The 57,671-nt window shown below is 71.1% G+C and carries 38 protein-coding genes, 6 tRNA genes, 2 pseudogenes and 1 riboswitch (1 of these 47 running past the window's edge); of the genes and pseudogenes, 25 read left to right on the top strand and 21 right to left on the bottom strand.

From position 1 onward, the window contains the following. Positions 1–2,087 carry the 3' portion of a phosphoribosylformylglycinamidine synthase subunit PurL gene (gene purL / locus ACIF9R_RS32160; protein ID WP_399985933.1) on the top strand. 172 nt of this gene lie to the left of the window's left edge, so only the last 2,087 of its 2,259 coding nucleotides appear in the window; the start codon falls outside the window, past its left edge; it ends in the stop codon at positions 2,085–2,087. A 138-nt stretch (positions 2,088–2,225) separates the two neighbouring features. On the opposite strand, the gene ACIF9R_RS32155 is transcribed toward purL, so the two are convergent. Then, positions 2,226–3,065: a YwiC-like family protein gene (locus ACIF9R_RS32155; RefSeq protein ID WP_399985932.1), complete on the bottom strand. Its 840-nt coding sequence runs from the start codon at positions 3,063–3,065 to the stop codon at positions 2,226–2,228. Positions 3,066–3,198: 133 nt separating this feature from the next. Here ACIF9R_RS32155 and ACIF9R_RS32150 point away from each other — a divergent pair, with 133 nt between their 5' ends. The 4 genes from ACIF9R_RS32150 to purM all read left to right on the top strand — a co-directional run bounded on the left by ACIF9R_RS32150 (position 3,199) and on the right by purM (position 7,554). Continuing rightward, the gene (locus tag ACIF9R_RS32150) at positions 3,199–3,996 is read left to right on the top strand and encodes a sterol carrier family protein (RefSeq protein WP_399985931.1); all 798 of its coding nucleotides are present in this window, start codon (positions 3,199–3,201) and stop codon (positions 3,994–3,996) included. Between the two features lie 79 nt (positions 3,997–4,075). Continuing rightward, a complete protein-coding gene (locus ACIF9R_RS32145; protein WP_399985930.1) occupies positions 4,076–4,864 on the top strand; it encodes an META domain-containing protein in 789 nt (262 codons plus the stop codon). A 62-nt stretch (positions 4,865–4,926) separates the two neighbouring features. Continuing rightward, positions 4,927–6,453, top strand: coding sequence for an amidophosphoribosyltransferase (purF, locus tag ACIF9R_RS32140; RefSeq protein WP_399985929.1), 1,527 nt, complete (start codon positions 4,927–4,929; stop codon positions 6,451–6,453). A gap of 33 nt (positions 6,454–6,486) precedes the next feature. After that, positions 6,487–7,554, top strand: coding sequence for a phosphoribosylformylglycinamidine cyclo-ligase (purM, locus tag ACIF9R_RS32135; RefSeq protein ID WP_399985928.1), 1,068 nt, complete (start codon positions 6,487–6,489; stop codon positions 7,552–7,554). 130 nt (positions 7,555–7,684) lie between these two features. Here purM and ACIF9R_RS32130 read toward each other — a convergent pair whose 3' ends face one another. Beyond that, on the bottom strand, positions 7,685–7,936 hold the full coding sequence (locus ACIF9R_RS32130; RefSeq protein ID WP_399985927.1) for a DUF3073 domain-containing protein: 252 nt from the start codon (positions 7,934–7,936) through the stop codon (positions 7,685–7,687). Between the two features lie 330 nt (positions 7,937–8,266). Further along, a complete protein-coding gene (locus ACIF9R_RS32125) occupies positions 8,267–9,355 on the bottom strand; it encodes a Leu/Phe/Val dehydrogenase (RefSeq protein ID WP_399985926.1) in 1,089 nt (362 codons plus the stop codon). A gap of 222 nt (positions 9,356–9,577) precedes the next feature. Here ACIF9R_RS32125 and ACIF9R_RS32120 point away from each other — a divergent pair, with 222 nt between their 5' ends. Together ACIF9R_RS32120 and bldC are read left to right on the top strand one after the other, a co-directional pair. After that, a complete protein-coding gene (locus ACIF9R_RS32120) occupies positions 9,578–10,420 on the top strand; it encodes a hypothetical protein (protein ID WP_399985925.1) in 843 nt (280 codons plus the stop codon). Between the two features lie 539 nt (positions 10,421–10,959). Next, entirely contained in the window at positions 10,960–11,166 is a 207-nt protein-coding gene (gene bldC / locus ACIF9R_RS32115) for a developmental transcriptional regulator BldC (RefSeq protein WP_003949541.1), read from the top strand. A 437-nt stretch (positions 11,167–11,603) separates the two neighbouring features. On the opposite strand, the gene ACIF9R_RS32110 is transcribed toward bldC, so the two are convergent. From ACIF9R_RS32110 to ACIF9R_RS32080, 7 genes are all read right to left on the bottom strand, one after another. Beyond that, positions 11,604–11,792, bottom strand: coding sequence for a DUF6274 family protein (locus ACIF9R_RS32110; protein WP_399985924.1), 189 nt, complete (start codon positions 11,790–11,792; stop codon positions 11,604–11,606). 362 nt (positions 11,793–12,154) lie between these two features. Beyond that, positions 12,155–12,229 (bottom strand) — tRNA-Asp (locus ACIF9R_RS32105). Positions 12,230–12,322: 93 nt separating this feature from the next. Continuing rightward, positions 12,323–16,303 (bottom strand): ATP-dependent RNA helicase HrpA, encoded by a 3,981-nt coding sequence (gene hrpA / locus ACIF9R_RS32100; protein WP_399985923.1) that lies wholly within the window; start codon positions 16,301–16,303, stop codon positions 12,323–12,325. Between the two features lie 94 nt (positions 16,304–16,397). Next, a tRNA-Phe gene (locus ACIF9R_RS32095) sits at positions 16,398–16,471 on the bottom strand. Between the two features lie 24 nt (positions 16,472–16,495). Beyond that, positions 16,496–16,570 (bottom strand) — tRNA-Asp (locus tag ACIF9R_RS32090). A 37-nt stretch (positions 16,571–16,607) separates the two neighbouring features. Beyond that, positions 16,608–16,680, bottom strand: a tRNA-Glu gene (locus ACIF9R_RS32085). 80 nt (positions 16,681–16,760) lie between these two features. Then, entirely contained in the window at positions 16,761–18,386 is a 1,626-nt protein-coding gene (locus ACIF9R_RS32080) for a metallophosphoesterase (RefSeq protein WP_399985950.1), read from the bottom strand. Between the two features lie 83 nt (positions 18,387–18,469). On the opposite strand from ACIF9R_RS32080, the gene ACIF9R_RS32075 reads away from it, so the two are divergent. The 3 genes from ACIF9R_RS32075 to ACIF9R_RS32065 all read left to right on the top strand — a co-directional run bounded on the left by ACIF9R_RS32075 (position 18,470) and on the right by ACIF9R_RS32065 (position 22,149). After that, entirely contained in the window at positions 18,470–18,820 is a 351-nt protein-coding gene (locus tag ACIF9R_RS32075; protein WP_189557072.1) for a metallopeptidase family protein, read from the top strand. Between the two features lie 923 nt (positions 18,821–19,743). Beyond that, entirely contained in the window at positions 19,744–21,912 is a 2,169-nt protein-coding gene (locus ACIF9R_RS32070) for a DEAD/DEAH box helicase (protein ID WP_399985922.1), read from the top strand. 164 nt (positions 21,913–22,076) lie between these two features. After that, a tRNA-Lys gene (locus ACIF9R_RS32065) sits at positions 22,077–22,149 on the top strand. Between the two features lie 33 nt (positions 22,150–22,182). Here the strand turns inward: ACIF9R_RS32065 and xerC are convergent. Beyond that, positions 22,183–23,815 (bottom strand): annotated as a pseudogene (gene xerC, locus ACIF9R_RS32060) (tyrosine recombinase XerC). After that, positions 23,812–24,477, bottom strand: a complete 666-nt coding sequence (locus ACIF9R_RS32055; protein ID WP_399985949.1) for a helix-turn-helix domain-containing protein — start codon at positions 24,475–24,477, stop codon at positions 23,812–23,814. Before ACIF9R_RS32055 ends, xerC begins: the two are co-directional and overlap by 4 nt. Before the next feature lie 111 nt (positions 24,478–24,588). On the opposite strand from ACIF9R_RS32055, the gene ACIF9R_RS32050 reads away from it, so the two are divergent. The 5 genes and pseudogenes from ACIF9R_RS32050 to fxlM all read left to right on the top strand — a co-directional run bounded on the left by ACIF9R_RS32050 (position 24,589) and on the right by fxlM (position 31,003). After that, on the top strand, positions 24,589–24,828 hold the full coding sequence (locus ACIF9R_RS32050; protein WP_399985921.1) for a hypothetical protein: 240 nt from the start codon (positions 24,589–24,591) through the stop codon (positions 24,826–24,828). Between the two features lie 264 nt (positions 24,829–25,092). Then, positions 25,093–26,350 (top strand): annotated as a pseudogene (locus ACIF9R_RS32045) (DUF3631 domain-containing protein). Between the two features lie 870 nt (positions 26,351–27,220). Next, complete coding sequence (gene mobC, locus ACIF9R_RS32040) at positions 27,221–27,772, top strand: plasmid mobilization relaxosome protein MobC (RefSeq protein WP_399985920.1); 552 nt, start codon at positions 27,221–27,223, stop codon at positions 27,770–27,772. A 5-nt stretch (positions 27,773–27,777) separates the two neighbouring features. Further along, complete coding sequence (locus ACIF9R_RS32035; RefSeq protein ID WP_399985919.1) at positions 27,778–29,781, top strand: lanthionine synthetase LanC family protein; 2,004 nt, start codon at positions 27,778–27,780, stop codon at positions 29,779–29,781. A 10-nt stretch (positions 29,782–29,791) separates the two neighbouring features. Continuing rightward, positions 29,792–31,003, top strand: a complete 1,212-nt coding sequence (fxlM, locus tag ACIF9R_RS32030; protein WP_399985918.1) for a methyltransferase, FxLD system — start codon at positions 29,792–29,794, stop codon at positions 31,001–31,003. A 284-nt stretch (positions 31,004–31,287) separates the two neighbouring features. Here fxlM and ACIF9R_RS32025 read toward each other — a convergent pair whose 3' ends face one another. Together ACIF9R_RS32025 and ACIF9R_RS32020 are read right to left on the bottom strand one after the other, a co-directional pair. Further along, the gene (locus ACIF9R_RS32025) at positions 31,288–32,133 is read right to left on the bottom strand and encodes a hypothetical protein (RefSeq protein WP_399985917.1); all 846 of its coding nucleotides are present in this window, start codon (positions 32,131–32,133) and stop codon (positions 31,288–31,290) included. A 52-nt stretch (positions 32,134–32,185) separates the two neighbouring features. After that, on the bottom strand, positions 32,186–33,007 hold the full coding sequence (locus ACIF9R_RS32020) for an FG-GAP repeat protein (RefSeq protein ID WP_399985916.1): 822 nt from the start codon (positions 33,005–33,007) through the stop codon (positions 32,186–32,188). A gap of 375 nt (positions 33,008–33,382) precedes the next feature. Between ACIF9R_RS32020 and ACIF9R_RS32015 the strand changes: the two genes are divergently transcribed. Continuing rightward, positions 33,383–36,394, top strand: a complete 3,012-nt coding sequence (locus tag ACIF9R_RS32015) for an AfsR/SARP family transcriptional regulator (protein ID WP_399985915.1) — start codon at positions 33,383–33,385, stop codon at positions 36,392–36,394. Positions 36,395–36,587: 193 nt separating this feature from the next. Here ACIF9R_RS32015 and ACIF9R_RS32010 read toward each other — a convergent pair whose 3' ends face one another. After that, complete coding sequence (locus tag ACIF9R_RS32010; protein ID WP_399985914.1) at positions 36,588–36,875, bottom strand: DUF3040 domain-containing protein; 288 nt, start codon at positions 36,873–36,875, stop codon at positions 36,588–36,590. Positions 36,876–37,293: 418 nt separating this feature from the next. Between ACIF9R_RS32010 and ACIF9R_RS32005 the strand changes: the two genes are divergently transcribed. The 5 genes from ACIF9R_RS32005 (at position 37,294) to ACIF9R_RS31985 (ending at position 41,873) form a co-directional block, all read left to right on the top strand. Continuing rightward, positions 37,294–38,298 (top strand): HAMP domain-containing sensor histidine kinase, encoded by a 1,005-nt coding sequence (locus ACIF9R_RS32005; RefSeq protein WP_399985913.1) that lies wholly within the window; start codon positions 37,294–37,296, stop codon positions 38,296–38,298. A 28-nt stretch (positions 38,299–38,326) separates the two neighbouring features. Further along, a complete protein-coding gene (locus ACIF9R_RS32000) occupies positions 38,327–38,986 on the top strand; it encodes a response regulator (RefSeq protein ID WP_399985912.1) in 660 nt (219 codons plus the stop codon). A 123-nt stretch (positions 38,987–39,109) separates the two neighbouring features. Then, positions 39,110–40,243 carry a dihydrofolate reductase family protein gene (locus tag ACIF9R_RS31995; RefSeq protein WP_399985911.1) on the top strand — a complete coding sequence of 378 codons (1,134 nt, stop codon included), beginning with the start codon at positions 39,110–39,112 and terminating at the stop codon, positions 40,241–40,243. Between the two features lie 73 nt (positions 40,244–40,316). After that, positions 40,317–40,390: transfer RNA gene (locus ACIF9R_RS31990), tRNA-Met, on the top strand. Positions 40,391–40,684: 294 nt separating this feature from the next. Then, positions 40,685–40,841, top strand: a riboswitch (cyclic di-AMP (ydaO/yuaA leader). A gap of 12 nt (positions 40,842–40,853) precedes the next feature. Further along, positions 40,854–41,873, top strand: coding sequence for a M23 family metallopeptidase (locus tag ACIF9R_RS31985; RefSeq protein ID WP_399985910.1), 1,020 nt, complete (start codon positions 40,854–40,856; stop codon positions 41,871–41,873). A gap of 153 nt (positions 41,874–42,026) precedes the next feature. Here ACIF9R_RS31985 and ACIF9R_RS31980 read toward each other — a convergent pair whose 3' ends face one another. The 4 genes from ACIF9R_RS31980 to ACIF9R_RS31965 form a co-directional block, all read right to left on the bottom strand. Beyond that, entirely contained in the window at positions 42,027–43,394 is a 1,368-nt protein-coding gene (locus tag ACIF9R_RS31980; RefSeq protein ID WP_399985909.1) for a PrsW family intramembrane metalloprotease, read from the bottom strand. A gap of 46 nt (positions 43,395–43,440) precedes the next feature. Further along, positions 43,441–44,280, bottom strand: coding sequence for a tRNA (guanosine(46)-N7)-methyltransferase TrmB (trmB, locus tag ACIF9R_RS31975; RefSeq protein WP_399985908.1), 840 nt, complete (start codon positions 44,278–44,280; stop codon positions 43,441–43,443). 45 nt (positions 44,281–44,325) lie between these two features. Next, complete coding sequence (gene lhgO, locus ACIF9R_RS31970; RefSeq protein ID WP_399985907.1) at positions 44,326–45,618, bottom strand: L-2-hydroxyglutarate oxidase; 1,293 nt, start codon at positions 45,616–45,618, stop codon at positions 44,326–44,328. Between the two features lie 99 nt (positions 45,619–45,717). Beyond that, the gene (locus ACIF9R_RS31965; RefSeq protein WP_399985906.1) at positions 45,718–47,142 is read right to left on the bottom strand and encodes an MFS transporter; all 1,425 of its coding nucleotides are present in this window, start codon (positions 47,140–47,142) and stop codon (positions 45,718–45,720) included. A gap of 738 nt (positions 47,143–47,880) precedes the next feature. Between ACIF9R_RS31965 and ACIF9R_RS31960 the strand changes: the two genes are divergently transcribed. Further along, positions 47,881–50,025 (top strand): asparagine synthase-related protein, encoded by a 2,145-nt coding sequence (locus ACIF9R_RS31960; protein WP_399985905.1) that lies wholly within the window; start codon positions 47,881–47,883, stop codon positions 50,023–50,025. A gap of 956 nt (positions 50,026–50,981) precedes the next feature. On the opposite strand, the gene ACIF9R_RS31955 is transcribed toward ACIF9R_RS31960, so the two are convergent. Next, a complete protein-coding gene (locus tag ACIF9R_RS31955) occupies positions 50,982–51,719 on the bottom strand; it encodes a TetR/AcrR family transcriptional regulator (protein ID WP_399985904.1) in 738 nt (245 codons plus the stop codon). Between the two features lie 378 nt (positions 51,720–52,097). On the opposite strand from ACIF9R_RS31955, the gene ACIF9R_RS31950 reads away from it, so the two are divergent. Further along, the gene (locus ACIF9R_RS31950; protein WP_399985903.1) at positions 52,098–53,477 is read left to right on the top strand and encodes an NAD(P)/FAD-dependent oxidoreductase; all 1,380 of its coding nucleotides are present in this window, start codon (positions 52,098–52,100) and stop codon (positions 53,475–53,477) included. Positions 53,478–53,650: 173 nt separating this feature from the next. After that, complete coding sequence (locus ACIF9R_RS31945; RefSeq protein ID WP_399985902.1) at positions 53,651–55,342, top strand: SpoIIE family protein phosphatase; 1,692 nt, start codon at positions 53,651–53,653, stop codon at positions 55,340–55,342. 32 nt (positions 55,343–55,374) lie between these two features. On the opposite strand, the gene ACIF9R_RS31940 is transcribed toward ACIF9R_RS31945, so the two are convergent. Further along, a complete protein-coding gene (locus ACIF9R_RS31940) occupies positions 55,375–56,649 on the bottom strand; it encodes an MFS transporter (protein ID WP_399985948.1) in 1,275 nt (424 codons plus the stop codon). Between the two features lie 122 nt (positions 56,650–56,771). Between ACIF9R_RS31940 and ACIF9R_RS31935 the strand changes: the two genes are divergently transcribed. Next, complete coding sequence (locus tag ACIF9R_RS31935) at positions 56,772–57,320, top strand: MarR family winged helix-turn-helix transcriptional regulator (RefSeq protein WP_399985901.1); 549 nt, start codon at positions 56,772–56,774, stop codon at positions 57,318–57,320. The last annotated feature ends 351 nt before the right edge of the window (positions 57,321–57,671 follow it).

The following is a 57,671-nucleotide window of genomic DNA, read 5'->3' as shown; positions in this document are numbered from 1 at the left end:
ACTGCTCGTACAAGAGCAGCAAGGTCCACCTGCGCCAGTTCGGCGAGAAGGCCCCCGAGTCCGAGGCCCTGCTCGTCGGCATCGGCGAGAACGCCGGCGTCGTCGACGTCGGCCAGGGCTACGCGGTCACCTTCAAGGTCGAGTCGCACAACCACCCCTCCTACGTCGAGCCCTACCAGGGCGCGGCCACGGGCGTCGGCGGCATCGTCCGCGACATCATCGCGATGGGCGCCCGCCCGGTCGCGGTCGTGGACCCCCTGCGCTTCGGCGCCGCGGACCACCCCGACACCAAGCGGGTCCTGCCGGGTGTCGTCGCCGGCATCGGCGGCTACGGCAACTGCCTCGGCCTGCCCAACATCGGCGGCGAGGTCGTCTTCGACGCCTGCTACCAGGGCAACCCGCTGGTCAACGCCGGTGCCATCGGCGTCATGCGGCACGAGGACATCCACCTCGCCAAGGCGTCCGGCGCGGGCAACAAGGTCATCCTCTACGGCGCCAGGACCGGCGGCGACGGCATCGGCGGCGCGTCGATCCTGGCGAGCGAGACCTTCGACGACGCGAAGCCGTCGAAGCGTCCGGCAGTCCAGGTCGGCGACCCCTTCCAGGAGAAGCTCCTCATCGAGTGCACCTTGGAGGCGTTCAAGGAGAAGCTGGTCGTCGGCATCCAGGACCTGGGAGCGGCTGGCCTGTCCTGCGCCACGTCGGAGCTGGCGTCGAACGGCTCCGGCGGCATGCGCGTCACCCTCGACGACGTCCCGCTGCGCGACTCCACGCTCTCGCCCGAGGAGATCCTCATGAGCGAGTCGCAGGAGCGCATGTGCGCGGTCGTGGAGCCGGAGAAGGTCGACCGCTTCCTCGAGATCTGTGACAAGTGGGACGTCATCGCCACCGTCATCGGCGAGGTGACCGACGGCGACCGCCTGGAGATCTACTGGCACGGCGGCAAGATCGTCGATGTCGACCCGCGCACCGTCGCCCACGACGGCCCGGTCTACGAGCGCCCCTACGCCCGCCCGTCCTGGCAGGACGAGCTCCAGGCGGACGACGCGAACAAGCTGGCCCGCCCGGAGACCTCCGAGGAGCTGAAGGACCAGGTCCTGAAGCTGGTCGGCTCGCCCAACCAGGCCTCCAAGCAGTGGATCACCCAGCAGTACGACCACTTCGTGCAGGGCAACACGGTCCTCGCCCAGCCCGAGGACTCCGGCATGATCCGTATCGACGAGGCGTCCGGCCTCGGCGTCGCGATCGCCACCGACGGAAACGGCCGCTACGCCAAGCTCGACCCCTACACGGGCGCCCAGCTGGCCCTCGCCGAGGCCTACCGCAACGTGGCGACGACCGGCGCCAAGCCGCTCGCCGTCTCCGACTGCCTGAACTTCGGCTCGCCCGAGGACCCGGCGGTCATGTGGCAGTTCGCGGAGGCCGTACGCGGTCTGGCGGACGGCTGTCAGCAGCTCGGCACCCCGGTGACCGGCGGCAACGTCTCCCTCTACAACCAGACGGGGGAGGCCGCCATCCACCCGACCCCGGTGGTCGCGGTGCTCGGCGTCATCGACGATGTGGCCCGCCGCACGCCGGTCGCCTTCCAGGAGGAGGGGCAGCTGATCTACCTCCTCGGCGACACCCGGGAGGAGTTCGGCGGCTCGGCCTGGTCCCAGGTCGTCCACGACCACCTCGGCGGGCTGCCGCCCAAGGTCGACCTGGAGCGTGAGCGGCTGCTCGGCGAGATCCTGATCTCCGCCTCCCGCGACGGCATGATCGACTCCGCGCACGATCTCTCGGACGGCGGTCTGATCCAGGCGGTCGTCGAGTCGGCGCTGCTCGGGGAGAAGGGCGCGCGTCTGGTCGTCCCGGACGGGCTCGACGCCTTCACCTTCCTGTTCTCCGAGTCGGCAGGCCGCGCGATCGTCGCCGTGCCGCGCTCGGAGGAGCTCCGCTTCAACGACATGTGCGGTGCGCGTGGTCTGCCGGCCGCCCGTATCGGGGTCGTCGATGGCGACACGGTCGAGGTCCAGGGCGAGTTCGCGCTGACCTTGGCGGAGCTGCGCGAGGCGCACGAGTCGACCGTCCCGGCGCTGCTGGCCTGAGCGGACGGCCCCGCCGCCCGACGCGACGAAGGGGAGCATTCGTCCCGGCACGACACGCCGCCCGCGTGGCGGCTCGCCGGGACGAATGCTCCCCTTCGTGTTGCCGGGACGGATGACCGGGGGCACTCCGGCCTCGGCTCAGGACGTCACCAGGGCGATCGTCACCAGGAGCGCGACCGAGCTGATGATCTCGGCGATGCCGATCCACTTGGGTGTGAGGCCCCGTGGGGGCAGGACGGCCGCGCGGATCAGGAAGCCCGTGAAGGGAACCGCGTACGGCAGCGCCACCCAGGCGGCCGCCGCCAGGGCGAGGGCGTGGAAGACCAGGGACACGGCCAGTACGCGCCGGTTGCCCCGCTCGCGGATGGTGGTCCTGACGAAGAGCAGGGATCCGGTGAAGTACAGGAGCGTCACCAGGAACGGGTCGGCGACCTCCCAGGGCGAGGCTCCGCCGGCCACCGCGACCACGGGGAGGACGAGTGTCGCCGCGACGACCGACACCAGGCCGTTGGCCAGCGCGCGGTCGCGCCGGGCCCGGGCGAAGAGCCCGTTGACCGCGAGGACGGCCGCGAAGAGCGGGGCGAAGAGCAGCAGCTGAGGGCGCGCCAGGAGGACCGTGACCCCGGCGGCCGCGGTGACGCCGCCGTAGAGGAGGAGCTGTGCGCGGACCCGGCCGGGGCGGCGCGTCTTGACGGCCAGCAGGGCGAAGTAGGACAGCAGGTAGCCGCCCACCCAGGCGAGCAGGAGCGGGAGCTGCACCCAGGAGAAGCCGACGGCGATCAGACCGGCGGCGTAGGGGACGAGCAGCATGGCCCAGGCCCCGTGCTGCGGGGGGATCCACTGGCCGCGGCGTCTGCGCGGCCGTGCGGCCGGGGCGGGCCGCGTGACACTTTTCGCGGTGTTCGCGGTGTTCGCGGTGTCCGCGGTGTCCGCGGGCTTCGCGGTGGTGGTGCGGAGTCTGAGTGGCTGTGTGGACATGGGCGCCCTCGTCCGTCGGGCCGTACCCGGACGGGTGCACATCCCGTCGCCCGTCCATGGGACACGGATGAATTCAGTAGAAACAAAAGTCAACTGTTTCTACTGAAAAGGGACTGTAACATAGGCTGCCGTCATGCCACCGGCCAAGAAGCGCACCCGCTCCTACGACCCCGCCAGGACCCGCGCCGCCGTCCTGGCCCAGTTCGGGAACGTACGGTCGGCGGTCCGCACCCTCACCCCGGACCGGCTCGCCCTGCCCACCCGGCTCGGCGACTGGACCGTACGGGAACTGGTCGCGCACATCGGGATGGCGCTGACAGCGGTGGACCGCCTCCTCGACGAGCCCGAGCCCGCCCGGCAGGACGGGCACCTGCTCGACTGGCCGTCGGCCATCGGCGCCGACGCGGACGCCATCGCCGGCACCGCCCGGCGGCTCGCGGCGGACCATCCCGACCTCGACGCCCACCTCGCGGACGTCGAGCAGCGCTTCACCACCCGCCTCGACACACACCCCGGGAGCAGGCTGCTGCCCACCAGCGCGGGCGCGCTGCCGCTGGCCGACTACGTCGTGACCCGCGCCGTGGAGCTCGTCGTCCACACCGACGACCTGAACGCGGCCGTACCCGGTCTGGACATCCCGTACGACCGCCAGGCCCTCGCCGCCTGCACCCGGCTGCTGGCCGACACGCTCGCCGCGAAGGCGCCCGGTGGCTCGACGGAGGTGCGGATCCCGCCGTACGCGGTCGTGCAGTGCGTGGAAGGACCGAGGCACACGCGGGGAACCCCGCCGAACGTCGTCGAGACGGATCCGCTGACCTGGATCCGGCTGGCCGGCGGACGGACGGCCTGGCGGGACGCGGTGGCCGAGGCCAGGGTCGGCGCGAGCGGGGAAAGGGCGGACCTCGGGCCGTATCTGCCGCTGCTGGGGTGAACCGGACCCGGGACGATCCGGACGGGACGAACCGGACGGCCGAGGGGAACCACTCGCTCCCCGCCCTCGTCGAATCGGCATGTACAGGCAGAAGCACCAGCGGCGCATGACCCTGACGGCCCTCGCCGTGCTCGTCGTCCCGCTCGCGGCAGCCTGCGGCAGCGAGAAGGCCGGAGCCGGCAGCGGCACCGCGCAGGCGGAGGGACAGGTCACCGGCACGCGCTGGACCATCGACAGCCTCACCGTCGACGGCACCACCCACCGGGCCCCCGACGGCGCGAACCTCACCCTCGACGACGACGGCCGGGCCACCGGCAGCTACGGATGCAACCTGTTCAAGGGCCGCGTCACCTTCGAAGGCGACCGGATCCGGTTCGGTGGCGACCGGGAGACCACCCTCAGGGCCTGCTCCGAGGAGATCATGGAGCTCGAGAGCGCCGTGTCCCGGGCCCTCGGCGACGGCGCCCTGGCAACCGACGTGAACGGCGACCGCCTCACCCTCACCACCGGGTCCGGCGACACCGTACGCCTGAGCAGGATCGAGGACAGTCCGCTGTACGGCACCACGTGGACCGTCACCACCCCTGCCGCCGACAGCCGCGCCCACCTCACCTTTGACAGGAAGGAGGGCACCGTCACCGGCAGCCTCGGCTGCAACCAGGTGAACGCCGAGGCCACCGTGCGCGACGGCCATATCACCCTCGGCGTGCCGGGCATGACCCGAATGATGTGCGAAGACTCACTCATGGACGCCGAGAAGAGCCTGACGAACCTCTTCGACGGCACCGTGAGCTACCGGATCGAAGGCCGCACTCTCGTGCTGACCAGCGAAAACGGCGCCAGTGTCCGGGCCGTCGCGCAGCGCTGATCCACCGCCGGGGGCATATCCCGCATTCGGATCAGTGGTCGATCTCGCCTACACTCGGTGGCGTGCCACGTGGTGACGGACGACTCAACCACGACCTGCTCCCCGGTGAGAAGGGCCCCCAGGACGCTTGCGGCGTCTTCGGTGTCTGGGCTCCGGGCGAAGAGGTCGCCAAGCTCACGTACTTCGGGCTGTACGCCCTCCAGCATCGGGGCCAGGAATCCGCGGGAATCGCGGTCAGCAACGGCTCCCAGATCCTCGTCTTCAAGGACATGGGACTGGTGTCCCAGGTCTTCGACGAGACCTCTCTCGGTTCGCTCCAGGGTCATATCGCGGTCGGACACGCCCGCTACTCGACCACTGGCGCCTCCGTGTGGGAGAACGCCCAGCCGACGTTCCGCGCCACCGCGCACGGGTCCATCGCGCTCGGCCACAACGGCAACCTGGTCAACACGGCGCAGCTCGCCGAGATGGTCGCCGAACTCCCCAAGGAGAACGGCCGCCCGCCCAAGGTGGCGGCCACCAACGACACCGACCTGATCACCGCCCTGCTGGCGGGCCAGCGTGCCGCCGACGGCGAACCGGTGACCGTGGAGCAGGCCGCGCACGTGGTCCTCCCCCAGGTCCAGGGCGCCTTCAGCCTCGTCTTCATGGACGAGAACACCCTGTACGCGGCCCGCGACCCGCAGGGCATCCGCCCGCTGGTCCTCGGCCGTCTGGAGCGCGGCTGGGTCGTCGCCTCGGAGTCCGCCGCCCTCGACATCTGCGGCGCTAGCTTCGTACGCGAGATCGAGCCGGGTGAGTTCGTCGCCATCGACCAGAACGGGCTGCGCACGTCCCGATTCGCGGAAGCGAAGCCCAAGGGCTGTGTCTTCGAGTACGTGTATCTGGCCCGCCCGGACACCGACATCGCCGGCCGGAACGTGTACCTCTCGCGCGTCGAGATGGGCCGCAAGCTCGCGAAGGAAGCCCCGGTCGAGGCCGACCTCGTCATACCGACCCCGGAATCGGGCACCCCGGCCGCCATCGGCTACGCGGAGGCGTCCGGCATCCCCTTCGGCGCCGGCCTGGTCAAGAACGCGTACGTCGGACGTACGTTCATCCAGCCGTCCCAGACGATCCGCCAGCTCGGCATCCGCCTGAAGCTGAACCCGCTCAAGGAAGTCATCAAGGGCAAGCGCCTGGTCGTGGTCGACGACTCGATCGTCCGCGGCAACACCCAGCGCGCCCTGGTCCGCATGCTCCGCGAGGCGGGCGCCGCCGAGGTCCACATCCGGATCTCCTCGCCGCCCGTGAAGTGGCCCTGCTTCTTCGGCATCGACTTCGCCACGCGCGCGGAGCTCATCGCCAACGGCATGACCATCGACGAGATCGGCACCTCGCTCGGCGCCGACTCCCTGTCGTACATCTCCATCGACGGCATGATCGAGGCGACCACCATCGCCAAGCCGAACCTGTGCCGCGCCTGCTTCGACGGCGAGTACCCGATGGACCTGCCCGACCCCGAGCTTCTCGGCAAGCAGCTCCTGGAGACCGAGCTGGCCGCGGGCACCGCCGCCCCGGCCTCGGTCGACGCGATCCGCCGCCCGTAAGCCCTGACGGACGACACGAAAGCTCTCACAGCCATGTCCCAGAACACTGGTGCCAGCTACGCAGCGGCGGGCGTCGACATCGAAGCGGGCGACCGCGCGGTCGAGCTGATGAAGGAGTGGGTGAAGAAGACCCGGCGCCCCGAGGTCCTCGGCGGCCTCGGCGGCTTCGCCGGCCTCTTCGACGCCTCCGCCCTGAAGAACTACGAGCGCCCCCTGCTCGCCTCCGCCACGGACGGTGTCGGCACCAAGGTCGACATCGCGCGGCAGCTGGGGGTCTACGACTCCATCGGCCACGACCTGGTCGCCATGGTCATGGACGACATCGTGGTGTGCGGCGCCGAGCCGCTCTTCATGACCGACTACATCTGTGTCGGCAAGGTCCACCCCGAGCGGGTCGCCGCCATCGTCAAGGGCATCGCCGAGGGCTGTGTGCTGGCCGGGTGCGCCCTGGTCGGCGGTGAGACGGCCGAGCACCCCGGTCTGCTGGGTCCGGACGATTTCGACGTCGCCGGCGCCGGTACGGGCGTCGTGGAGGCCGACCGGCTGCTCGGCCCGGATCGCATCCGTACGGGTGACGCGGTGATCGCCATGGCGTCCTCCGGTCTTCACTCCAACGGCTACTCCCTGGTCCGGCACGTGCTGCTGGACCGTGCGGGGCTCGCCCTGGAGGCCCGGATCGACGAGCTGGGCCGCACCCTCGGCGAGGAGCTCCTGGAGCCCACCAAGATCTACTCGCTGGACTGCCTGGCGCTGCTCCGCACCAGTGAGGTGCACGCGTTCAGCCATGTCACCGGCGGCGGACTCGCGGCCAACCTGGCCCGCGTGATCCCCGACGGGCTGCACGCGCGCGTGGACCGCTCCACGTGGACGCCCGCTCCGGTGTTCGACCTCGTCGGGCGGACCGGTTCGGTCGAGCGGCTGGAGTTGGAGAAGACCCTGAACATGGGCGTCGGCATGATCGCGATCGTGCCCCAGGAGTCCGTCGACGTGGCGCTGACCACACTGGCCGACCGCGGGGTGGACGCCTGGGTGGCCGGTGAGATCACCGACCGCGGCGAGCACACCACGGGCGCGGCCCTCGTCGGTGACTACGCGAACTGAGCATCGGGACGCTGCCCGCACGACGAGCGGGCGGGCGGCGTCCTGCCCGGGGACCCCTCAGGAGTTCCCGGGCAGCACTGAACCCGGCCGGTGACCGGGGTCACCTACCGGGTTCATGCTCAGCGCAGAGTCAAGCGCCGCGACGCTGACCGGGGGACGGACTGTCCCCGTTCTCGTCGTCGTCTTCCTCATAGAGGTCGGCGTACCGTGCGTACAGTTCGTCGTCCTGCTCATCGTCCTCGAAGCGCTCACCATTCGGTGGTTGGCTCGGCGGCGATGCACCCAGCTCTTCGGCCAGGCGTGAGAGATCAGTCCCACCGCTGTTGTACTTCAGCTGGCGGGCGACCTTTGTCTGCTTGGCCTTGGCCCGGCCGCGCCCCATGGCTCGACCCCCTCAACGACGGGGCTCGACGGCCCCAGAGTCTTGACACGCGTTCATGGTCCAGAACGGGCTCTCCATGGAGAGACCGGTCCGTAGGGCTCCCACGGTACCTGAGCCCGCGCCCATACGGTACGTCGCCCGCATGACGTGCCCGCGCCCCGGACCATTGAGACGTCCTGTCCTTGCTGGTCAACCGCGATTTTAACCACTTGTCGGAGGTCGACCCGCCGGGAGAAGTGAGAGTTCTCTCCAAGTGCCCTCCTGCGGGTACCGCTCACATGTACGAGGGCGACCCGGTCCGGGGTCGCCCTCGTACATCCCGACGGAACCTCAACGGGCCGGACGCGCCTCCGCCATCCGCTGCTCGGCGATCCGGTCGGCCGCGGCGGCCGGCGGAATGCCGTCATCCTTCGCACGTGCGAATATGGCAAGCGTGGTGTCGAAGATCTTCGACGCCTTCGCCTTGCACCGGTCGAAGTCGAAGCCGTGCAGCTCGTCGGCGACCTGGATGACACCGCCGGCGTTCACCACGTAGTCCGGCGCGTAGAGGATTCCGCGGTCGGCGAGGTCCTTCTCCACCCCCGGGTGGGCGAGCTGGTTGTTGGCGGCGCCACAGACCACCTTGGCGGTCAGTACCGGCACGCTGTCGTCGCTCAGTGCCCCGCCCAGCGCGCAGGGGGCGTAGATGTCCAGGCCCTCGGTGCGGATCAGCGCCTCGGTGTCGGCGACGGCCGAGACACCCTGCGGGTGCCGGTCGAGGATCCGGCGCACGGCGTCCTCGCGCACATCGGTGATCACGACCTCGGCGCCCTCCGCGCGCAGGTGCTCCACCAGGTGGTGGCCGACCTTGCCGACCCCCGCGACGCCGACCTTGCGGTCGCGCAGCGACGGGTCGCCCCACAGGTGCTGGGCGGCGGCCCGCATGCCCTGGTAGACGCCGAAGGAGGTCAGCACGGACGAGTCGCCCGCCCCGCCGTTCTCGGGGGAGCGGCCGGTGGTCCAGCGGCACTCCCGGGCCACGACGTCCATGTCGGCGACGTAGGTGCCGACATCGCAGGCGGTGACGTACCGGCCGCCGAGCGAGGCGACGAACCGGCCGTAGGCCAGCAGCAGCTCCTCGGTCTTGATCTGCTCCGGGTCACCGATGATCACGGCCTTGCCGCCGCCGTGGTCGAGACCGGCCATGGCGTTCTTGTACGACATCCCGCGGGCGAGGTTCAGCGCGTCGGCGACGGCCTCCTCCTCGGAGGCGTACGGGTAGAAACGCGTCCCGCCGAGGGCGGGGCCCAGCGCGGTGGAGTGGATGGCGATGACGGCCTTGAGGCCGGTGGCGCGGTCCTGACAGAGCACGACTTGCTCGTGGCCCCCCTGGTCCGAGCGGAACAGGGTGTGCAGGACGCCGTCAGATACGTCGGTCACTGTGGTGACTCCTGAGTAAGTAGCGGCGGGTGGGGTCGGCCCCCGTGGAGGTGGCGGGGGCTGTGAGCAAGAGGTTAGATCCTGAGGCGCCGTACGGCGGCACCCGTGTCCCGGATCACCTCCGTCCGGAGTACCGCAGTGCGGCGATTTGCCCGGGTTTCCCACCCGTCCGAGGGGTGCCCCGGCAGGTTTTCGCGGCGGTCCGCGGGGGAGGGAGCAGGCGTGCCCAAGGTGTCCTCGGTGATCGTCCCCTATGCGACCTACTTGCGCGTGTACGAACCGCTGGCCGCCTTCCCGGAACCGGAACGCGGCCACTGGGCCCGTTACGCGCGCCGTCCGGACCGCCCCTCCTACCAGGACGAACTCCGCCGTTCGCTGGCGAACCTGGCACCCACACCGCCGGTGCCGGTGCCGGTGCACGAGAGCGACGACGCGTTCGTCCTGGAGGCGGACGGTGTGGTCTGCGTCTGCCCGTGGCGCACCCGGTTGCGCGGCTGGCAGGCCCTGGGCGAGCTCGCCGAGGACTTCCCGCTGCCGGTTCTGGACGCCCTGCTGCCCCCGGTCGTACGGCACCAGGCCACCCAGGACTACGAAAGCTGGCTGGCCGGCCACCCCGACGCCCGGCCGTGGATCCGTACCGCGACCTGGCAGGTGCCGATCAACTGGTTCGTGCTGTTCGAGGACAACGAGCGGGAGTACGGCAGGGGCTCCGCCGACGAGGCGCCCGTGCTGCGCTACAGGACCCCCATGGCCCAGGCCCGCCGGCGGGTGGCGCGCGGGCTGCGGGCGCTGCGGGACGCCATGGACGAGAGCCTGCTGATCGACGGACTCGTGGACGTCGGCCGCTGGCTGGAGGAGTTCCATCCGCGCTCGCTGGTCGAGCTGGACTACGGCGGACTGGTGCACGCCCTGCCCGCCGGCTCCCTGGAGGACGACCACTCGGCGGCGGACGTGGCCGAGGGGATCGCGGCGCTGCGACGCGGCGACGAGGAGGGCGCCGGAGCGGCCTACGGGCGCCTCGTGGAGCGCTGGCGGTCGGTGCGTGACCTGCGCTCTGCGAACTGACGTTTGACCAAACGCCCTTCTTGGGGTTTTGTCATCGCCCTGAGGATCCTGAGATTCCATCAGTGCGAGCCCGGCATCGGACGTAGCGGCCGATCCAGGTCGTATGCCCCAAGCGCGTCAAGCGTGACGGACCGCACTTACGCGCCCCTTGCGCCCCTTGCCCACCCTCATGCCAAAATAGGACAAGGAGTCCGGGGAGGGCTCCTCGTCCTACTGTGCTCGACTATGGGTGGAATCTCAGCATTGCACGCTTTGGGGGGTCTGGTGACTCCTGATCGCTGCTGTGACTGATCGTCACAAGGGCGTGACTGTCCGCTATGGCATGGTCCATCGGCTTCCGCGGCTGATGAACACCTGGGAGGGCAATTCCATCGGTTTGGCCGACGTGGTTGGACAGATGGTGTAGTTGTAGTGCCGAGGACAAGCCGTTCGTCCTATAACCGACTCGACCCGCGTCCGCCATTTCGGGCAACGCGGGTCAAGGTGCAGAATTTAGAGGAAAGAACCGAGAAGGTTCGGTTCTCCCGAGGAGGCCGCTCATGACCGCTCGCACCCCTGATGCCGAGCCGCTGCTGACCCCGGCTGAGGTCGCCACCATGTTCCGCGTCGACCCGAAGACGGTCACGCGGTGGGCAAAGGCTGGCAAGCTCACGTCGATCCGCACGCTCGGCGGGCACCGCCGCTACCGCGAAGCAGAGGTCCGCGCACTGCTCGCGGGCATTCCGCAGCAGCGCAGCGAGGCCTGAACAACCGCGTGAACCGGGCGCAACCGGCTGGTCCCCCACTGGTCGAGACGTCCGGGAACCTCAGCTCCAAGCGACGCGGGGACTGCCCCAACAGGCCCCTCGCCCCAGCAGATCAGAGCATTCCAGGTAACTGAACAAGGGCACGTCGTCGATCGCGCTGGACTCCGCCGGGTCCAGCGCGATCTTTTTTGTGCGCTGCTGAGGGGGTGGCGACGCCTCCGGGCGAGGGCCGGGGGCGCTCCGTGTGCGGGCTTGTCCGAGCCTGGGGACGGATGGGGGATCCCCTCGGTGCGGGTCGGCGTGTACGTCTCCGAGCAGTGCAATTGCACATATTAAATTGACTTGGTGTAGGGCAGGTGTAAGTACCGCACTTTCCAAAACTCATACGGTGACACCCGTCACATACCAGTCGGCTTGTTGAGCCTGTGGCATATGCGCTAATGAGAACGCCCGTTGGGGGCGGCTTGTTCCTCGGCGGCCTCCGGGGAGCCGGCCGGGGAGTCCAGCGCGAGCCGCAACAGGCGGTGGCAGATGGGGCAGTGACGCATCAGATGCCCGTAGGACGACGCGGCCGACAGATGCGCACGGAGCAACGCCCGCGTCTCGTGCCTGGCCGATGCGGGCATACGCCACCTCCAGGGGCCTCACGGAGTCACGCCCCGCTTCCTGGGTTACCGAGGCGCGGCGGGCCCGTCAAGACGGCGCAGAGCCGCAGAGGGGGCGCACGGCGCCCCGGAACACGTGAGGGAGCCCGGGTCCGAGGACCCGGGCTCCCTCACGTGGTGGACTGTGTCCGGTCGCGCGGCCTGGGGGGTGGGGGGATGCGGAAGGCCCGCGGTCCCCTTGCGGGGTGCGGGCCTTCCGCTACTGCGGTCCTGACGGGATGTGCTGTGTCCGATCGCGGCTCCGCCGCGGGGCGCGGCCTGAAGTGGCCGGGGTATGCGGAAGGCCCGCGGTCCCCTTGCGGGGTGCGGGCCTTCCGCTACTGCGGTCCTGACGGGATTTGAACCCGCGGCCTCCACCTTGACAGGGTGGCGAGCACTCCAAACTGCTCCACAGGACCAGGTTTCGCGGCGCCGATCGTGCGTTGCGCTGCGAGAAGGACTGTACAGGAGCGGCGCCCCCCTGGTCGAACTCACACTGTGTCCGGACGCGGTTACGGTGCGAGCGTGTCGATCGCCTTCACGATCCGCTTGTCCGACACCGGGTACGCCGTGCCGAGCGCGTGCGCGAAGTAGCTGACCCGCAGCTCCTCGATCATCCAGCGGATGTCCAGGACCTGACGCGGAACGGGCCGCCCCTGCGGCATCTGCTCCAGCAGCCACGCGTACTCGTCCAGCATCTCGTGGACCTTCGCCATACGCGTGGTGTCCCGTTGCGCGTTCGCCGCCATCTGCTGGAGCCGGCGGTCCGCGGCCACCAGATACCGCATCAGGTCCGGCAGCCGCCGCAGTCCCGCCTCCGTCACGAAACCCGGCCGTACGAGCCCGTCCAGCTGTGTCCGTACGTCCTGCAGGTTCGCCAGCAGCGCGGGGCTCCGTACGCCCTTCAGGCGGCGCTCACAGGCCTGCCAGGCGGCCAGTACCTGCTGCACCTGGCCCACCGCGCGGACCGTCGTGTCGACGATCTCCGCGCGGACCTTGTCGAACAGCTTCCGGAACGACTCCTCGTCCCACACCGGACCACCGAAATCCGCGATCAGCCTGTCCGCCGCGGCCGTCGCGCAATCGTCGAACAGGGCCTGGACGGAACCGTGCGGATTCGCGGACAGCGCCAGCTTCTGAGGGTTGGTCAGCTTTTCGGAAGCGAACTTCGCGGGGTTCACCGGAATCCCGAGCAGGATCAGCCGCCGCGTGCCCTTCCACATCGCCTCCGCCTGCTCGGCCTCCGAGTCGAACAGCCGGACCGAGACGGTGTCACCGTCGTCCACCAGGGCCGGATACGCCTTCACCGGCTGACCCGCACGACGCGTCTCGAACACCCGGGTGAGCGAGCCGATCGTCCAGTCCGTCAGCCCCTTGCGCTCCAGCGACTCGCCGCCCTGCCGCTGCGCGGTCGCGGCGGCCGCCTGCGACAGCGCCTTGCGGGCCTTCGGCCGCAGCCGGAGCTTCAGCGCCTCCAGATCCTTGTCCTCGGCAAGGGTGCGTCGCCGCTCGTCGACGATCCGGAACGTCACCTTCAAATGGTCGGGAACGCGCGACCAGTCGAAGTCCTCCGCCACGAACGGCACGCCGACCATCCGCTTCAGCTCGCGGGCCATCGTGACCGTCAGCGGCTCCTGCAAGGGCACCGCCCGCTCCAGGAACGCCCGCGCGAAGTTCGGCGCCGGCACGTAGTTCCGCCGGATCGGCTTGGGCAGGGAACGGATCAACTCCGTGACGACCTCCTCCCGCAGACCCGGGATCTGCCAGTCGAAGCCCTCGTCCGTCACCTGGTTCAGCACCTGCAACGGCACGTGGACCGTCACACCGTCGGCATCCGCGCCCGGCTCGAACTGGTACGTCACCCGGAACTTCAGCGGACCCTGACGCCACGCATCGGGATAGTCGGCCTTGGTGACCGCCTCCGCCGACTCACGGATCAGCATCTCCCGCTCGAAGTCCAGGAAGTCCGGCTGCTCGTGCCGCTTGTGCTTCCACCACGAGTCGAAGTGCGCCCCCGACACCACGTGTTCGGGGATCCGCTGGTCGTAGAAGTCGAACAGGGTCTCGTCGTCGACCACGATGTCCCGGCGCCGGGCGCGGTGCTCCAGCTCCTCGACCTCGGTCAGCAGCCGCCGGTTGTCCGCGTAGAACTTGTGATGCGTACGCCAGTCGCCCTCGACCAGCGCGTTGCGGATGAACAGCTCCCGGGAGACCTCCGGGTCGATCCGGCCGTAGTTCACCTTGCGCTGCGCCACGATCGGCACGCCGTACAGCGTGACCTTCTCGTACGCCATCACGGCCGCCTGGTCCTTCTCCCAGTGCGGTTCGCTGTACGTGCGCTTGAGCAGGTGCTCCGCGAGTGGCTCCACCCACTCCGGCTCGATCTTCGCGTTGACCCGCGCCCACAGCCGGGACGTCTCCACCAGTTCGGCCGACATCACGAACCGCGGAGGCTTCTTGAACAGCGCCGAGCCGGGGAAGATCGCGAACTTGGCGTTCCGCGCGCCCAGATACTCGTTGCGGCCGCCGTCCTTGCGGCCACCGCCCTGACCGGAGTCCTTGGACTCCTTCACGTCCTTCATGCCGATGTGCGACAGCAGACCGGCGAGCAGCGACACATGGATGTGGTCCTCGGCGGCGTCGTCCTCGTTCAGATGGATGCCCATCTGCCGGGCGACCGTCCGCAGCTGCGTGTAGATGTCCTGCCACTCACGGATGCGCAGGTAGTTCAGATACTCCTGCTTGCACATCCGGCGGAACGAGGACGAGCCGCGCTCCTTCTGCTGCTCCCGGATGTACCGCCACAGGTTGAGGAACGCCAGGAAGTCGCTGGACTCGTCGCGGAAGCGGGCGTGCTGCTGGTCGGCCTGGGTCTGCTTGTCCGCGGGCCGCTCGCGCGGGTCCTGGATCGACAGCGCCGCCGCGATGACCATGACCTCGCGGGCGCAGCCGTTCCGGTCCGCCTCCAGCACCATGCGCGCCAGCCGGGGGTCCACCGGCAGCTGTGCCAGCTTCCGCCCGGTCTGCGTCAGGCGCTTGCGGGGGTCCTTCTGCGCCGCGTCCAGCGCGCCCAGCTCCTGGAGCAGCTGCACACCGTCACGGATGTTGCGGTGGTCCGGCGGGTCGATGAAGGGGAACTTCTCGATCTCGCCCAGGCCGGCCGCCGTCATCTGCAGGATCACCGAGGCGAGGTTGGTCCGCAGGATCTCGGCGTCGGTGAACTCCGGACGGGCCAGGAAGTCGTCCTCGCTGTACAGCCGGATACAGATGCCGTCCGACGTACGCCCGCAGCGGCCCTTGCGCTGGTTGGCGCTCGCCTGCGACACCGCCTCGATCGGCAGCCGCTGCACCTTGGTGCGATGGCTGTACCGGGAGATACGGGCGAACCCGGGATCGATGACGTACTTGATGCCCGGCACGGTGAGGGAGGTCTCGGCCACGTTGGTCGCCAGAACGATCCTGCGGCCACTGTGCTGCTGGAACACCCGGTGCTGCTCGGCGTGCGACAGCCGGGCGTACAACGGCAGCACCTCGGTCGACCGGTACCGCTTCTTCGTCAGCGCGTCCGCCGTGTCCCGGATCTCCCGCTCACCGGAGAGGAACACCAGGATGTCGCCCTGCCCCTCCGCCATCAGCTCCTCGACGGCGTCCGTGATCGCCGTGATCTGGTCCCGGTCGGGGTTGTCCGAGTCCTCCTCCAGCAGCGGCCGGTACCGCACCTCCACCGGATACGTCCGCCCGCTGACCTCGATGATGGGGGCGTCGCCGAAGTGCCGGGAGAACCGCTCCGGGTCGATGGTCGCCGATGTGATGACGACTTTCAGATCCGGACGCTTCGGCAGCAGCTGCGCGAGATAGCCGAGCAGGAAGTCGATGTTGAGCGACCGCTCGTGCGCCTCGTCGATGATGATCGTGTCGTAGGCGCGCAGCTCACGGTCGGTCTGGATCTCCGCGAGGAGGATGCCGTCGGTCATCAGCTTGACGAACGTGGCGTCCGGATTCACCTGGTCGGTGAAGCGGACCTTCCAGCCGACGGCTTCACCCAGCGGGGTCTCCAGCTCTTCCGCGACCCGCTCGGCGACCGTACGGGCGGCGATCCGGCGGGGCTGGGTGTGCCCGATCATGCCCCGGACGCCCCGGCCCAGCTCCATACAGATCTTCGGGATCTGCGTGGTCTTGCCGGAGCCCGTCTCACCGGCGACGATCACCACCTGGTGATCGCGGATCGCCTCGGCGATCGTGTCCTTCCGCCGGCTGACGGGCAGCTGCTCCGGATACCGGATCTCCGGCACCCGGGCGCGCCGTTTCGTCATCCGCTCCTCGGCCGCGGTGACCTCCGTCTCGATCTCGGTGAGCACGGCGGCGCGAGCCTCCGGCTTACGGATCTTGCGGGCACCCTCGAGACGCCGCCCGAGCCGGTGTGCGTCGCGCAGCGACAGTTCGGTGAGACGGGAGGCGAGGGAGCCGAGAACGGGGGCAGAGTGCGTAGACATACGGACTCCAGGGTCTCATCCCGCGGAAATGCGCGGCCAACGATTTTGCCGGGGCACACAACAAGGCCCCGATCGATGATCGGGGCCTTTGCTGTGGCTGGGGCCGGGGTCGAACCGGCGACCTATCGCTTTTCAGGCGATCGCTCGTACCAACTGAGCTACCCAGCCGAGGTGTTTCACGTGAAACACCAGCGGTCCTGACGGGATTTGAACCCGCGGCCTCCACCTTGACAGGGTGGCGAGCACTCCAAACTGCTCCACAGGACCAAGCGTGTCGTACGACAGTGTCGCACAGGGTGGTGCGTGCCCCCAACGGGATTCGAACCCGTGCTACCGCCTTGAAAGGGCGGCGTCCTAGGCCGCTAGACGATGAGGGCTATCGGCCCGCCTGGGCGCCTTCCGGCGCGTCGGGGACGTGAGAAGCATACGTGGTCCCGGGAGCGTTCGCCAAAACGGTTTACGGCGCGGGGGTCGAGCGGCTTCCGGGGGAGGGTGACGGTGCGGTGGCCGGGGGAGCTGCGGAGGGCGAGGACGGGGTGGTGCCCGAGGGTGAGGGCGAGGTTCCCGCGCCCGGCTGGTTCTCCTCGGGAAGGTGCCGGCTGACCTCCGCCGTGGTCAGGCCGAGCCCGCCCAGTTCGATCGAGTCCCACGCCTGGAGGCGGCGGCTGTCACGGTCGAAGTAGAGGATCGACGTCTCGATGGGATCGGGGTACTCGCCCTCGATGGCGCGCAGGCCACTGCCGCCCGTGGAGCCCTCCACGCGGAGCCGGGTGCCGTACCGCATGACCTCCGAGTCCTCGCGGTGCAGGTGACCGGCCAGGACCAGCGGCACGGTGCCGTCGACCTCGCGGGCGGCCGAGGGTTCGTGGACGAGTGCGACGTCCACCGGGGTGCCGGCGGCGCGCTGGTCGCGCAGGGCCGAGGCAAGGCGGGCGCCGGCCAGCTCCTGGGACTGCTCGGCACCGGGCTTGTTCGTGCGGTCGGGGGTGAACTGCGGGTCGCCGATGCCGGCGAAGCGCAGCCCGGCCACGGTCTTCGCCCTGCCGTCGTCGAGCACGTGGACGTTCTTCAGGCCTTCGAGGTACCGCTGGGTGACGAGCGAGTCGTGGTTGCCGCGGACCCAGACATAGGGGGCGCCGAGCTTCTCGATGGGGTCCAGGAAGCCGTTCTCGGCGGCGGTGCCGTGGTCCATCGTGTCGCCGGTGTCGACGATCACATCCACCCGGTACTGCTTCACCAGCGAGGCGACGATCTTCCAGCCGGCGGGGTTGAGGTGGAGGTCGGAGACGTGCAGGACGCGGAGGGTGGTCGGGTCGGGCCGGTAGACGGGGAGGGTGGAGGTGGCGTCGTAGAGCTTGGTCACGTTGGTGACGAGGCGGGCCAGCTCCTGCTGGTAGACGTCGAACTCGGTGACGATGCTGCGCGCGTCGCCGACGAGTGAGGGGGCCGAGGAGAGCAGGCCGGAGAACTTGGGCTCCAGGACCGAGTCGGGGTTCCACGTGGCGTAGGCGGTGCCGCCGGACGCGGCCAGCAGGGTGAGGGCGAGGCCGCCGGCGGCGAGGGCACGGCGCGGGCGGCGGTAGATGACCAGACCGAGCGCGGTGGCGCCGGTGACGACGGCGACGACGGAGCGTACGGCGAGGTCGGCGGTGCCGCGGGCGACGTCCTGGGTGACCTCGTCCTGGAGGCCGGAGAGGCGCTCGGGGTGGTCCACCAGGACCTGGGAGCGTGCGGGGTCGAGCTGGTCGATGTTGACGTCGAGGCGCACGGGGGCGGTGTGGCTGTCGAGGCGGAGGGCGCCCAGGGGCGAGACATTGATCTTGGTGCCGCCGGTGAAGGAGGGGCGCAGGGCCATGGTGGTGTCCATGGGCCCCACGGGGACGCGGACGTTCCCGACGACGAGCAGACCGAGCCAGGCGCCGAGGACGACCACGGCGACGAGACCGAGCGCCCGCGCCCAGGGGCGTGACGCCGGGACCAGGGCGGGCGCCGGGGGCGTGGGCGAGGGGCGGCGGGCAAGGGCCCGCGGGACCCGTCGGATGCGGTGGAGGGTGTTCTTGACGGCGGAGGGGACGCGGGCCATTGGTCCCATGTGCTCACGTTGTGGACCGATATGCAAGTGCCTCGCGCCGCTCGCCCGGACGGCCCGTACCCGACAATGGCTCTGTGCTGGAGATGACGCGCGAGATGTTCGAGGAGCTGGTCTCCGAGGCGCTGGACCGGATTCCGCCGGAGCTGATGCGGCTGATGGACAACGTCGCGGTGTTCGTCGAGGACGAACCGCCGGCGGACGATCCGGAGCTGCTCGGGCTGTACGAGGGGACTCCGCTGACGGAGCGGGGTGAGTGGTACGCCGGGGTGCTGCCGGACCGGATCACCATCTATCGGGGGCCGACGCTGCGGATGTGCGAGTCCCGGGAGGACGTGGTCGCCGAGACGGAGATCACGGTGGTGCACGAGATCGCGCACCACTTCGGGATCGACGACGCCCGGCTGCACGCGCTCGGCTACGGGTAGGGGTCCCGTTCACCCTCCGCCGGGTCCGCGGTGTGTGACGTGAACGCCGCCCCGGGCCGTACGCGTGTCCTCCGGCGGGTGGCGGGAGTTGGGGTTGTCGACCCTGTACTCCCATCGGAGGTGGCTCCGTGCGCCGCTTGTACGTACCTGTCCGCCTGGCCGCCACCGTCGTCGTTGTCGCCGCCGCCGCAGGCTGTGTGAGCGTGGGTGGGAGCGGCGCCGGCGGCGCCGGCGGGCCGTCGCACTCGGTGGGGCGGTCGGACGGTGACGCGCCGGACGGCGGCGGTACCGGGCCGGGCGGCGGTGCCGGGTACGGCGCCGCGGCGGACGGCGGCGAGCGCGTGGACGGGGGCAAGGACAAAAGGCGGACGGGCAAGCGGAGGAAGGACGGGGCGGGGGCGTCGGCGTCGCCCGGGGCCTCGCCGTCCCCGGGGGCGAGCCGGCCGGAGCCGGCCGACGGCGATCCCGGCGGTCTCCCGGGGCCGGCCCCCGACGACGGTCAGGAGCCTCCGGAGCCCTCGCGGACTCCGGACCCGGAGCCCACACCGGCGCCGCCCGAGCCGTCGGCCCCACCGGAGCCGACCCAGGCGGAACCGTCCTCGTCGGCACACCCGCCGCCCGGGACGCAGCTGGCGCGGCGGGAACCGGCGCCGGAAGCGGGGGCGCCGGTCTAGGGTCCTCCTCCGTGCCGGCCCTGCCCCTCGAACCCCGCGTTCACCTGCCGGTTTGCTTTCGGGGTACCGGGGTGCGTATGGTGGCAGATCGTTTGATCCTATTTGCCCGGCGCCACTGCAGAGCGCGCCGTGTGGCGCGTAGTCTCTCCCTTGCCGTGGTGGACCGCATCGAGGCGGTCGTATTGCGAAGTGCGAATCACGGAGTTGACGGGCGCGTGCCGAAGAGACTCCGGAAGGTTTCGCATTCGTATGCCCATCGCCAGTACTGATCACGTCGTCGTGCCCGAGAACATCGAGGACACCGACATCACCATCGAGAACATCGAGGACACCGACACCGACGTCAGCACCGAGCCGACGGCCTCCGAGCCCACCTTCGCCGGCCTCGGCCTGCCCGAGGGTGTCGTGCGCAAGCTCGCGCAGAACGGCGTGACCACCCCCTTCCCGATCCAGGCCGCGACCATCCCGGACGCCCTGGCCGGCAGGGACATCCTCGGCCGTGGCCGCACCGGCTCCGGCAAGACCCTCTCCTTCGGTCTGCCGACCCTGGCCACGCTGGCCGGCGGCCGCACCGAGAAGCACAAGCCGCGCGCCGTCATCCTGACGCCGACGCGTGAGCTCGCCATGCAGGTCGCCGACGCGCTCCAGCCGTACGGCGACGTCATGGGCCTGAAGATGAAGGTCGTCTGCGGCGGCACGTCGATGGGCAACCAGATCTACGCCCTCGAGCGCGGGGTCGACATCCTCGTCGCCACCCCGGGCCGGCTGCGCGACATCATCAACCGCGGCGCCTGCTCCTTGGAGAACGTGCAGATCACCGTTCTCGACGAGGCCGACCAGATGTCCGACCTGGGCTTCCTGCCCGAGGTCACCGAGCTGCTCGACCAGGTCCCGGCGGGCGGCCAGCGCATGCTGTTCTCCGCGACCATGGAGAACGAGATCAAGACCCTCGTCGACCGCTACCTCAACGCGCCGGCGACGCACGAGGTGGACGCGGCACAGGGCGCGGTGACGACCATGTCGCACCACATCCTCGTCGTGAAGCCCAAGGACAAGGCGCCGGTCACCGCGGCCATCGCCTCCCGCAAGGGCCGCACCATCATCTTCGTGCGTACCCAGCTGGGCGCCGACCGCGTCGCCGAGCAGCTGCGCGACGCCGGGGTGAAGGCGGACGCGCTGCACGGCGGCATGACGCAGGGCGCGCGCACGCGGACGCTGGCGGACTTCAAGGACGGTTACGTCCACGTCCTGGTCGCCACGGACGTCGCGGCGCGCGGTATCCACGTCGACGGCATCGACCTGGTCCTCAACGTGGACCCGGCCGGCGACCACAAGGACTACCTGCACCGCGCGGGCCGCACGGCGCGCGCCGGCCGCACCGGCACCGTGGTGTCCCTGTCCCTGCCGCACCAGCGGCGTCAGATCTTCCGGCTGATGGAGGACGCGGGCGTCGACGCCACGCGCCACATCATCCAGGGCGGCGCGGCCTTCGAGCCGGAGGTGGCCGAGATCACCGGTGCCCGGTCGATGACCGAGGTGCAGGCCGAGTCGGCGGGCAACGCGGCACAGCAGGCCGAGCGCGAGGTCGCCCAGCTCACCAAGGAGCTGGAGCGGGCGCAGCGCCGTGCGTCGGAGCTGCGCGGGGAGGCCGACCGGCTGCTGGCCCGGTCCGCGCGGGAGCGTGGCGAGGACCCGGAGACGGTGGTGGCCGAGGCGGCCGTCGTGGCGTCGGCCGAGGCCGAGCTGTCGCTGCCCGAGCAGCAGACCGCGCGGGAGGCCGAGCGGACCGAGCGCGTGGAGCGCCCGGAGTCCTCGGCGCCCTACGAGCGTCGTGAACGCCGTGACGACCGTGGCGGTTTCCGCCGTGACGACCGTGGTGACCGTGGTGGGCGTTCCTTCGAGCGTCGTGACGACCGGGGCGGCTTCAACCGGGACCGCGACCGGGACCGTGACCGTGGCGGTTTCCGCCGTGACGACCGTGGTGAGCGCGGTGACCGTGGTGGGCGTCCCTTCGAGCGCCGTGACGACCGCGGCGGTGACCGTGGCGGTTTCCGCCGTGACGACCGCGGCGGACGTCCCTTCGAGCGCCGTGACGACCGCGGCGGTGACCGTGGCGGTTTCCGCCGTGACGACCGTGGTGAGCGCGGTGACCGTGGTGGGCGTTCCTTCGAGCGTCGTGACGACCGGGGCGGCTTCAACCGGGACCGCGACCGGGACCGTGACCGTGGCGGTTTCCACCGTGACGAGCGCGGCGGCCACCGGGGCAGCGACCGCCCGTTCAACCGCGACCGCCAGGGCGACCGCCCGGGCTTCCGTACCGGCGGCCACGACCGCCCGTCCGGCCGGCGCGACGACCACCGGGGGGCCGGTTCCTTCGGCCGCCGCGAGGACAAGCCGCGCTGGAAGCGCAACGGCTGACGCGGCCTCACCGAGGTGACACCGAGCTGACCGGAAGGGCCCGCACGACACGCGTCGCGCGGGCCCTTCCGCGTTCCGGGCGGGACACGTCGGGACCCGCCTCGCCGATACCCGATCGGAGACCCGGTCACGTCCCGCTATGCTCGGGGAGGCAACATCGCCAGGGGCCCTTAGCTCAATTGGCAGAGCAGTGGACTTTTAATCCATTGGTTGTGGGTTCGAGTCCCACAGGGCCTACGGTTCGCGGGCGGGGGTACCCCCTCTGACCTGCTACGCAGCGCCTGAGTCGGCTTCGGTCGGGTCGGGCGCTGCTTCGTTTGCCAGCCACTGCGTGAGCGATGCGTGAGCGGATGCGTTCGTGGCCTGCGGATCGGGTGCAGCCTGGACGGACGAATCGGCAGCCGCTTGACGCGATCGCGGGATCAGCATCGCTGCCTTCTCGGCGATGTCGCGGTCCAGCTCAGGGAGCAGGCTCGTGTATGTGTCCGAGGTCAGCGTGATGGTGGAGTGGCGCAGGGTCTCCTTCACCGTGTGGATGTCGCCGCCGCCTCCGTGCGTGAGCGTCGCGGCGACGTGACGAAGGTCCCGCAGGGTGATGGGTGGCAGGTCGGTTGTGGCCAGGGTGCGGCAACCCTTCCGAGACCGTCTCCGGGTGGAGCCAGGAGCCGTCCTCCTTGGTGAACACCTTTCCGGTGTTCTGCCAGGCGGTGCCCCACTCCGCGCGCTCCTTCTCCTGACGGACCTTGTGGTCGCGTAGGGCGGCGATGTTCACGCTGTCGAGCGCGATCGTGCTCGCGCTGCCGTCCGTCTTCGGCTCGGACTCGTAGGGGTCCCAGCCGTCCACCACGATCTCCTCGGGGGTGATGAGGCCGGCGTCGAGGTCGATCTCGTGCCAGTCCTGGCCGACCGCCTCGCCGCGACGGAGGCCGCGCGTACCCATGAGGGGGAAGATCGCGTACAGGCGGTCGCCCTCGGCGGCGTCGAGGAAGGCGCCGAACTGCTGCGGGGTCCACACCATGACCGGGCCAGGCATCTCGCCCGTCTCACGCCACCGCCGGACCCGCTCGTCCGTCCACAGGAGGGGCTTCGGGCGCCTGCCGGACTCCAACCCGACGTGGGAGGCCGGGTTGAAGGTGATCAGCTGCTGGGCGATCGCGGAGTTGAGGGCCGCGCGGAGAGTGCGGCGAATCGCCTGACGACTGGCCGGGCCGGTTGTCTTCCGGAACGGCTTCATCTCCGCCAGCTTGGCCCGTTCGGCCGCGAGCAGCTGGCGCTCGGCTCCGATGGGACGACCGGGCTTGCTCGGCTTGCAGCGGGCGATCTGCTCCCGCCGGGCTTCGTTCTCGGCCGCGATCACCTCGTTCTCGTCGGCGATCGCGTCGAACATCCCTACCAGGTGGCCGACGTTGAGGCGGTCGAGGCGTACGTGCCCGATGCGGGGCTTCAGATGGACGCGGATGTGGGAGGCGTAGCCGTTGAGCGTGGTCTTGCGGCGCTTCTTCGCGGCGAACCACTGGTCGAGCCACTCGCCGACGGTGAGGCTGCCGCGGAGGGCCAGGTCGGCCCGCAGACGGCGGCGGGTCTCCTCGATGGCCGGCAGCGGGGCTTTCTCGACTGAGACCTCCTCCAGCATGGCGACGAGGTGCTGGAGGCTGTCGGAGTCGTCCCTGTCCGCCAGGGCGAGCAGCGAGCGGACGTGGTCGAGGTCCGCCTGAGCGTCCTTCAGGGAGTCGTAGCCGGCGCGGCTGAAGGAGCGACGGGTGCCGTCCTCGTGGGGCGGGAGCTCCTGGCGTATGGAGTACGAGCCGTGCTTGCGGCTGGAGAGCTGGGGGCACTTCTTGCCGAGCGGTTTGCCGGTCTTGGGGTCGCGGCAGTAGCAGCGGCGGTGGGTGGAGCCTTTCAAACGCGTTCCTCCGGGGTGGTGTTGGGTTCTTCATCGGGCGGGTCTACGTCGCCCAGCGCGTGTGGCAGACGGGGTGGGGTGGCGCCCTCCTCGCGGAGCTCGCGGCGGAGGTGGCGGAGGCTGTACTTGGCGGAGATGGCCTGGTCGGCGTACTTGGTCCGCTTGCGCTCGGCTTCTTCTTGCTGGGCGCGGCTGGTGGCGGTCTTGGCCGCGAACCGGGCCTGTTCTTCCTCTTCGAGGGCGGCGAGGGCGGTTTGTGCGAGGCTGGCGTGGTGCTCGAAGTCGGGGACCAGGCCCGCGTCGTACATCGGCACCTCCTCTTCACCGGTGAAGTGCCGTAGCGCGTCCCAGGTGGGGATGAGGTGCTGGAAGGGGAGTTCCTGGGTCTCCTCGACGTAACCGACCGGGAAGATCAGGCAGACCGGGTACGTCTCCAGGGCCGCCGCCAGGACCATGACGTCCACGAGCGGCAGATTGGCCCGACGGCCAGACTCCATGTTGGCGATCACGTTGCGCGGGATGGGATGCCCGAGCTGCTCGCACCGGTCCGCCAAGTCCTGTGCGCTCCATCCCATCTCCTTCCTTCTGCGCCGGACTTCGCCGGCCACGTTGGCATTGATCCGATCTGCCCACTCCGGGAAGTCGTCCTCATCAGCATCCATACGGCGTTGTGTCATGAAGACACAGTAGCTTGCGCATGATGGTTGGTACCCGCCTGGAGCCGGACGTGATGGGCACGTTCGCCGAGGGCTGTACCGAAAGGGGCGCACTGCATGCGCGAAGACGCGACGAACGGACAGTCGAAGGGCTCGAAGGGGATGAGCCGGGAGGAGCTGCTCGCCCTGCCGGTGGCTGTTGACCTGGATACGAGCAACCGAGCAATGGGGCTCGGGCGGAGCAAGGGGTATGAGCTGGCGAAGCGGGGCGAGTATCCGTGCAAGGTGCTGCGGCTAGGCAACGCCTACCGGGTCGTGACCGCAGACCTGCTGGAGCTGCTCGGACTGGCGGCGTGAAAGCGGGGCAGCTTAGCAGACGGTTCTGCGCTGAGCTGACACAGAAGCGCTGGACTGTCGACGGGCGTGGACGTACTGTCCGTGTTCCCTCGGGGAACAACGCACGCGTCCCGTCTCGGGACAGAGCGAGTGTTCAGTCTCTGAACGCAGCGAGCCTCCGGCGCAGCAACGCCGGAGGCTCGGGAAACCCCGCCGCCCGCATCCAACGAACGATCCGCGCGCACCGGGCCTGCATGCCCGGTGGCGCAGAAGAGGAGCCGCCCTGTGCAACCTACGACACCCGAGCCCTATTCCGCGCCCGGTACCGCCGCCTGGCCGCTGGTCGCGGTGCCGGGCAACCCCGACCAGCGCGAACCCGAGGACACCGTGCCGGTCGAAGCCGCCGCGCCCTCGGACACACCCCTGGATCCGGAGCCGACACCGGGCTCGGCGCTGCTGGACGAACTGCGCGCGAAGATAGCCAGGTTCGTGATCCTGCCCTCGCCGGAGGCGCTGGACGCGGTCACGCTGTGGGTGGCGGCGACGCATCTGCAGCCCGCGTGGCAGCATGCCCCGCGTCTGGTGGTGGTGGGGCCGGCGAAGCGGTGCGGCAAGTCGCGGCTGCTGGACGTGCTGACCGAGACGGTCCACGAGCCGATGCTCACCATCAACACCACCCCGGCGGCGGTCTTCCGGTCCATCACCGAGGAGCCGCCCACCCTGCTGGTGGATGAGGCGGACACCATCTTCGGCACGCCGAAGCAGGCGGAAAAGAACGAGGAGATGCGTGGTCTGCTCAACGCCGGCCACCAGCGCAACCGCTACGTGACCCGGGTGGTCGGCAACGACCACACTCCGCACCGGTTCGCCACCTTCGCCATGGCCGCCCTGGCCGGGATCGGCGACCTGCCCGACACGATCATGGACCGGTCGGTGGTCATCCGGATGCGCCGCCGGGCGGAGGGCGAGAGCGTCAAGCCCTTCCGCTCCCGCCGCGACATCCCAGGACTCCATGATCTGCGGGACCGTATCGCCGCCTGGGCCAGGCCGCTGCTGGACGAGGCGGCGGATCTGGAGCCGGACATGCCGGTGGAGAACCGTGCCGCCGACACCTGGGAGCCCTTGATCATCGTCGCCGACCTCGCAGCCGGGCCCTGGCCCCGCCGTGCCCGCGAAGCGTGCGCGGGGATGGTAGCCGCGGAGATCGAGGCGGAGGAGGACCAGCCCGGCGAGGCCCGGATCCTCGCCGACATCCGCCGGGTCTTCGTCGCCCAGCGCGAGGTCGACAGCCTCTCCACCGACGAGCTGCTGCACCACCTGCGGCAGAACGCCGAGAGCCCGTGGGCGGAATGGGGACGCAGCGGGCACCGCCCGCGAACTGGCGGCGATGCTGCGTCGGTACGACATCAAGCCCGGCAACGTCCGCCTCGCCGATGGAACACAGCGCAAGGGCTACATGCGCAACAAGTTCCTCGACGCGTGGCGGCGCTACTGCCCCACCGTTCACTCAGTGAACGCCGAGCATGCCCCCGGCTCGGACTGAGCCGCGCGGCCCCCAGGTGACCGTCCCTGCCGTCCCTGCCGTGATCCCGCAGGTCAAACGGCATGCAGTCGGGACGGAAACCAGGGGCAAGACGGCAACGCGATCATGACGACCGCGCTGCCACCAACCGAACGCTGCCCCGATCCGTCTTGTGTCGTCCCGGGCGTCCCCGTCGTATCAGCGCAGGTCACGACGCTGTCGACCGGGACGGCAAGACGGATGCGACCCGTCCACGGCCACTGGACCGCAGCCCCACCGCCCGCGCACGCCCCAAGGCGCGCCAGCGCCGCCGGGACGGAACACCGACCCCTCTGCCGTACCGGCCCTGACCTGCGCTGGCAACGGCCAAGACGGCAAAGACGGACCACGCCCTCGCTGAGCACGGCACACTCAGCCCGTCCCTGCTCCGGAAGGCAGTTAAGGACAGGGACCTGACGATCAGCAGTCGGCGGCAGACCGAGGTGATGGAGATGCTCCGGCCCGAAATCGAAGCCGCCGCCAAGACCGGTCCCGACAGCGGCTGACCGGAATCCTGAGGGGTGACCGGAACCCCCTTCCGGTCACCCCGGCCGGCCGACCACCGCACCGCTCACCGCCCCCTTATCCACACCTGTGGATGACGTGCCGACCACCAGCACTCCGCCGCTCCTTCCCCCAGTCCTTCCCCGCCGACCCGCCTCTTCCGGAGAACCGCCCGTGACGCACGACCCGCACCGCTCCGACCACACTCCCGACGAGCCGCTGCCGCTGACGAAGTCCCCTACGCTGATGGGGCGTTTGCGGCAGGCGTTCGGACGGGCTGCCCCTGGCGGAGCCAGTAGTACCCCGAGTCCGACTCAAGGCCGGACGTCAGGGATCTCCGCCCCGGGGGTGGCGGAGACGGCCCAGCGCCAGGGGGCGCCGGACCAGGAGGTCGGAGCCGAGGGCGGCTCCGACCTGGACACGCTTCACGCCGTCCAGCGAGCCGTCCTGCGCCCCGCAGAGAGCGCAGCCGTCGCCGCCGGCGAGCCTGCCGTGCAGAGCGTGCAGCCCACGATCCGCCGCTTCACCGGCACCAAGCGCAACGACCGTGTCGGCCCGCTGCGCTTCACCGGAGACCAGCGAGCCCGTCTCCAGCAGGCCGCTGCCGAGCACGGCTACAAGGGCGACTCCGGCTTCGCCGCCGACATCGTCCTCGCCTTCATCACCGGCCGGTTCACCGCCAACCTGCCCCTGTCGGAAGACCGCCGCCGCACCCACATCTTCCGCGCTCAGGTTCTGCGCCAGCTCAACCGGATCAGCGTCAACGTCAACCAGATCGCCCGCGCCCTCAACAGCGACCACACCCCACCCGACATCCGTCAGCGCCTCACCGAACTCCACCACCTGCTGGAGCTGATCGCCGAGGCCCTCTGCCAGCCCGCCGACCCGGAGGAGGTCTGACCAGCGTGATCGCCGCCATCAAGCCCGCCGGGACCAACACCCGTGGCCTGCTCGCCTACCTCTACGGCCGCGGAACCCACGACGAGCACTTCGACCCGCACATCGTGGCCGGATTCGCGATGCTCGGCATGCCCGACCCCGGCCGCGACGAGAACGCCACCCTCACCGAACTCGGCCGCTACCTCGACGAGCCGGTCTCCTTGCGCAACAGCGAGTTCGGCAAGCCGGTCACCGACCACGTCTGGCACTGCCCGGTCCACGCCGCCCCCGAGGACCGCTACCTCTCCGACGCCGAGTGGGGCGAGATCGCCCAGCGCATCGTCCAGGCCGCCGGCATCGCCCCGCCCGGGGATGAACTGGCCTGCCGCTGGATCGCCGTACGCCACGCCGACGACCACATCCACATCCTCGCCACCACCGTCCGCGAAGACGGCCGCCGCCCCAAACTCCACGACAGCGGCCTCCGCGTCGGCGACGCCTGCCGCGACATCGAGAAGGACTACGGGCTGCGCCGCCTGAAGAAGGCCGACCGCACCGGCGGCCGCCGCCCCACCCAGGCCGAGGTGCACAAGGCCGAACGACTCGGCTGGGAACAGCCCAGCCCAGAGTGGCTCCAGGACCGCATCCGGGCCGCCATCCCCCACGTGACAGGTGCCGAGGAATTCATCGCCTACCTCGAAGCCAGCGGCATCGAGGTCCAGGCCCGGCGCGGCCCGCCAGGGGACCTCCTGGGATATGCCGTCGGCCGCCCCGGCGACGTCAACGAGGCCGGCGAGCAGATCTACCACCCCGGAAGCAAGATCTCCCCCGACCTCTCCCTGCCCAAAATCAAGGCCCGCCTCGAATCCAGCACGCCCGAAGAACACCCCACCGCACGCCGCCACCACCCCAGCACCCCCTGGCACCAAGCCACCGACGCCCTCGACACCCTCCACACCGACCTCGCCGACGACACCCACGCCCAAGCCCACATCACCGCCCTCGGCGAACTCCTGGAAGCCACCGCCCAGAAGGCACCCGCCCATCTGCGCGCCGAACTCCAAGACGCCTCGAAGGCGTTCGCCCGCGCCCAGCGCTCCCAGATCCGGGCGGAAGACACCGTGCTCGCCACGCTCGTACGCACACGGCTCGCGGGAGCCCATCGCCGTATGGACACCGGCCGTCCGCCGCGTATGCAGGAGTACGACCTGATCTCCGGCCTCACCGGACTGGGCGCGCTCCTCCTGCATCGAGGCACACACCCGGGGCTCCTCGAAGATGTCCTTCGCTACCTGGTGCAGCTCCTCCAACAACCGGTCATCGTCCATGGTGAGGCAGTTCCGGGTTGGTGGACCTCGGACAGCCCGAGCGGTCGGCCCGATGCCGCCTGGCCAAGGGGGCACGGCAACTTCGGGATGGCGCACGGTGTCGCCGGGCCCATCGCGCTCCTCGCCCTCAGCGCCCGCGCCGGGCACAGTGTGGCCGGCCAGCATCAGGCCCTGATCCACTGCTGTCGCCTGCTGGAAGGACGAGCGAGCTACCTCCCCAACGGCGCAACCGCCTGGCCGGAGACCCTCACCATCGACGGCTGGATCGACCGATCAACCATGCCGAGGCGTCCTGGAAGACCATCGTGGTGCTATGGCACTCCCGGCATTGCCCGCGCCCTCCAACTCGCAGCAATCGCATGCTCCCGCGCGGCGACCCAGCGTCTGGCCGAGGACGCCCTCACGGCCTGTGCCGCCGATCCCGAACAGCTCGCCCGCATCGACAACGCCACGGTGTGCCATGGCTGGGCCGGACTTTGTCTCGTCATGGACCGGGCCGCAGCCGACACCGTCCCCGACAGCGTGCTCCGGCGCGTGCTGCCGCGTTTGCGTTCCCGCTTCGCCGCCCACGTGGCACAGCATGCGCTCCCCGGAACCGCCGGGCTCCTGACCGGCGGCGACGGGATCCTGCTCGCGCTCCACACCCTCAACCCCACCCACCCCGTTGCCACTGGGTGGGAGAACTGCCTCCTCCTCAACTGAAAGAGCCCCTGTGAACGACACCCCCACCCTCGACGACCTGCGCAACCAGCTCGTAGACGAGATCATCGCCAAACGCCCGCTACCCGCCCCGATCGAACAGGCTCTGCGCACCGTCCGCCGCGACCTTCACCTGCCAGGTCTCGACCCGGCCACTGCCTACACCAACCGGGCCGTCACCATCAAGGACCACCCCAACGGTCCTCTTGCCCTGTCCTGCGCCTCCGTGCCGTCCACGGTCGCGATGATGCTTGCCCAGCTCGACCCGCAGCCCGGCGACCACATCCTGGAGATCGGTGCCGGCACCGGCTACAACGCCGCCCTCCTCGCCGAACTCGTCAGCCCCGATGGACAGATCACCACCATCGACATTGACCCCGGTGTCGCCCTGCATGCCCGCCAGGCCCTCAACCGCACCGGCTACGAACACGTCCGCGTCATGGAACGCGACGGCCTGAAGGGCGCACCCGAGTACGCCCCCTACAACCGGATGATCGCCACCGTCGGCCTCTGGGACGTGCCCGCCTCCTGGTGGCAGCAGCTCGCCGACTGCGGCCAGCTCGTCCTCCCGCTCCGCTGGCGCGGCCAGACCCGCTCCGTCGCTCTCACCCGCCACGGCGACACCCTCGTCTCCGACGATATGGAACTGTGCGGCTTCGTCCCCATCATCGGCCAGCACGGCGAACGGACCACCGACCCGGCCCACGGCACCGTCCGTCTCCACCACGACCAGGACCAGCCAATCGACCCCGACCAACTCGCCGAGGTCTACTCCACCCCGCCTACCGAACTGTGGTCGCAAGCCCGGGTCGGTAGCGAGGAAACCTTCGACGGCATCTGGCTGCGCGCCACCGCCTTTGACGACACCGTCTGCCGCATCGAAGCCACCAAGCAGGCGCTCGAGGACGGTGTACGGCGCCCCGCCATTCCCAGCCGCAGCCCGGGGCTCGTCTCTGGCAACTCCCTCGCCTACCTGATCGCCGAACGGGAGAACACAGACCCTCAGCGACCCTCGCGTCTCGGCGCGGTCGGCTATGGCCCCGATGGGATGACCCTGGCCCACAGTCTGATCGCCCACATCACCGCTTGGAGTACCGACCGCGCAGCGGCACCGCACATGACCATCCACCCGGCCGACACCCCGGATAGTGATCTCCCTGAAGGACACGTCATTGACAAGGCCGACAGCCGAATCGTGCTGTCCGTCACCGGGATGGGCGTATGAGCTCGGGCAAGCTCGATTCCTGCACGGCCCCCCAGGAGCTGTCGAACTCGCATGCCGCGCATGCGAGGTACCGGTCCAAGCTACCCTGAACCGCCCCGGCTCGGCATCCCACTCGCGACCACCCCCGATCGGCCGCAGCTGCACGTGCCGGCCGTCGAAGTCCATCACCTTGCCAACGCGTCTGCTGGCCGTGTCCTGGACGGTGTCGCTGACCGTCGGGCCGGCTATACGCCGCCAACGTCACCTGGCGGTGAACTCACCCTCACGGGAAGAGGCCGCCGCAGTCAGCGCGCGGCCTCCTCGGCTGCCGGCGCCGGTGGGTCGTCGGCCGTGATGCGTGCCAGCAGTGTGTGGGCTTCCCGCACATGGGGGTGGTCGGGATGCAGAAACCGCTCGCAGTCGCTCAGCGCCTCACGGACCGTCGCTTCCGCCTCACTTCGGCGCCCCAGGCCATGCAGGGCGACGGCCGTGGCAGTGCCCAGCCTCCCACTCTGGCCCCGATCCCAACGTGGGGTGAACCGGTGCGCCTCGGTGAGCGCTTCGTCGTACCGCTTCTGCCCGTTCAGGCTGCGCACCAGGCCGCAGTGCAGAGCGGCGACCGCCGTCCCTTCGGCGCGGGGCAGATTCCCCCGGGCGATGGCCTCGGCCTCCTCATAGCGGGCTTGCCCGCACAGCGCGTCGACCAGGTTGTCCAGTACGCACAGCTCGATGTGCCACACCGGTGCCAGATGCTTGAGCCGCGTCAGGTCGCGCAGTATGTCCAGCCCCTCCGCCTCCGCCTCGCTGTGGCGCCCCGCACTGTTGAGGACCAGCATGCGGTTGCTCCGGATCATCAGCAGCAGTACCCGGCCGGGGCCGGCCATCTCACTCAACTCCGCTGTGAGAGATTCCAGCTCGTCCAGCACCTGTTCCCCGCGCCCGTGGGCACAGGCCGCCGCCGTGGCCAGAGCCTTGGCGTGCCACCCCACCGCGAGGCCCCGACTTCGCCTGCGCCTGCGCCCCGATTTCTCCTCCAGCGCTCTGGCTCCGGCCTCGGCCTCCTCGTACTTGCCTTCCTGGTACAGCTGGTAGAGGCCCTCCAAGGTGGCCGCATCCCTTACGCGGCTCCGCGTCATCCGTGCGATCTTCACGGGCCGTGAGGTTACGTGAAGTCGCCTGGCAAAGACAGATCCGGCCAACATCTCAAGCAGGAGCCGGGGCCCGCCGCCCGAACCGAACGGCGAGCTCCGAAGTGAACTGCGTCAGTGCGGCAGCGCGATGCCGAACGCGTCGCCGTCGCTGCCGGCGGACCAGCCCAAGTCGGCCTCGGCGAGGGCCGTCGCGGACTCCAGGGTGCTCAGCTTCACCTTGAGGACGGTTACCGTGCCGGCCGCGTTGCCGGGTGCTCCGACCAGGGGTTACACGGCCGTTGCCGTCGGTGTCCAGTGCGCCGACGGTCCAGCCGAAGTGGTCGTCGGTAGCCATGGTGCCCGGCACTCCCTCGGTGTCCTGGTCCACCCAGAGCGCACCCTTGGTGGTGATACCGCCGGTGGTGTTGCCGAAGAGGATCATGGAGGCACCCGAGCCGGTGGCCGAACCGACCGCCTCGCTGCGCATGCCGACGACCAGGTCGTCCACGCCGTCGCCGTTGAAGTCGCCCGCGGCGAGAGCGGAGGCGAAGTAGTCCTCGGATTCGGGTGCACCGGAGATGCCGGGGCTGTCCTGGTCGAAGAGCTTCACGCGGCCGGTGGACAGGCCGCTGGCGTTTCCGTAGAGGACCGCGAGCCGACCGGCGGCTCCTTCGTCGCCGACCTCCTCGTCGGAGACGCCGACGGCGACGTCCGTGTAGTCGTCGTCGTTGAAGTGGCCGAGGGCAAGGGAACTGCCGGCGAACTCGCCGATGCCGGTGATGTTTCCGGAGTCGACGTAGCCGCCTGCGGCGGGTGCGTCGTCGATGGGCCCGTACAGGACGTGGATCGAGCCGCGGTCGGAGGAGCCGGAGATCTGTTCGCCGAGTGTGGCCACGACCAGGTCTGCGGTGTCGTCACCGTGCGCGGCCGCGGTCGTCGTTCTTCCGTAGATCGAAAGCCGCTACTCAGCGGACCGCAGTGCGTGAGCGATGCGTGAGCGGATGGTGTGGCAGAGGCCGTCACGGCGTGGACGGAGCGCACGGCGGTACCCAGCCTGACCAGGTGGTTCCGGACGCCCGTGAAACGTTCGGAACCACCCAGCAAGATCACGCCAGGACTTTTAATCCATTGGTTGTGGGTTCGAGTCCCACAGGGCCTACCTCATGTTCAGCCCCTGACCTGCGGCGGAAGCCGGAGGGCAGGGGCTGTTCCGGTTCACGGGCGGCCGCGGCCCGAGGGGACCGGATGCGGGGGTACTAGAGTTCGAGAAATGGACGCATCGGGGAACGGGCTGCGCTTCGCCGTACTGGGGCCGGTCCGGGCCTGGCGCGGAGAGCGGGAGCTGGACCTCGGCTCCCCACAGCAACGGACGGTCCTGGTGGCCCTGTTGCTGCGCGGCGGACGGCCCGCCACGCTGGGCGAGCTCATCGACGACGTCTGGGGCGAGCAGCCGCCGGCCGCTGCCGTGTCCGTCCTGCGGACCTATGTGTCGCGGCTGCGCAAGGTGCTGGAGCCCGGCAGGAGCCCGGCCGCCGCCTCGCGGGTGCTCGTCTCGGTCGGCGACGGATACCTGGCGCGGGTCCCGGGAAGCGCGCTGGATCTGACGGTGCTCAGGCAACGGATCGTCCGGGCCCGGGCCTTGCGCACGGCCGGCGAGTTCGATGCCGCGGCGGGTCTGCTGCACGCCGTGCTGGACGGCTGGCCGGAGGCGGCGCTGGTCGGGCTGCCCGGTCCGCTGGCCGAGGCGGAGCGTGTCCGGCTGAACGAGGAGCGGCTGGCCGTGCTGGAGAGCCGGATCGAGAACGATCTCGACCTCGGCCGGCACGGCGAGGTGATCGCCGAACTGATGTCGCTGACCCGTCAGCACCCGCTGAAGGAGCAGCTGTGCCGGCTGCTCATGCTGGCGCTGTACCGGTCGGGACGGCAGGCCGAGGCGCTGGAGGCGTTCCGCGCCACCCGCCGGATCCTCGTGGACCAGCTGGGCATCGAGCCCGGCGCCGCGCTGCGGGAACTGCGCGACCGGATGCTCGTCGCCGACGCGGCCCTGGAACTCGTACCTCCCCCGCAGCAGGCCCCGCCGTCACCGTCGGGCCGGCCCCCCGCACCGGCCGGGCAGCGGATCACCCGCCCGGCCCAACTGCCCGCCGACCTGCCGACCTTCGCCGGCCGCAGCGCCGAGCTCGACCGGGTACGGGCCCTTCTGCCGGACGACGGACAGGCGCCGCAGACGGTGGTCATCGGGGCGATCGGCGGCATGGGCGGCATCGGCAAGACCACGCTGGCCGTGCACTGGGCGCACGAGATCGCCGACCGCTTTCCCGACGGGCAGCTCTGCATCAACCTGCGGGGCTTCGACCCGACCGGTGCGACGGTGACGCCGGAGGAGGCGATCCGCGCCTTCCTCGACGCCCTCGGCGTTCCCCCCGCGGGCATTCCCGCCGGTCTCGACGCACAGGCGGCGCTGTACCGCAGCCTGCTCGCCCCGCGGCGGGTGCTGATCCTGCTCGACAACGCCCGTGACGCCGGCCAGGTACGCCCGCTGCTGCCCGGCTCGCCCGGTTCGCTGGTCATCGTCACCAGCCGTAACCGGCTCACCGGTCTGGTCGCCGGCGAGGGGGCGTTTCCGCTGACGCTGGACCAGCTGACCGCCGGCGAGGCCCACGATCTGCTGGCGCGCCGCCTCGGCGCCGGCCGGCTGGCCGCGGAACCGGAGGCGGCGGGCGAGATCATCACCCGGTGTGCCCGGCACCCGCTGGCGCTGGCCATCGTTGCCGCCCACGCCGCCGGCCACCCCGGGTTCCCGCTGGCCTCCATCGCCGAGGAAGTGCGCGCGAGCCACGGCAGTCTCGACGCGTTCACCGGGGGCGACGACATCGCCACCGACGTACGGGCCGTCTTCTCCTGGTCGTACCAGGCACTGTCCGTTCCGGCCGCGCGGCTGTTCCGCCTGCTGGGCCTGCCCGCCGGGCCGGATGTGTCGCTGCCCGCCGTGGCCGCCCTCGCCGGTCTGGAGATACGCGAGACCCGCACCCTGCTCGCCGAGCTCACCGGGGCCCACCTGGTCATCGAGCGTCTGCCGGGCCGCTACACCCTGCACGACCTGCTGCGGGTCTACGCAGCGGAGCGCCTCCACGCGGAAGACCCGCCGCCGGAGCGGGAGCGGGCCGTCGAGCGGCTGCTCTCCTGGTACCTGCACTCCGCCGAGGCCACCTATCCACTCCTCACCCCGAGCCGTCACCGGATCCCCCTCGAACCCCTGCCCGCCGGGTGCCGGCCGCTGGAGTTCACGACGCGGGAGGAGGCCCTGGAGTGGTGCGAGAGAGAGCGGGTCAACCTGGTCGGCGCGGTGCACCAGGCCGCCGGGTCCGGGCAGCCGGGCATCGCCTGGCGGCTGCCCGCGGTCCTGTGGGGGTTCTTCTACCTCCGCAGCCATATGCACGACTGGCTCGACACCGCGGGCGCCGGACTGGCGGCAGCCCGTGCCGCCCACGACCGTGCCGGCGAGGCCCAGGGCCTGGCCGACACGGCTGCCGCGCTGCGCAGCGCGGGCAGGATCGAGGAGTCCATCGAGGTCCAGTACCAGGTGATCGCCGTCTGCCGGGAGCTCGGGGACGTGAGGGGCAGGGCGACGGCGGTGGGCAACCTCGGCGACGCCTACCTTCAGATCGGCCGGTTCGACAAGGCCGTCGAGTACATCCGCCGCGGACTGGCCATCGACCGGGCCCTCGGCAGCGAGTGGGGCGTGGGTATCGCCCTGACCAATCTCGGCGACGTCTATCAGCGGCTCGGCCGGTTCGAGGAGGCCGTCCTGTATCTGGAGGAGGCGCTGATCGTCCTGCGCAGGAACAGCCACCGCTGGGCCGAGGGCCTCGCGTACGACTCCCTCGGCACGGTCCACCACGGGCTCCGGCACTACGACGACGCCATCGCGCACTTCCATCGCGCGCTGGACACCCACCGGGCCGTCGCCAACCGGTGGGGCGAGGGCCATTCCCTGAGCAACCTCGGCGACGTCCTGCTCGACGCCGGACGGCCGGAGGACGCCCGCGCGGACTGGCGGCGGGCCCTGGAGATCTTCATGGAGATCGGTCATCCGGACGCCGAGAAGGTCCGCGGGAAGCTCGGCCGCCCGCCGGAGGACGGCCCGGGAGGGGACGGCCCCGGGCTGGACGGGCCGGGAGGGGACGGCCCCGGGCAGGCAGGCTCGGGAGGGGACGGCCTGGGGGAGGACGGACTGCCCCGCCCGCCCGCCGATGGGCCCCCGCCCCGACGGCCCACCTGACACGTCTCCCGCCCTCCCCACACGCATGCCCTCGCTGTGCCCCGTTCACCGGGTGGCGGCCCGCCACGCAGTGCCCACCGACATGGCGGGCCGCCACCCGCACAACGGCCGACGGGCACCGGTGGTTCAGCGTTCCTTCACCCGTAAGGGAGAAACCCGGGGCGGTCGGCGCCGGCGCCGGCGGCGGTCCGCGTCAGCGGCGGTACGAGGGCCGTGCGCCCGTACGGCGGCGATCGGGGTCGAGGAGTTGCACGGCGATGCCGGAGAGCACCAGGCCCGCCGCGATCATCAGTCCGTCGGGGACGATCACGCCCACGATCAGCATCGTCACCCCGATGACCAGCGCCCACCAGGCGCCCGTGCGCCGGTACTCGCGGGGGCGGGCCGGCTGTCCGGTGGACAGCGAACGGGCGAAACGGGGATCCTCGTGCTCCAGTCGGGCCGCGAGGGCGACCAGGCGATCGTCGTTGGACGGGGTCACGGCTCCTCCTTCCCAGAGGGGGTGGCCGCACGGCGTCGCGCCGGCGGCCGTCACTCCGGTACCGCCGGACGGGTCAGGGGTCCGTCGGCATGCTGCGGAATCGGGCCGCTATAAAGGAGTTTGCCCGTGTGCCGACGAATCGTGCGTCCGGTACCGGAGACTTCAGCGTCTCCCGTCGCCGCCGGTCCGGGCCATCGGTCGCGGGCCCCATCTCCCCTGGGGGCCGATGTGCACGCGGCCCGTCGGCCGGCCGGGACCCCGAGGAGAAAATGGGGGTTGTCACGGATGGCGCGGGGACGGATCAGGGCAGAGGCTGGACCATGACGGCCCGCGCCGCGCCCCCGGTCCGTGGGCCCGTCCCGGCTCCCGCCGCTCCGGGAGCCCATGTGAGCGGCCCGTGGTGAGGAGGCGGTAAAGGGTGCCTCTGTTCTGGCGGATCTTCATGCTGAACGCCGTCGTCCTCATCGTCGCCACGGCACTTCTGCTGGGACCGGTCACCGTATCCACCCCCGTACTGCTCACCGAGGCCGCGGTCCTCACCGTGGGCCTGGCCGCCATGCTGGTGGCCAACGCACTGCTGCTGCGCTTCGGCCTCGCCCCGCTGCAGCGCCTGACCCGGGCCATGACCACGGCGGATCTGCTGCGCCCCGGACACCGTCCCGCAGTCGGCGGACGCGGCGAGATCGCCGAGCTGATCACCACCTTCAACACGATGCTCGACCGGCTGGAGGACGAGCGCGCCACGAGCAGTGCCCGCGCGCTGTCCGCGCAGGAGGGGGAGCGCCGCCGCGTCGCCCAGGAACTGCACGACGAGGTCGGCCAGTCCCTGACCGCCGTGCTGCTCCAGCTCAAGCGTGCCGCGGACCACGCCCCGCCCGACCTGGGCGAGGAACTGCGCATGGTCCAGGAGACCACCCGCGCCAGCCTGGAGGAGATCCGGCGCATCGCCCGCCGGCTACGTCCGGGCGTACTGGACGAGCTGGGGCTGGCCAGTGCCCTCAAGGCCCTCGCCACCGAGTTCGGCGGCCCCGGTCTGAGCGTCCAGCACAGCCTCGCCCCGGACCTGCCCGAGCTCGACCGGGAGACGGAGCTCGTCATCTACCGCGTCGCCCAGGAAGGCCTCACCAACATCGCCCGGCACTCCGGCGCCCGACGCGCCGAGCTCGCCCTGTACCGCGCGCCCGGGGGTGTGGAGCTCCGGGTCCGGGACGACGGGCGGGGCATCGGACGGGCCGAGGAGGGCGCCGGCCTCCGCGGGATGCGGGAGCGCGCCCTGCTCGTCGGTGCCGTGGTGACCGTGGAGTCCCGCGCCGGTGGCGGTACCGAAGTGCGCCTGGCCGTCCCCGTCCCCGCCCGTTTCCCCGCGCACGCCCTCGTTCCACTGCGCGGCCCGTCCGCGTCCGCGCACGCTCCACCCCCGTGACCGATGTCCCCCGACCGGAAACGCTGACATGACCGAGCAGGCCCTCACCCGCATCCTCCTCGCCGACGACCACGCGCTGGTCCGCCGGGGAGTTCGCCTCATCCTGGACGGCGAACCGGATCTGACCGTCGTGGCCGAGGCCGCCGACGGTGCCGAAGCACTCGAACAGGCCCGTGAACACCGCCCCGACCTGGCCATTCTCGATATCGCCATGCCCCGGCTGACCGGTCTCCAGGCGGCCCGTGAGCTCTCCCGCATCCTGCCGGAGACACGGATCCTCATCCTGACCATGTACGACAACGAGCAGTTCTTCTTCGAAGCGCTCGCCGCCGGCGCCTCGGGCTACGTCCTGAAGTCCGTCGCCGACCAGGATCTCGTCGAGGCCTGCCACGCCACCATGCGCGGTGAGCCGTTCCTCTACCCCGGGGCCGTCAACGCCCTCATCCACAACTACCTCGACCTCGCGCGGGAGGGCCGGACCCTCCCGGCCAAGGCCATCACCGACCGTGAGGAGGAGATCCTCAAGCTGGTCGCCGAGGGCCACACCTCGCAGCAGATCGCCACCCTGCTGGTGATCAGCCCCAAGACGGTGGAGCGGCACCGCGCCAACCTGCTGGCCAAGCTCGGCCTGAAGGACCGCCTGGAACTCACCCGGTACGCCATCCGCGTAGGACTGATCGAACCCTGACCGACGAGGGACCGGGGCGCCCGCGCGCCCGGCGGGTTGTCAGACTTGGCCCGGGCCGCACCGCGGCCCGGCCGACCGCGCCCCTCCCCCGGCCGGCCGCCGACCGTCACCCGGAGTACGCCGATGCCCCGTCCGTACGTCCTGCTGTCCGCCGCCGTCTCCCTCGACGGCTACCTGGACGACACCGGCCCGGACCGGCTGCTGCTGTCCGGTCCGGCCGACTTCGACCGGGTCGACGAGGTACGGGCGGGCGTGGACGCCATCCTGGTCGGCGCCGGCACGATCCGCGCCGACAATCCCCGGCTGCTGGTCAACTCGCCCGAGCGGCGTGCCGCCCGGGTCGCGGCGGGCAGGCCCGAGTACCCGCTCAAGGTCGCCGTCAGCGGCTCCGGCGACCTCGACCCGACGGCGCGGTTCTGGCACACCGGCGGCGAGAAGATCCTCTACACCACCGGCGAGGGCGCCGAGCGGGCCCGCGCCCTCGGTATCGCCGCCGACGTCGTCCCGCTCGGCCCCGCACTCGACTGGCGGCCGCTGCTGGAGCATCTGCGCGCCGTGCGCGGGGTGCGGCGGCTGATGGTCGAGGGCGGCGGGCAGATCCACACCCAGTTGCTCACCCAGGGCCTCGCCGACGAGGTGCAGTTGGTCCTCGCTCCGCTGTTCGTCGGCGACGCGGACGCCCCCCGCCTCTTCGGACCCGGGTCCTACCAGGGCGGTCGGCTGCGTCTTGTGGAGACCCGCCCGATCGGTGATGTCGTGCTCATGCGCTACGAGCCCACCGCGCCCGGCACCGGGGCGCTGGACTCCGCCGCCGACCACCACTGGCTGGCCCTCGCCTGTGAGCTGGCCGCCCAGTGCCCGCCCTCGACGACGGCGTTCAGCGTGGGCGCGGTGGTGGTGGCGGCCGACGGTACGGAGCTGGCGCGCGGGCACTCCCGGGAGGGCACGGACCCGGTGGTGCACGCGGAGGAGGCCGCGCTCGCCAAGGCCGACCCCACGGACCCCCGTCTGGCCGGCGCCACCGTGTACTCCAGCCTGGAGCCGTGTGCCCGGCGCGCGTCCCGGCCGGCGCCCTGTGCCCGGCTGATCCTGGACGTGGGGGTACGGCGGGTGGTCACGGCCTGGCGGGAGCCGGACACGTTCGTGGCGGGGGCCGACGGCAGCGGCGTGCTGGCGGACGGGGGCGCCGTCGTCGTCGTCCTGCCGGAGTACGAGGAGCGCGCCAAGGCGCCGAACGGGCATCTGCTCGACGGCTGAATCCCGCGCGGCGGCGGGCGCCGGTCATGGGTGTGCGCCGTGTCCCGCGCATGACGTACACTTGTCTCAACGACGCGGGGTGGAGCAGCTCGGTAGCTCGCTGGGCTCATAACCCAGAGGTCGCAGGTTCAAATCCTGTCCCCGCTACTGAAGGCCGAGGGCCGGAATCCGAAAGGGTTCCGGTCCTCGGTGTTTTTGCCGTCCGGCGCCCGTCTCACTCGCTGTGATCGTATCGTCCCGCAGCGCATAACAACTGACGAACCGTCAGATATCGCCTCGCGTCCGAGGTGCAGTCAACTCGCCCGTTTTTGACCACTCGTGGCGCTTAAGTCCGCGCGGGAATCCTTAATGATCAAGAGGAACGGCTTGGAATCCGGCCCTCACGTCTATTAACGTTCGATAACGCAGCGCGGTCGTCCCAGCCGTCACAGAAGTCGGCTCCGTGCGCACGCGCCGAATCCCGCAAGGGAACCGGGGAACCACCACATTGGGGTGAATCGCGCGGACAGCGCCGTGGCAACACGGCTCGGTACGCGCGTAGGAGACCTTCCTGCTCCGAACCCGTCAGCTAACCCGGTAGGCGAAGAAGGAAGGAAAGGAGCACGCCCACGTGGCGTCCAACCCGCCTGCCCCCGAGGCCCCGTTCAAGCCGAGCGACACCTTCGCCTACGGTGAGGTCCGCGCCGACGAGGGGCCCTTCGAGGAGTGGAACCCCACCGCGGAGTCCCTTCGCCCGGTCCGTGGCCGGCACCGCGTCTCCAAGCAGCGCGGGGGAGGGCTCGCCCGTAGCTCCACCGTCCTCGGTGTCGGTGTCATAGCGGCCGTCGGTGCCGGTGGCATGGCCACCGCCCAGACCGGCAAGCCGCCGGTCTCGATCTCCATGCCCGACCTCCCCACTGTGGGTTCCCTCATCTCCGACGAGGAAACCCCCCAGGGTTCGGCCACCCCCCTCAGCACCCTCGGTATGACCGAGGACGAGGCCGACCAGGGATCCTCCGGTGCCGGTGAGGCGTTGCGCAGCCGGATCATGGCCCAGGTCGAGCAGCAGCAGATCCAGGCCGAGACCAAGGCCGCCGCCGAGGCCGTCGCCGCCGCCGAGAAGCAGGCCGCCGAGGCCGCCGCCAAGGCGGAGAAGGAGGCCAAGGCCAAGGCCGAGGCCGCCAAGAAGAAGGCGGAGGAGGAGGCCGCGAAGAAGGCCGAGGCCGAGCGCCTCGCCGAGCTGGCCACGCAGTACACGCTGCCGACCTCCTCGTACACCATCTCCTCGACCTTCGGTCAGTCCGGCGCCTACTGGTCCTCCGGCCAGCACACCGGCCTCGACTTCGCCGCCCCCAGCGGCACGCTGATCAAGGCGGTCCACACCGGCACGATCACCTCCGCCGGCTGGGACGGCTCCTACGGCTACAAGACGGTGCTGACCCTCGACGACGGCACCGAGATCTGGTACGCCCACCAGTCCTCCATCAGCGTCAGCGTGGGCCAGAAGGTCAACACCGGCGATGTGATCGGCCGAGTCGGCTCCACCGGCAACTCCACCGGGGCCCACCTCCACCTGGAGGTCCACACCGGTGGCTCCTCCTCGGGCATCGACCCGATGGCCTGGCTGCAGAGCAAGGGCCTCAACCCCTGAGCCCCGCCGCCCCCTGAGACCCCGGCAGTCCCGACGACGCCCCCCCGACGTCAGGGCTGCCGGTCAGGTGTGTTCCGGGGCGGTCGCGGCAGCCCCGTCGTCCGCCGGGGAACTTACGGTTCTTGACGGACCGTCGTGCACTGCGCGGACCCGTCAGGGGCGGTAGGCGTTCGGGTCGTACGCCGGGTAGGGGTGCCCGTAGGGCGGCTGCCCGTGCGCAGGGTGGCCGTACGCAGGATGGCCGGGCGAAGGAGGACCGTACGCCCCGTGCGCCGGCCACGGTGCGGCGGCGACCGGAACCGGCGGCGCGGTGACACGGGCCGCGTGGTCCAGCGCCGGACGGGCCGCGCCCCGCCGGTGCCACAACTCCAGTAGCAGCTCCCGTTCCCGGGTCACGAAATCCGTCCCGGCCCTGCCCAGTCGGCCCCGGTGCCGCAGGAACGCCAGCGAGGTCGCGTAGGCCTCGTACTGCGCGACCGCGCGCGCCGCGGGCTTGCCGCCGTACCGGCGGGCGTACTGCCGGGCCAGGCGCCGCGCCCGCATCGAGCCGAGCGCGAACGGCTCCGCCGGGGTGAGCCAGCCCGCCACCGCGTACGCGGGCAGTTCCACCCGCACGGTCCGCAGCTCCCGGTGCCTCGTCCACACCACCAGCCAGGTCAGCAGGCCGAACATCGGCACCATGAACGCCCCGTACACCGCGAAGAAGCCGAAGTGTCCGAGCGTGGCCGAACCGTTCCACAGCGCGTGCATGCCCATCGCCAGGAGCAGTCCGCACAGCGGCAGCAGCACCCGCCTCAGCCGCTGCCGGTCCGTGGACAGCGCGGCCATGCCGAAGCCGATCCCGGTGAGCACGGTGAACAGGGGATGCGCGAACGGCGACATGACGACGCGGACGAAGAAGGTCGCCGCGGTGACCGAAGCCACCCCGCTGCCGCCGGTGAGCTGGTCCGTGCCGAAGGCGGTGCCGAGGTAGAGGATGTTCTCGGTGAACGCGAAGCCGGTGGCGGTGACCCCGGCTATCACCACGCCGTCGAGGATTCCGGTGAAGTCGCGTCTGCGGAAGAGGAAGACCAGGAGAACGGCCGCCGCCTTCGCGGTCTCCTCCACGACCGGCGCGATGACGGTCGCCCCCAGGGTGTCGGCGCCGGCCGGGTCCGCCGTCGCCGTCGCTATCCACCGTGTGGCGAAACTGTTCGCGACGATCGCGATGAGCGCCGCCGCGCATGCCCCCCAGGCGAAGGCGAACAGCAGGTTCCGCCAGGGCCCCGGCTCGACCCGGTCGAGCCAGCGGAAGACGGCCAGCAGCAACGGCACGGGGAGTACGGCGAGACCGAGTCCGACCAGGAACCCCTGGGTCCCCGTCTGCTCACGGACCAGGGCGAGGATCACCAGACCGGACAGTGTGAGCAGGGTGATCAGCGCGCCGTAACGGACCCATGGCCGCTGCCACCAGTGCGCGTGCCGCAGCGTGCCGCCGGAAGCTTCACCCGGGGGCGCCGGGTACGGAGGGCTGGTGGCCACGTGATCGACCCTAACGAGGGAGGGGCAGGGCAGGCTGCGCGCGGTCTCAGGCTCGGTGCCCGGCCCGCTCCGCATGCGGTACGCGGCGGAAGAGCAGGTCGTTCACGACATGACCCTTGTCCAGTCCCTGCCCCTCGAAACGAGTGAGCGGCCGGAACCCGGGTCGCGGCGCGAAACCACCGTCCTCCCGCGTGTTCTCGAAGGCGGGGTGCGCGGTGAGCACCTCCAGCATCTGCTCCGCGTACGGCTCCCAGTCGGTGGCGCAGTGCACGACCGCCCCCGGCCTCAGCCGGGCCGCGGCGAGGGTCAGGAACTCCGGCTGGATCAGTCGGCGCTTGTGGTGCCGCTTCTTCGGCCAGGGGTCCGGGAAGTACACGCGCAGCCCCCCGAGGTCGTCGGGCGCGAGCATCTCGCGCAGGAGGATGATCGCGTCGCCGTTGCCCACCCGGATGTTGGTCAGTCCGCGCTGGTCGGCGAGGTTGAGCAGGTTGCCCTGGCCGGGGGTGTGGACGTCGACCGCGAGAAGATTGGTGGCCGGGTCGGCGGCGGCCATCGCCGCGGTGGCCTCGCCCATGCCGAAGCCGATCTCCAGCACGACCGGGTTGTCGTTGCCGAAGAACGCGGCGAGATCCAGCCGCCGGCTGCCGTCGATGTCGAAACCCCACGTCGGCCACAGCCGCTGCAGCGCGTCCGCCTGCCCGGCGGTGACGCGGCTGCGGCGTGGCTGGAAGCTGCGGATACGCCGCTCGAAGTGCGACCCGGCGGGATCGGCCTTCGGCCCGTCCGGGAACCGCGGTTCCCCCTTGGCCCGAGTACGGCGGACCGGCACACCGACCGGGTGGGCAGCGGGGCGCGGTGCTTCGGGGGTGCTCACGGAATCAGACACAGTGCTCCCGATTTTACGGGGACGCGGTGGGCGGTCGGGGTGCCCTCACCTCTCCAGGGCCGTGAGCTGCGCCATCGTCCGCCGCGCGATCTCCCGTCCGATCGGCAGGGACGCGGTCGCGGCCGGCGAGGGCGCGTTCAGCACATGCACCGCACGGGGGGTCTCCTGGAGGAGGAAGTCGTCGGCCAGGGTGCCGTCCCGCAGCACCGCCTGGGCTCTCACCCCAGCCGCCGCCGGCACCAGGTCGTCCTCCCGCACGGCGGGCAGCAGCCGGCGTACGGCACGGGCGAAGGCCGCCTTGGACAGCGAGCGGTGCAGTTCGCCGGTGCCGTACCGCCAGTGGCGGCGGGCCAGCTGCCAGGAGCCCGGCCAGGCGAGGGTCGCCGCCAGCTCACGCGGGCGCACGGTGCGCCGGTCGTAACCCTCGCGGGCCAGGGCCGGGACCGCGTTGGGGCCGACGTGGACACCTCCGTCGATGCCCCGGGTGAGGTGGACGCCGAGGAAGGGGAACGCCGGGTCGGGCACCGGGTACACCAGTCCCCGCACCAGCTCCGGGCGGGCCAGCTCGTAGTACTCACCGCGGAACGGCACGATCCGGGCGCCCGGATCGTCACCGGTACGGCGGGCGATCTCGTCGCAGTACAGACCCGCGCAGTTCACCAGCACCCGGCCGCGCACCACATCGCCCCCGGCCGTCAGGACGGCGACTCCCCTGTCGGGGCGGCGGTCGACGCGTACGACCCGCGTTCCGTAGCGGATCTGCGCGCCGGAGGCCTCCGCGAGCCGCCGGGCGACCGCCGCGAAGTCGCAGATGCCGGTGGTGCCGACGTGGATGGCCGCCAGGCCCTCCACCTCCGGCTCGTACTCCGCGATCTGCGCGCCGCACAGTTCGCGGACCGTGAGGCCGTTCTCCCTGCCGCGCTGGACCAGGGCGTGCAGCCGCGGAAGCTCCTCGCGGGCCGTGGCGACGATCAGCTTGCCCGTCACCGCGTGCGGGATGTCGTACTCCGCGCAGAATTTCACCATCTCGGCGGCACCCCGCACCGCGTACCGCGCCTTCAGCGAGCCGGGGCGGTAGTAGACGCCGCTGTGGATGACTCCGCTGTTGCGGCCCGTCTGGTGCCGGGCCGGGCCGGGCTCCTTCTCCAGCACCGTCACCCGGGTGCCCGGAGCGGCGCGGCTGATCGCGTACGCCGTCGACATTCCGACGATCCCGCCGCCGACCACCAGGACGTCGCAGTCGTACGACCGCGTCACGGTCTCCCGCGCCGTCCCCGCGTCCCGCGTCTCCCGCGCCCCCTGCGTCACCCGCGCCACCTCCCGCATCCGATAGTGCACCCTGCCACTGACAACGGCTTCGGCTCCGGTCGTCTCCAGCGGTTCCCGGTGGTTCCGGTGGTTCCCAGTGGTCCCTGTCGGTCCCGTGGCCGGCCGTGGTCAGGCCGTGGTCATCAGGAGCGGGCGGGCGCGCTCGCGCAGTTCGACCACGCGGGGCTCGTCGCCGTAGGGCTCCAGACGGTGCAGGAGGTCCTTGACGTACTCGGTGGTGCGGGCGGACGAGATGCGGCCCGCCACCTCCACCGCGCGCACGCCCTGCTCGCAGGCCGCGTCCAGATTGCCCGACTCCAGTTCGGCCACCGCCGAGACGACCAGGCGCAGCCCGTGCGAGCGCACGAACTCCTCCGTCGGCCGCGACAGTGCCTGCTCGGTGAAGCGGCGGACCTGGCGGGGTGCCTTCAGATCGCGGTAGCACTCCGCGGCGTCGGCGGCGAAGCGGTCGTAGGAGTAGAAGCCGAGCCAGACGGGGTCGCTGTCGCCGGGACGGGAGCGTTCCAGCCAGCTCTCCGCAGATTTCAGCGCGGCACCGGCCGCCTGGGCGTCTCCCGCGCGTGCGTGCGCGCGTGCCTCCACCAGGCGGAAGAAGCTCAGGGTGCGGGCGGTGGCCAGGCCGCGGTTGCGTTCCAGTGCGGCCTGGGCGAGGTCCACGCCCTCGTCGCCGAAGCCGCGGTAGGTCGCCTGGAGGGACATCGAGGCGAGGACGTAGCCGCCGAGGGGGACGTCGGCCGCAGCGCGGGCCAGGCGCAGGGCCTGGATGTAGTAGCGCTGGGCCGCCTCCTGCTGGCCGGTGTCGAAGGCCATCCAGCCGGCCAGCCGGGTCAGTTCCGCCGCGGCACCGAACAGCGAGCGGCCCACGTCGTCCGCGTACGAGCCGAGCAGCAGCGGGGCCGCCTCCACCCGGAGGCACTCGGGGACCATCGACGAACGCCAGTCGCCACCGCCGTACTTGGAGTCCCAGCGCCGGGCGTCCTCGGCGGCCTCCCGCAGCTTGCGCACATCGCTGTGGCCGACTTTGAGCGGTGCGCCGGAGCCGTCGGCGGGGTTCACCTCGCGCGCCACCGAACTGTCGGCCGGGGTTATCAGCCACCGTGAGGCGGGTGTCGCGTAGGCGCTCACCGCGAACGACCCGGCGAGGGACTGCCAGATGCCGCCGGAGCCGGCTCTGCGGCCGGCCAGATCCAGCCGGTACAGGTCCGTCGCGGAGCGCACCGCCTGTCCGACGTCCCGCGGAAAGGCGAGGCCCACCTCCGGTGCGGGATCCGCGTCCGCCAGGCCGATCTCGTGGAGCGGCACGGGACGGCCCAGCTTCTGGCCGATGGCGGCGGCGATCAGATGCGGTGCCGCACCCTGCGGCACCATTCCCTTCGACACCCAGCGCGCCACGGACGTCTTGTCGTAGCGAAGTGTCAGTCCCCGCTGTGCGCCAAGGTCGTTGACGCGCCGCGCGAGGCCCGCGTTGCTGATTCCCGCGAGGGCGAGAACGGCGCCGAGTTTTTCGTTCGGCCCGCGTTGCTCCCTGGACATGCGCCACCCCTCGACACAGACGGCTGCCGCTCTGGCATAACCGCGCGGCATTCGTAAACCCAGCGTAGTTCGCCGCATCCCAAGCGTTAAGGGGCATTCTTCCGGATGGCGGGATTGTGGTCCGTACTGAAGTACGGGTCCGATACGCGCAGTTGCGGCGCGCTCCTGGTGTGTGGCCGTGCGCCCGTATGTGCGCTCTTCTCCGGCCATCGCGAGAGCGGTTCCATGGGTGGTGCGTGGGTCGGCCCGCTGTACTGGATCCAGCGGGCTGGGGGACACCGCCGCCTACATCCCCGCGGGTGGCGGAACGGTCCGGGAGGCGTGCTCCGTCTCCCGGACTGCGCGGCCGTTCAGTGGTGCGCAGAGCCTGTACGGAGCGTGTTCGAGGACGTCCTCACCGCTTCGATTTGGCCGAAAATCGATCCCGCTCTTTCGGGTGTATCCGCGCTTCTACCCAGGTAGTTGAGGGCGCGTTGAGGGTCATGGGGGCGCGCTGTGGGGGCGCATTCGCGTCGCAGCGGCGTGGCGTGTGGCGTGGCGCGGATGCGGTGACACGGCGGCGGCGGAAGCCTGTTCGGATCGGGGTCGATCCACGGGGGAACGGGGTGGGTGTATCCGCCGGGGCGCATTCGACGGAGCACATACGGCTCCGGCACGCTTCCTGAGCGCCTCCTTCATGGCAGCATGGGGAACCGGTTCGTACGGTGCACTGGTTGTCCACAGCCTGTGGAGGCGGCGATGCGGTGGTTGGTGGGGTGGAGCAGCACCGCCGCGAGAGCCATGGGGTTCGGCCCCACCGGCTCCGCCGGCGCCACAGGAGTCGACGGCGAGACCGTGCGCCCCGTGGGATCACAGTTGCTGTGGGGCGACCCCGACCCGCTGTGGGCGGTCGGCGACTGGCGCCCCGACGAGGTCCGGGTGGTCACGGCCGACGAAGAGACCCGGATCGCCGTCCTCGGCACCTGCGGCGCCTCCGACGAGCAACTGCGCGTCGCGCTCTTCGCCGCCCGGGGCGGGGCACTGCGGCATCTGACCGCCTGGGCGGGGAGCTACACGGCCGTGGTGCGGGTGGGGCGCCGGATCACGGTCTGCGGCGATCTCGCCGGCGCGCGGCCCGTGTTCCACACCCCCTGGGCGGGCGGCACCGCGTACGCCACCGCCGCGCTGCCGCTCGCCGACCTCGTCGAGGCCAACCTCGACTTCGGACACCTCGCCGCGCTGCTCGCCGCCCCCGACGTGCCGGCCGCGCTGCACGACTCCACGCCGTACGACGGCGTGAAGCGCATTCCGCCGGGGCACGCGCTGATTCTCCGCGCGGGGGCGCGCGAGATCGCCGGGTACGAACCCGTCGCCTCACTCGTCGTCGCCGCACCGCCGGCCGACCCCGACCACGCGGTGGACGCCGTCCGAGACGCGCTGGTCGAGGCCGTACGGACCCGGCTCGCGGCACCCCGGCACGTCCCCGGCGCCGACATCGATCCCGGGCCGGTGCCGGGAATGGGTCCCGCCGAGCGGCGTGCCGCCCGTGGCACGCCGGTGCCGGGGATCGGGGCGGATCTGTCCGGAGGGCCGGCGTCCGGGGCGCTGGCGCTGCTGGCGGCGGGGCTGCCCGGGATGCCGGGGACCGTACTGGGGCACGGCACCGGAGCCGGGGAGCGGCTGCTGGCCGTCACCTTCAACGACCTGGCCGGAGGGGGAGGGGCCGGGGCAGCCGGCGGCGCCGGAGGGGGCCGGGACGCGGACGAGATGGAGCGGGCGGGAGAACTGGCCGCCAACCCGCGGCTGCACCATGTGGTGGTGGCCGGAGGGGAGTCGACGCTGCCGTACGTCGAACTGGACGGGCCGTTGACGGACGAGCCGGGACCCTCGCTGGTGACCGCCGCCCGGCACCGGGCACGGCTGGCGGCCGGGAGCGCGGACCACTTCACGGGGTACGGGGCGAAGCAGGTGCTGGACGCGCATCCGGCGCGGCTGGCCGATCTGCTGATGGACCGCAAGCGGCGGCATCTGGTGCGGCCGGTCGCCGCCCTGGCGAAGGCGGACGGGTCCGTGATGGTGCCCGCGCGGGTCTATTCCGCGGCGCGACGGCTTGCCCGTACGCCGTACCGGGCGGGGCTGGAGAGCCTCGCGGAGCGGCTGCTGCACCGGCGCCTGGACGATGACGGGCCGGGGGCGGCGGATGCCTCGCTGGCCGCGCTGACCTGGGGAAGACCCGGGCCCGCGGCGCGCTGGCTGACCGGGGAGGCGCTGGCTGAAGTATCGGTTCGCCTCCAGGCGTCGACGCGGCGGTCGGACGTCGGGCCCGGGCAGCGGCCCGGAGACTTCCGGGCGCGTGCGGCGCTGGCCCGCCACGCGGCGGATCTGCGGGTGCTGGAGCAGGCCGCCGAGATCCGCTCGCAGCGGTTGCACGCGCCGTTCCTCGACAACCAGGTGGTACGAGCCTGCCGGGCCCTGCCGGAGGCGCTGCGGGTGCAGCCCGGGGCCCGGGCGTCCATCCTCCGGTCGGTGCTGGAGGGGGCGGGCGTGCGGGAGCTCCCGGCGGGATGGGGCGCGCCGGGCGCGGCCACCTCGGCGGCTGCGGCGCGGACGGGGTTGCGGGTGGCTGCGGGCACGCTGATGTCGCTGTTCGACACGCCGCTGCTGGCGGAGGCGGGGCTGGTCGAGGCGCGGGTGGTCCGCAAGGCGCTGCGGGGTGCGGCGGAGGGCGAGCCACTGCCGCTGGACGGTCTGGCGGACCTCGTCGCGCTGGAGGTGTGGCTACGACGGCTGCTGGCCCGCCGGGGAACCTGCTGGACCGGGACCCCGGCCCGCCAACGAGCGGTCCCGGGCGGAATCGCCCCGCAGCGGGGCGCCCTGGGCGCGGGCGCGACCGGCCCTCGCTGACCGCCTCGGGCGGGGGGTGGGGATTCCATGCCGGCGGCATGGCCGATGCCCGCGGGTCGCCTGCGCGTGCGGTGCGTCTGTCTGTCCGGCGGGGGTGCGGGTGGTGTGCCTGCGGTGCGTCTGTCTGTCCGGTGGGGGTGCGGGTGGTGTGCCTGCGGCGCGGGCGCCTGTCGGGTGGGGGTGGTGTGCCTGCGGCGTGGGCGTCTGTCGGGTGGGGGTGGGGGTCTCATGCCTGCGGCGTGGGCGTCTGTCGGGTGGGGGTGGGGGTCTCATGCCTGCGGCGTGGGCGTCTGTCGGGTGGGGGTGGTGTGCCTGCGGCGTGGGCGTCTGTCGGGTGGGGGTGGGGGTCTCATGCCTGCGGCGTGGGCGTCTGTCCGGTGGGGGTGCGGGTCCTATGCCTGCGGCGCAGCTTTCGGTTCGGTGGGGGCTTGGGTAGCGCCCACGGTGGGTGGGTGGGGCGGGGCCGCGTCGGGGGTGTCCGTCCTCGGACTGGCGCGCAATAGGCGACTTGTGAAGTGAGGGTGCGGACGCGCCAGTCGCTGCGGGCGAACACCCCCGCCCCGTCCCCTTCCCGCCGCGCGCGACCGACCCCGCCCACCGCCGGCGGTACCCGGCCGCCGTACGCGGCCGCGGGCAGCCACACCCACCACACCCACCACACCCGCCGCTCCCGCCGCTCCGCGGGCAGTCGTGCCTCCCCCAGTGCCTTAAGGGCCTGGGAGGTACCCCCAGGGCGATGGGGGTCCCCCCGCTCGAGCGAAGTCGAGAGTGGGGGAGAAGCCGAGAGTGGGGGAGGGTGGGCGCGACGGCACCCCGCTGGCGCCGGGCTGCGCAGACACCCCCGCCCAGCACCAACGTCGGCGACCAGGAGAACACCGGGCCGCACAGCTCACACCGCAGCGAAGCGCTGGCCCACCCGGCCCACACTCATGGTCACGCGCACAGCGCGCCACTCGTCACGCCGGACGTGACCGCAGCCCCTCCAGGAGAATGTCCAGCAACCGCGCCGACGCCGCCGCCTGCTGCGCCGCGTCCGGCAAGGAGGGCGCCGCCGTCGCTATTACCAGCAGCACATCCGACACGGACACGTCCGGCCGCAACTCCCCCGCCGTCCGGGCCCGCTCCACCAGCTGTCCCACGACGTCGAGCAGCTCCGAGGCCCCTCCGTCGTCCACCGGCGGAGCCTCCGGCACCAGGCGCAGATCCCCCGCCGCCTGCGTCCGCTGCTGCGGCAGCCGCGCGTGGTCCGGCAGACCGCGTTCCTCCGCCACCCCCACCCGCAGGACCTGCGGCGGCAGCAGCCGCCCCGCGCCGGAGGCGACCGAGGTGCGCAGGAAGCGGGACAGCGCCGACCACGGCTCGTCCTCCTGGCCGAGCGCCGCACGCGCCTGCTCGGTCAGCCGGGAGGTCTCCTCCTCGGCGATCCGCCGCACCAGAACGTCCTTGCTCGGGAAACGCCGGTACACCGTGCCCACACCGACCCGTGCCCGGCGTGCCACGTCCTCCATCGGCGCGCCGTAGCCCAGCTCGCCGAAGACCTCACGCGCGGCACGCAGCACGTGCTCCAGATTGCGCTGCGCGTCCACACGCAGCGGTGCCGTGCGCGAACCGTCCCCCCGAGCGCCGCCCGCGGACGCGCCCAGAGCGCCGCCGGTCGTCAGAGCGGAAGACCAATGAGAGTCCTGAACATGCATATGTGTTCCCCCGGTAATGACGTCTCCCCCCGGAGACTTCTCCCCGTCATTGATGGCCGGGGCATGCGGAAGAGGCCCGGCCTGTCGGTCCCGCCCGTCGCGGACCCGATGAGCGCAGCCCCCTACACCCCGTCGACACACGAACATAGTTGAGAGGGGGTCAATTCAGAAGGGGCATGTTCCGCACGGAGCGCCCCCCGATCGGAGCACGGGTGGCATTCATCCGTAATGTGCACCTCGCTGGGGGTGGGGTTACCTATGTTGACCTGCTGGTATGTGGTCAAGGTCGGTGAATCGGCCAACCCGGGGTGCTGGGTCCCTCCGGTCACACAATTCGTCGAGGCTGTGGACAAACGCAAGCGACGGGTGCGTCATGGGATGGTGAAGGAACGTGCGCGCATTCTCGTTGTCGGCGGCGGCTACGTCGGGATGTACACGGCCCTGCGTCTCCAGCGGAAGCTGAAACGGGAACTCGGGCAGGGCGAGGCGGAGATCACGGTGGTCACCCCGGACCCGTACATGACGTATCAGCCGTTTCTGCCCGAAGCGGCCGCCGGTGCCATTTCTCCTCGTCATGTCGTCGTACCGCTGCGTCGTGTCCTCGACCGGTGCCACATCGTCATCGGCGAGGCGACCGCGGTCGACCACGCGAAGCGCACCGCCACTGTCAGCACCCTCGCCACGGACGAGGAAGGCACGGGAGGGCGGCGGATCGCCTACGACGAGCTGGTGCTCGCGCCGGGTTCCGTCTCGCGCACGCTGCCGATTCCCGGCCTTGCCGAGCACGCCATCGGCTTCAGGACCGTCGAGGAGGCCATCGGCCTGCGCAACCACGTCCTCGAACAGATGGACATCGCGTCCTCGACCCGCGACCCCCAGATCCGCGATGCCGCCCTGACCTTCGTCTTCGTGGGCGGAGGCTACGCGGGCGTCGAGGCGCTCGGTGAGCTGGAGGACATGGCCCGTTACGCCGCGCGGTATTACCACAACCTCCGGCCCGAGGACATGAAGTGGATCCTCGTCGAGGCATCCGGGCGGATCCTGCCCGAGGTCGGTGAGGAGCTGGGGAGGTACACGGTCACCGAGCTGCGCCGGCGCAACATCGACGTCCGACTGGAAACCCGGCTGGAATCCTGCGCGGACCGGGTGGCGGTGCTCAGCGACGGTTCTCGCTTCCCCACGCGTACGGTCGTGTGGACCGCCGGCGTCAAGCCGCATCCCGTCCTCGCCGCCACCGATCTGCCGCTGAACGGGCGGGGGCGGCTGAAATGCACCGCTGAACTGGCCGTCGAGGGTGCCGCGCACGCGTGGGCCGCGGGGGACGCCGCCGCCGTTCCCGACGTCACCGCGCGGGAGGCCGGGCGGGAGTGCGCCGCCAACGCGCAGCACGCGCTGCGACAGGCGCGGACCCTCGCGGACAATCTCGTCCGCTCCCTGCGGGGTGAACCGCTGGAGACCTACGCCCACAAGTACGCCGGTTCCGTCGCGTCCCTGGGGCTGCACAAGGGCGTCGCGCAGGTGTACGGGCGCAGGCTCAAGGGCTTCCCCGCCTGGTTCATGCACCGGACCTATCACCTCAGCCGGATCCCGACCTTCAACCGGAAGGCACGGGTGGCTGCCGAGTGGACGCTCGCGGGGCTCTTCAAACGGGAGATCGTCTCCCTGGGGTCACTCGAACATCCCCGGGCGGAGTTCGAACTGGCGGCCGGTGGAAAGCCATCTCAGGACCCCCCGAACAACCCGAAGGGGTCGTCCTGACCGGACGCAGGAACTCCTGCGGCCGGCCCGGCGTCTGACGGATGTCGGCCCGGTCGGCACCCTGCCAGACTGGTCCACCACCGCGGGTGGTCCCCGCCCACCCCCGGTGCGGCCCCCGGGGCCCCGGCCGGTCCTGGTTTCCGGCCGCCGACAACTACACGAGGCAAGGATTCGTGAACTTCACGCGCTGGAGCGCCCGGCTCCCCGGAACGCAGCGTCGCGCGGCAGCGCGGACCGAGCAGGCGGTCTCCCCGGACCGGCGGGGAGAGGGCTCCGTGCCCGCGGCCCGCGGCGAACAGCGCTCCGACGACCTGGGACCCGTCCCGGCCGTCGACGAGCTCGGGGTGCGTGAGGTCCTGGACCGCGTCCCCTCCCTCGTCGCTCTGGTCCACGGCCCCGACCACCGCATCGCCTACGTCAATGACGCCTATACGACGGCCTTCGGCGTCCGCCCCATCGGTGCACCCGCGCGCGGAGCGCTGCCCGAACTCGACGAGATCGGCCTGCTGCCCCTCCTCGATCAGGTCCGGCGAAGCGGCAAGCCCCGCACGGTGAAGTCCCGCAAGGCCCCCGACGGCCGCTCCTACACGTTCACCTGCACCCCCGTCAGCGGGGGCGAGGGCCGCGCGGTGCTGATCTTCGCCACCGACGTCACCGACCACGCCGAGGCCGCCGAGCGCCTGCGGGCCAGCGAACGCCGACAGCGTGAGACCGCCGTCACCCTCCAGCGCTCCCTGCTCCCACAGGAACTCGAGGAGCCCGACGACCTCCGCGTCGCCGCCACCTACCACCCCGGCGGCACCGAGGCCGCCGTCGGCGGCGACTGGTACGACGTGATCACCCTGGGTGGCGGCCGTACCGCCCTGGTCATCGGCGATGTGATGGGAAGGGGCGTCCGCGCCGCCGCCGTCATGGGCCAGCTCCGTACGGCCGTACGGGCCTACGCGCGGCTCGATCTCCCGCCGCACGAAGTCCTCCAGCTCCTCGACGGCCTCGCCATGGAGATCGACGCCAACCAGATCGCCACCTGCGTCTACGCCATCCACGACCCCAACGAGGGCCGCCTGGTGTACGCCTCCGCCGGCCACCTGCCCATCCTCGTCCGCGACGAGAACGGCACCGTCCAGCGCGCCGACGAACCCACCGGACCCCCGCTCGGCACCGGCGGCTGGATGCACACCTCCGGCTCCATCAGTCTCGGTCCCGGCTCCACCGCCGTCCTCTACACGGACGGCCTGGTCGAACGGAGGAACGAGGACCTGGACGAGGGCATCGCGGCCCTGGAGCGCGCCCTGGCCGGGGCCAGCGGCAGCCCGCAGGTCGTCTGCGACCGCCTGGTCCGCTCGGCCGGCGTCACCCCCGACCACGACGACGACGTCGCCGTGCTGGTTCTCCAGCACCCCGCCCGCAGGGGAGCGGAGAGCGAACTCTTCCGCAATGCCGCGCTGGAACTGCTCGGCGGAGTCGAAGCGGCACCACGCGCGCGTGCCTTCGCGTCAGGAGTGCTGACCAGCTGGCGCTTCCCCACCGAGCTGCACGACCTCGGGGTCCTGGCCGCCAGCGAACTGGTCGCCAACTCCCTCCAGCACGGCACACCCCCTATGCGACTGCGTCTGCGCCGCACGGATCGCCGCCTGATCATCGAGGTCACCGACGGCGACGACCACCTGCCCAGGCGCCGCCGCGCGGAGCCCGGCGACGAGTCCGGCCGGGGCATCGCCATCGTCGCGACGATCGCCTCCCACTGGGGCAGCAGACGCACCCCGGGCGGCGGCAAGGCGGTCTGGTGCGAGTTCCTCCTCCCGAAGCCGTCGGAATCGTCGAGACCGTCGAAACCGTCGAGGGCCGGCGGCTCCGGTCGGTAGGACGCGCCAGGGAGAGGTGCCCGCGGCCCGGCTCAGGCGTGCGCCGGTGCCTGTCCCGCTTCCGCGCGGCCCTGCGCCACCACAAGGCTCCGCACCGCCGACGGATGGTCCTGCAGGTCGGTCAGCTGCCGCCCCAGCCGCACCGCCAGCACGGTGATGCCGAGCGAGAACAGCAGGAAGACCACGATGTACGGCGCGTGCAGCGAGGCTCCCAGCGGGCCGCCCACCGCCGGACCCACGGCCAGCGCGAGCTGCTTCACCAGGGCGAACGCCGAGTTGTACTGACCGGCCATGCCGGCCGGCGCGAGGTCGGCGACCAACGGCGCGAGCGTCGGCGACAGCAGTGCCTCACCGAGACCGAACAGGGCGTACGTCGAGATGAACGCGGCGGTCGCCATCGCCTGGCTGCCGTTGCCCAGCCCGGCGTAACCGGCCACGGCCCACGCCACGGCCCAGATCAGACCCACGGACGCGATCACGCGCGAGCGCTTGCGCCGCTCCACGAACCGCAGCACGGCGAACTGCGCGACCACGATCACCAGCGTGTTCGCCGCCAGCGCCGTCCCGAGCGCGGAGGTGGAGATCCCGGCGGCCTCGACGCCGTACGCGCTCAGCCCGGACTCGAACTGGCCGTAGCAGGCGAAGAACAGCACGAAGCCCAGCACACAGAGCTGCACCATGGCCCGGTTGCCCAGCAGCTGCTTCCAGCCTGCCGCAGCCGACTGCCGGGGTGCGCCCGTGATGCGCGGCGAGTGCGGCATCCGTACCGTCGCCATCACCACGACGAGCAGCAAGAACATCGCCGCCTCAAGGGCGAAGAGGAGGGTGAAGGAGCGGGCCTTCGTCGGGTCCACGAGGTGACCGCCGATGAGACCGCCGACCCCGAGCCCCAGGTTCTGCAGGAAGAACTGCATGGCGAACGCACGGGACCGGGTCTCCGCGGTGGAGCAGTCCACGATCATCGTCGCTAGCGCCGGCTGCATCACCGCCTGTCCGGCACCGAGCGCCGACGCCGAGAGCAGCACGGTCGCCGAGCCGCTCGACAGTCCCAGGCTCAGTGCGCCGAGCGCGGCCGTGACCAGGGCGACGAGCAGCACCGGCAGCGGACCCCGCCGCACGATGGCCCGCCCGGCGAACGGCAGCACGATCAGCGCGGCCACGGCGAAGACGGCGAGTACCAGACCCGCCGTCATGGCCCCCAGCCCTCGCACCTGCGCCACATAGACGTACAGATACGGAACCGTGAAGCCCAGCCCGAAGGCACTGAGCGCGTTGCCCACATGGATCCGGCGCATCGCAGCGCCCATCGCCGTGGTCACGTTCACCTCATTCACTAGTTAGATCTGAAGACTTAGAAGCTAAAGTTCGAAGCTAAAGAGTACATAGTGAAGAACTTCAAGGCAAAGTGCAGGCGTGCCATACTGCGGGCATGGGCGACACCTCCGGTCTCGGCGAACCGACACTCGAAGAGCAGATCGCCGCGTACCAGCGAGAGTTCCGGGATCTTGACCCCCAGGTCGAGAAGATCGTCAACGCTCTGTCCCGGTTGAATCGGCGGATGAACGTCGCCTATGGCCGCCAGACCGCCGAGCTCGGCATCACCAACGCCGACTGGGAGGTCCTCAAGGCCCTCGTCCTGGCCGGTGCCCCGTACCGCATGGGTCCCAGTGACCTCGCCAAGCGTCTCGGTCTGACCCCGGCCGCCATGACCCACCGGATCGATCGCATGGTCGCCGAGGGCCTGGTCACCCGGGAGAGGGACGAGACCAACCGGGTTCGCGTGATCGTGGAGCTCACCCCCGCCGGCCGGGAGAAGTGGCAGGTGGCCATGCGCATGGCCACCGTCTTCGAGAGCGACCTCCTCCAGGACCTCGACCAGGACGAGCGGGCGACGCTCGGTGAGGTCCTCACCCGCCTGCTGCGCAGGGTGGAGGACGCCCAGCCGGACGCCGGCGGACGCCTCAGCGACCTGGACTGAAAGATCTTGGCCGGCGGAGGTTGACAGTCACCTCCCTGATCCGTAGAGTTCTTCGGGTTGCCACGGAGCCGTATCGGTTCTCCGGCAACACCTCCCGCCGCGACTGCGGCACTCAAAACCTCAGTACGACCTCCCCACGGGAACGATTTCGGCATGCCTGAATTCGAATTCCCGCCCCCGATTTGGGGAACGCGGAGAGAAGCGCTAAGGTTTGAGACGTCGGAACGGCCCAACGGCCGGGAAGGCGACCCCCGCTGACTGGGAATCAGGCCCGAAAGGATCTGATAGAGTCGGAAACGCAAGACCGAAGGGAAGCCCGGAGGAAAGCCCGAGAGGGTGAGTACAAAGGAA

Source organism: Streptomyces sp. NPDC086080 (assembly GCF_044540255.1).
Taxonomy (GTDB): Bacteria; Actinomycetota; Actinomycetes; order Streptomycetales; family Streptomycetaceae; genus Streptomyces.
This window is presented reverse-complemented; position numbering and strand designations above follow the sequence as displayed.

Coding starts and splice junctions, on each gene's coding strand:
- ACIF9R_RS32155 (WP_399985932.1), bottom strand. CDS start 3,065: ATGTCCACACAGCCACTCAGACTCCGCACCACCACCGCGAAGCCCGCG.
- ACIF9R_RS32150 (WP_399985931.1), top strand. CDS start 3,199: ATGCCACCGGCCAAGAAGCGCACCCGCTCCTACGACCCCGCCAGGACC.
- ACIF9R_RS32145 (WP_399985930.1), top strand. CDS start 4,076: ATGTACAGGCAGAAGCACCAGCGGCGCATGACCCTGACGGCCCTCGCC.
- purM (WP_399985928.1), top strand. CDS start 6,487: ATGTCCCAGAACACTGGTGCCAGCTACGCAGCGGCGGGCGTCGACATC.
- ACIF9R_RS32130 (WP_399985927.1), bottom strand. CDS start 7,936: ATGGGGCGCGGCCGGGCCAAGGCCAAGCAGACAAAGGTCGCCCGCCAG.
- bldC (WP_003949541.1), top strand. CDS start 10,960: ATGACCGCTCGCACCCCTGATGCCGAGCCGCTGCTGACCCCGGCTGAG.
- ACIF9R_RS32110 (WP_399985924.1), bottom strand. CDS start 11,792: ATGCCCGCATCGGCCAGGCACGAGACGCGGGCGTTGCTCCGTGCGCAT.
- hrpA (WP_399985923.1), bottom strand. CDS start 16,303: ATGTCTACGCACTCTGCCCCCGTTCTCGGCTCCCTCGCCTCCCGTCTC.
- ACIF9R_RS32080 (WP_399985950.1), bottom strand. CDS start 18,386: ATGGCCCGCGTCCCCTCCGCCGTCAAGAACACCCTCCACCGCATCCGA.
- ACIF9R_RS32070 (WP_399985922.1), top strand. CDS start 19,744: ATGCCCATCGCCAGTACTGATCACGTCGTCGTGCCCGAGAACATCGAG.
- ACIF9R_RS32055 (WP_399985949.1), bottom strand. CDS start 24,477: ATGGATGCTGATGAGGACGACTTCCCGGAGTGGGCAGATCGGATCAAT.
- ACIF9R_RS32050 (WP_399985921.1), top strand. CDS start 24,589: ATGCGCGAAGACGCGACGAACGGACAGTCGAAGGGCTCGAAGGGGATG.
- ACIF9R_RS32015 (WP_399985915.1), top strand. CDS start 33,383: ATGGACGCATCGGGGAACGGGCTGCGCTTCGCCGTACTGGGGCCGGTC.
- ACIF9R_RS32000 (WP_399985912.1), top strand. CDS start 38,327: ATGACCGAGCAGGCCCTCACCCGCATCCTCCTCGCCGACGACCACGCG.
- ACIF9R_RS31995 (WP_399985911.1), top strand. CDS start 39,110: ATGCCCCGTCCGTACGTCCTGCTGTCCGCCGCCGTCTCCCTCGACGGC.
- ACIF9R_RS31965 (WP_399985906.1), bottom strand. CDS start 47,142: ATGTCCAGGGAGCAACGCGGGCCGAACGAAAAACTCGGCGCCGTTCTC.
- ACIF9R_RS31960 (WP_399985905.1), top strand. CDS start 47,881: ATGCGGTGGTTGGTGGGGTGGAGCAGCACCGCCGCGAGAGCCATGGGG.
- ACIF9R_RS31955 (WP_399985904.1), bottom strand. CDS start 51,719: ATGCATGTTCAGGACTCTCATTGGTCTTCCGCTCTGACGACCGGCGGC.
- ACIF9R_RS31950 (WP_399985903.1), top strand. CDS start 52,098: ATGGTGAAGGAACGTGCGCGCATTCTCGTTGTCGGCGGCGGCTACGTC.
- ACIF9R_RS31940 (WP_399985948.1), bottom strand. CDS start 56,649: ATGGGCGCTGCGATGCGCCGGATCCATGTGGGCAACGCGCTCAGTGCC.
- ACIF9R_RS31935 (WP_399985901.1), top strand. CDS start 56,772: ATGGGCGACACCTCCGGTCTCGGCGAACCGACACTCGAAGAGCAGATC.